This is a genomic window from Lacrimispora amygdalina, assembly GCF_003432035.1.
Lineage (GTDB): Bacteria > Bacillota > Clostridia > Lachnospirales > Lachnospiraceae > Lacrimispora > Lacrimispora amygdalina.
Genome location: NZ_QOHO01000057.1, coordinates 1 through 56,587 on the forward strand (window position 1 = coordinate 1; position 56,587 = coordinate 56,587).

A 56,587-nucleotide genomic window follows, 5' to 3' on the forward strand; every position below is an offset into this window, starting at 1 on the left:
TAATTTCAAGTATAATAATTATATAGAATGTGAGGTGTTAGATATGTTGCAGTTTGTTGATCGTGAACAAGAGATGGAAACGCTCCAGAAGGAGTACCGGCGGAAGGGAGCCTCTCTCGTAATTTTATACGGGCGTCGCCGTGTTGGCAAAACAACCTTACTGTCTGAATTTATCAAGGATAAAAAAGCCCTGTTCTTTCTGGCCAGCGAAGAATCAGAAGCACAGAACCGTGTTGCATTTAAGAATAGGGTGGCTGAGTTTATCGACAGCGATTTGCTGCGTGCCGCGAATATATCAAGCTGGGATGCCATTTTCAAAGCCATCATGGATGCGCCTTTGCCTTCAAAGCCTGTGATTGTGATAGATGAGTTCCAATATATCGGCAAGTCCAATCCGGCCTTTCCTTCCGTATTTCAGCGTATATGGGAGGAGCAGCTGAAAAATAGAAATGTCATGGTCATTCTGTGCGGCTCGCTTATTTCTATGATGGTATCTCAGACGCTTGCCTATGGCAGTCCCCTGTACGGGCGGCGTACCGCACAAATGCGCCTCAGTCCGATCCCGTTTAGATACTACCATGCGTTTTTCCCGGATGCCAGTGAACATAAGCTCATTGATATGTATGCTGTAACCGGCGGCGTTCCTAAGTACATTGAGTCATTTTTAGGGCGGGATGATATCTATCAGGCAATTCAGGAATGTATCCTGGACCGTTCCAGCTACCTCTATGATGAACCAAGCTTTTTGCTTCAACAGGAAGTCACTGAGATTGGCAGCTATTTTTCCCTGATTAAGGCTATCGCAGCGGGAAACAGTAAGCTGTCTGCGATTTCCTCTGTTCTGGAGGTCAAGGCTACCAGTATGACTAAATACCTGAAAACGCTCATTGACTTGGATATCATTGAACGCGAGGTGCCAGTGACGGAGGAGGTACCTGAAAAAAGTAAGAAAGGGCTCTACAAGATCAAGGATAATTATATCCGGTTTTGGTTTGCGTTTATTTACCCCAATCAGAGCCTGATTGAAAGCGGAAATGGGCAGATTGTAATGCAAAAGATCAAGAACAGTTTTGTCAGCAATCACGCCGCTTTCGTTTATGAGGACATTTGCCGCGAAAAAATGTGGGATATGAATGCAGCAGACCGCTGGCCCTTTCATTTTTCAAAGATTGGACGGTATTGGAGCGGGGATACAGAGATCGATGTTGCTGCACTGGACCCGGAAGGCGGGAACCTGATTCTGGGCGAATGTAAGTATTGGAAAGAACCGGTTGGGGCCAATGTCCTCCGTGAATTGGAGGCAAAGGCGGCGTCAGTACCTTGGCGCAAGGACAGTCGTAAACTTTGGTATGTGCTGTTCAGTGTAAATGGATTCACAGATGAGCTGCGGGAACAGGCGAAAAACCGTGATGATATCATTTTGGAAGATTCATCGGATTCCGGTAGTTGTTGGTAAAAGAACCCTGCTACTACAGATGATACCCTTAATATAAAGCTGGCGCCATTTACCTACGTGACAAACACAGGTAGGTGGAGCCAGCTTTTGATTTTGACTTATTACATGTTCGATAAGCAATATCCCGGGTCTTTACAATACCACAAGAGTAGTTTGCGAGAAGGACTGCGGTTATAAGTCTAAAGTACTGTTCATCAAATGACAGTTTCTTAATTAACTATCAACACGCTTTTTATTACCATAATTATTACTATGACACAGCAAAGGAAGGAGTAGAAGACAATTGTTTATTATTGATCGATTAAAAACGCAGACCAATTTTTCAGAAGCAGAAAGAATTATTGCAAATTACATTTTAAATAATCTAAAACAGTTTTCAGAAATGAGTATTCGATCTCTTGCTGAAAATACATTTTGCAGCACTGCTACCATATCCCGCTTCTGCAAGAAAATTCATTGTGAAAACTACAGACAGTTAAAAATACAGTTTACAAAAGAAATGAGCAATTATTTCACAGAACAACGGATAGAACAGAATTTCCCTTTTGATATTCAAACAAGTAATCAGGAAATTGCCCGTTCTTTGATGAGGCTCAATATACAGGCAATCCAGGAAACGTATAACACTCTGGATATGGAGCATATTGTGCGGGCTGCGGAACTAATTAACCAGTCGACACAAGTAGATATATATGCATCCGGCAACTCACTTGTTACGGGAATCGATCTTTATAATAAGCTGATATGGTTTGGTAAAAACAGTAATTTATTGGCACTCCGAGGCTATCACACTCTGAATCCTTATACCAGAAGCATTCCCGGAAGAATTGCCGTTATTATTTCATACTATGGTTCCAGTGACCATAATATCAGAACTGCAAAAGCTCTGGCAGAAGCAGGTATTCCATACATTCTGCTGACCGGTCCCAAGATTAATCCTCTGTGCCTGAATGCTGCGGTGAGCATACATGTAGCTCCCATGGAAGAGTTCAACTCAAAGATTGCTCCGTTTTCCTCCCGTACAGCACTCTCGTATGTAGTTGATCTGATTTATTCAATTATGTTTTCTTTTGACTATGTAGAAAACAAACAAAGGATATCACTAGAAAGTAAGTTGCACAGAACCAACAAATACATATAAAAATGTAAACAGAATAAGATTGTGTAACCCTTTTTCTTCTGAAAATAATGTTACACAATCTTATTTTAAAATGATTCTCTCTTTTCTGTTACGCAATCTGTTTAAAGACTCTCTCCATTCGTTTCAATTACTTTTTTATACCAGTCATAAGATCTTTTTTTGTATCGTTTTAATGTTCCCTTGCCGCTATTATCGCGGTCTACATATACAAATCCGTATCTTTTTACCATTTCTGCCGTAGCACAAGAGACGAGATCAATACACCCCCAATAGGTATAACCGAATACATCGACACCTTCAGCAATCGCCTTTGCTATTTCAAGAAGATGTTCTTTTATATACTCCTCCCTATATGGATCTATCACTGTATAATCATTTAAACCGTCAGGCACAAGTGTATCATGAGCCCCCAATCCATTCTCCGCGACCAATAGCGGAATTTGATAGCGGTCATAAAGCTTATTTAGGGTGAAACGCAATCCCTGTGGGTCGATTTGCCATCCGAAATCGGATACTTTTGTATAAGGATTTCGTTTCAAATATCCAATCATATTACTTCCGGAGGGTTCGCCTTGAGATGGATCGGCACTTGCACAGCTGCTGGAATAATAGCTAATGGAAATAAAATCGACCGTATGCTTTAATATTGATTCATCTTCAGGCGCAAACTCAATTTGAATCCCTTTCTTACTCAACATATCCGCAGCATAATTCGGATACTTTCCTCGCGCCATAACATCAGTAAAAAATAAAGTTTTTCTATCCTGTTTCATTACCTCAATGACATGATCAGGATGGGGGGTAAGAGGGTAAATAGTTACGCCAAGCACCATACATCCCACCTTACTTTCAGGAATTAGTTCATGAGCCATTTTAACTGCTTGTGCCGAAGCGACCATTTCATGATGAACCGCCTGCCATACAGTTTGCTCGGTCAATTCTTCCGGTGGAGTCATGATTGCACCGCTCATAAAGGGGGCATGAAGTATGGAATTAATCTCATTAAATGTGATCCAATACTTTACTTGTGGGAAATGGGTAAAAAGGGTCCTGCAATAATGTAAAAAGGGTTTGATCATTTCTCTGTTGGCCCAGCCATTGTATTTTTTTGCCAGTGCAAGAGGCGTTTCATAATGTGAAATCGTGACCAATGGTTCCATACCGTATTTAATACATTCTTTTATTATATCTTTATAGAATGCTAGTCCATTTTGATTGGGTTCAGTTTCTTCGCCTGTGGGATAAATTCTTGACCATGCAATGGAAAAACGAAACATTTTAAACCCCATTCCGGCCAAAAGCGCGATATCCTCCTTGTATCGATGATAAAAATCGATACCTTGCAGCTTCAAATTATCATCCGTTGGTTCTTCTGTATAACCACCAATCAGTCCTTTTGGAAGAATATCCTGAATGGAAAGCCCTTTGCCATCCTCCAGATATGCCCCTTCACACTGATTGGCAGCAATTGCACCGCCCCAGTAAAAATTCTTTGGAAATCTCATCTTTTTTCATCTCCTTTAATTTATATTTGATCCTTATATAAGATAAATGCAATAACAAAGCTTACTATAAACGCAATACCTGAGCCTGCAGCAGCGAAGTAGAAATTGGACATCGGCGTGTCAAGACCTATATAGCTTGGTAATGTAAGTAATCCGGGAGAACCGCCGGAAAAATTCTTAACACCAATTAATCCCATAAATAAGCCGCCAGCACCTCCGCCGCACATTGCTGCTATTAAATTTGTTTTAATACGCATTGTAACACCAAATAAGACCGGCTCCGTTATTCCGCAAACCGCAGTAACACCTGTCACGGAGGATAACTGTTTCAATTCCTTATTTTTGGATTTAATTGAAACGGCCAGAGCCGCAGCTCCTTGTGCAACATTCGATGCCAGCTGACCAGGATAAACTATCGTATCATAGCCAATCGTCATACGGTTATTGATACCGATTGGTGTCAGTCCATGATGTATCCCCACCATTACCATAAACGGAAGAAAAGCGCCCATTGCAGTAGGAATAATCCAACCTGCTACTGTGTTAATCGTATTTACAACAGATGCAATAAACTGGCTGATAATATACCCAATAGGACCAAGTGCAGTCAGCATGACAATTCCGCTGACCAATATCGTAAGCATGGGGCGCGTAAAATATTTAATCATCTTGGGAGATATCCGGTCCGCAATCGGTTCGACCTTTGACATAAACCACACGCTTAATATAATTGGTATAACGGATGCAGAATAAGTTGCATTATATATAGGAATCGCAAAAACAGAACTCATTGTTCCAGCTTCTTTACCTGCCGTAACCATATTAATAAAATTTGGATGTAATAAGATACCGCCAAGCATCATCGCTAAATAGGGATTGCAATTGAATTTTTTTGCAGCTGAGTTGGCTAAAAATATAGGCATAAAATAAAACATTGCATCTGCCATAAAGTTAATTACCACATATGTCGGTGAAGTATTGGTTACCAACTTAAATGTAGTTAGAATCGCAAGTAGTGCTTTTAACATACCTGCGGCTGTCAATGGAGGCAAAATAGGTACAAATATTCCGGTGATCGTATAAACAAAAAGGCTTCCCCAGTTTCCGCGCTTATTTATCTTATGAGCGGCTTCCTTCCCCGAATCGGATGAAGTACCGGAGGTTCTCTCACCTGAAGCAGAGAGATATTTGTAAACATTCGGTACTTCGGCGCCAATGATTACCTGAAATGAAGTGTCTTTTGATACAACTCCTAAAACGCCTGACGTTGCTTTAAGCGACTCCATTTGAACTTTTGTACGATCCCTTAAGTTAAACCTGAGTCTTGTAGCACAATGAGTTACCTGTTCAACATTACTGCTCCCACCTACTAAATCCCAAACCGTTTCCGCCAATACTTTGTGATCCATATAGCTACCTCCTAGTCTATATATTTTGTTTAGTCAACCATATATTAACTTATCAGTAACTATATTTCTATTCATTTGGCGGAAGATGAAAACTATTTTAACGATTCATAATCAGTACCATTCATTTATGAAAATATGTTACATGTGATCTTCTTTCAACTATAACATTGGAGGAACAGTTGGAACAAGTTGACGATGTGCTGGGCAGCATTCTAATGGTTATTATTTTGTTGATAGCAGGTGTCTTGCTCTTAGGAGTATACATTCCCGTTCTTATTGAAGCCTTTTTAGTGGAGCTTCATGCATTAAGCGGTGAATGGAAATTTGAAACAAATGAAAAGGTTGTCAAAAATTGACCTTCTCCTGGCCTGTATACCGCTGTAGAAACACTTGGATTGAGTTATAATAAATATTAGAAACACTCGAAAAACCGGCTGGATGTGTAAACATTCAAGCCGGTTTCAGTTTATTTAATGCAAAAAGATTGATACTAACTAACAAGCGAAAACGCAGCCGGTTATGTTAACCAGGAAAGCCAGTTAAGTAAAATTTAAGGGGGTGAAACGAAAAGGTGAATGCAAGAATAATTGAGTAGCACAAATAGGAAACCGTAAAATGCGTCAGTCGGTAAGTAAAGTGGAGAGCGCTATTTTGCTGTATTCAGTAAAGTTAGATGATTTTTTACCTAGCCATAATAAATGGGCAGGAACTTGTTGGCACAGGCAGGCATAGTTCACTTGATCATTGTGGCACTATAAAGTTTATCCTTTACCCTGAAAGGAAATATAAATGGGGACTGAATTCCAAGCTAGTGGTAGGCCGCCTTTTATAAAAGAACTCGTTAATGTATTTACATAAATTAAATAGCTTATCGGCAGGGTGGCAAATCTCATTGCCAGGCCCCCGTAAATGAAAGGAGATGAGAAGCCGCCTGTGTGCTGGCCGCGTAAGCGGACAAAGGAGAATGATGTGGAATGGTTAATACCATTATCCGCATTGAGTTGTTCCGCCATTTCGTTCAGCCGAGACACACAGCTTTTACTACAACAAGAATAAAGGGAAACATTGCCTTAAGGCATCGCAAGGGTCAGCGGGAATCAGCCCCAAGAGGGGACAAGCCTCCTGCCTATGGGCATAATCCATCCCAGAGCGGACAGCTTGATGCGCTTGTTTTAAAAGCAGCCGATTTTGTGTTTACACGCAAAGTTGGCTGCTTTTGCTTTTTTGTCCGATATTACAGGGCCCGTGGTCCTCCCATACAGGATTTCGCTTTGAAAATCTTGTATTGAAGGAGGATAAGCCATGTGGCAAAAAAATAACGGACAAACAGAGGCGGAAAAATTACAGAACCGCTTTACGGCATATCTGTTGAAGGCCGTGCGCCGGCAGCAGAGAGACTACATGATAAAGAAAAACCAGCAGACGAGGTATGAGCTTTTGGTGGAGGATGATACATACCAGGCCGGAGGCTGGATGGAAAAGGATATACTGGACGAATTACCGCTGATGCTGCAGTTAGAGAGTGCTGCACTGCAGTATGCTCTGGAACAGATTAGCGAAAGGGAGCGGTATGTGTTCCTGGCTCGGGGGCTGTATGGGATTAGCTTTAATACGCTGGGTGCAGAATTAGGCCTTGGATACAAGGGTGTTGCTGCCGTCTACTATCGCGCAATCAGAAAGATCAAAGAGAAGATGAAGGAGGCCGGTCAAAATGAATTTTGAAGAACTGCTACTTCAGGCGAGAGCCGGAGAGAAACGGGCTATGGTCGATATGCTGGAATTGTATAGGCCGATGCTGATTAAGGCATCTATTCTAAACAGTAGCTTTGATGAAGACCTGTATCAGGAACTGTGTATCGTACTGTTGAAGTGCATCCGGCAGTTTAGGATCTAAAGAGGAAAGAAGGCTCCGGGTAGTTTTTATGCCCGGAGCCTTCCGTTTTTACTTTTCTGTTTCACTGGATTCATCCAAAATATCATCATAGGAACATCTGAAAATTTGCTTTAAAGCACGCAGGTGGGTGATTTTGATGTTCAGTTCGCCGGTTTCGTACCGAGAGTATAGCGCCCGGGTCATATCGGCGCAGCCTAATATCTGCATTTTTGCCGATACTTCCTCCTGTGTCAACTGGCATGCCTTTCGTAGTTTCCGGAAATTCTTTCCTATATTAACATCCTGCCGTAATTTATCCATCGTCCATACCTCATGTTATATCATGTTTTGCTCAATATCTTTTGCAATCAAGATAATTGTATGCTATGATTGACTAGAAAAGGCTCAAAATGTTGAGCAAATAATAAAAAAGAGGGAATTATAAGCATGAGGAAAATTTACAGAAAAATTGCGAAGAAAAACGGAGTCAGTGTCGCGGAGGTTAAAAGAGATATGCAGGAGGCCATTAATGCGGCATATCAGAACCCACCACAAGATGGAGGCGTTGATGCCGCGTATCAGCAGAGAATTCCGTGCAAGAGGGCTATTCCCACGCCGGATGAGTTCATACGATATGCAGCAAATAAAATTAAAACGAAATAGCCATAAAAAATAGGGCCGGTATATCGGGACTAAAAAGTCCCGATATACCGGCCCTTTAATGATAGGGTTACTTCAGATAATAATGTACATAGAGGTTATAATCCCGGAACCTTGTAATCAGCCGTAGCCAGATAAAGAAATGTTCCGTTTCCGAATAGAGGTTGAATTCACTGTCGCTGCTGGTAGGCTGGGCGAAACGGCACAGCTGGCGCATGGTGTCCAGCGTTTTCATTTCCGGCATCTGAAACAGCGTAGTCTGAAACTGGTCGATTTCCTGACACAGAGCCTGCGAAGGCCGCTCTTTTTGGCAGTCAAACCAAGTGCTCCACCATTTACAGCCGTCGTAGTCGGAGCGGGAATAGACCACCTCTTTGACTGGGTGAGCTTGTGCAGAATTACCTATCCTTTTAGAGTCCTCAAAGACCTCTGAAAACGTACAGAGCGATGTCAGAAAGGTGTCATTGCCCTTAATGTTCATTTCCTGTAGGCCATTTTTCACAGCTTGCCATTCCAACAGGGGTAGAGGCTGTCCCTGGGCATCACGGAGCGCCTCATCCATGCCACAACTGCTGCAGACCATCACGTCCGCATGCCGGCTTAGGGCGTTGTGTGATAAACTGCAATGTAAGGGCTGTCCGCATCGAAGGCACAAAGGTGGCTGTATGGCCTCCGGGGTATATTGTGTTTTGTCTTTCTTCCATGCGCTTTCTAACTGCGCTTTGGGATGAATTTTTATTCTCATCGTATTATTCTCCTATGCTCTGATTTATTTATGGAAGGCGGTTTTGAAACAACGTCAGCAGAGTAGAAGCCATGTCTTCCTTTCGGCGGAAATGCGTCTTTTTCTGCGAGCCGTCCGGCTCGGTGACCAGAAGCTGCATTACGGCACCCTGATGAATGATAGAGAACTGACGTCCGGTAGTGGGGTCTTCCGCCTCAACCCAAAGGGGAAGAGTGTCGGAAGAATGCTCCAGACAGCGCCAGCCGCTGTAATCGGTGTAATGGAACCCGTCCACATATTTTGACAGCCGCAGCAGGGCAATATAAAGCCGCTCATATTTGCGCCCCAGTTCTCCTTTCTGCCGTCTGGCATAATAGGTATATCCTTCCGGATCAAGGCGTTGCAGTTTTTTTGCATCAAAGCAGTATTCGGTATAAAGAATACCGTCTGCTTCACGCTCCTGGCCGGTGGAAGCCGCCAGCCGGGTCCGCTTGAGCAAAGCTGGAAAACGGCTGCCAATGTCCAGCGGATTGAGAAATGCACAATCCTTGGCCCGCAGGCCCGTCAGGTTGACTGTCATGGTCTCCCAAAAATCCAGACGGCTGTGACTCTCCGTATAAAGCTTGATGGCAAGATTGCCCTCCGGATAGGTACTGACTTTTACAATCAGCGGGATTTTTTCTCCTTTAGATAAAAATTCTATGCTTTTCATGAATTCACCTCTCTTTGCTTTTTATTTGTCTGCTTTGGAAGCACGGTAAACTCATATCCACGCATGAAATCCACGATGCTGCCGTCGCAAAACGGCAGGCATTGGATTTCGTCTGCCAGGGTGTTATAGGTGTCAATCAGCAGCAGATGGTTCTGATCCGCGTCGTATTCCGGCCCTTCATCCCCAAAGCGGTAATGCTCCGCAGTGATAGAAATGTCCTCGACAGCCATTCTGCAAAACTCTGCAACAGTGGAAAGCTGCCGGATTTCTTCAAGCGTGTGGGGCGAGCCGGGAATCAGCAGCGTGCGTTCTTCTCCATCAGCCTGCAAAATAAGTTTGGTAAAACGAACGCTCATGATGCTTTTCTTTCCTCCTGTTCACCTGTCGGTTCCATCGGATAAGCAACGGGCGCCGTATCAGTTTCTTTTGGCTTTTCCTGCGCATAGAGCAGCAGGCCGGCGCTGGTATCGTCAAAGGGCTGCCAGGTATTATCACGCCAGATACAGCCGTTGGCATCGTTGTAGATTTCAGGCATCATGCCCACAGTATCAATGCACTCTGCTGTCACATATAGGCACAGATGTCGGAGATAAAACGGGTGCAGAGCGTTCAGGATATCCTGACGCAGAGATAAGGCCAGTCGTTCAATCTCCTCAATATCCTGACGCTTAAACGCCGCCTCAGAGATTGTCTTGAGTACGGTGGTATTTTGGATAATCCCGTCAATATATGGCTTGGCTTCATCAAAATATTTGGCCTTCAGCCGGATGCCTGTTAAAGCAAGATACTGGGTGTATGCAGACGCCGCGGCGCAGATATCTTTTGCCAACGTCTCATAGGGTTTTTGATATTTTGTTTTCAGTACCTCGATAGACACTACCTCTAAATTGCGACGGAGTGTGTCTAAGTGGGTAATCAGCGTACTGCGCAGTTTTTCTTGTTCCATAGGTTCCTCCTATCCTCGCCAAAAATGGCAGAACTTTTCATATTTTGTAAATTGGACTACAAATTTCTTTGCAGATGGTGGTAATTGTGGCGGTCATTCATTTGGGGACGCCAGTTCGTGTTTCGCTCACTCATGGGGATCCTCCAATTTATTTTGCCGGGCTGTTTCACCCTCAAAAGCGATGGGGCATACCGTATACGGATTTTGAACAAAAAAGTAATAAGGATTCAAGCCGTCATCAATTTCTACAATTTCCTCCGCGTGGATGGGGATACCAAGAAACTGTTCCAGATTCCCGGGACCTTTCCATTTCTTTAATTCCGGAGCAGTCCGCTCGATAGTGCCTTCATAGCGCACGGCGTATTCATACCCCCCCAGGTATATGGGGAATATTCTCCTTCCGCATAAGAAATCGCAGGAATAAAGTCTGACTATTCTTATAGCAATAAACTCGCAATGTGGCCGGAGACTTTCGCAGCGGGCACCAGGAGGGCACATAGACCTTTGGGTCACGGCTCTTAAAGTAACGGATTCGTTTTCCTCCGGTACAGTAGCGGTATCCTGGCTTTAGCAAAGCACCTTTGACTTTTTTAGGGACTGGCCCGGAAAAATGTTCAAAGCACTCCCGGCCAGCACAGCGAGGCTTGGTTACTTTGACTTTAATCATGTTGTTCGCCTTTGTTTTTCTTTTTCTTAGTCATGTTTCTTCCTCCTTGATGATAGATAGGCTCAACCTAGTTCAGCACCCGATTCTTGTAAAAATTCAAGAATCCCCTCAATTTCGTAAGCTAATATTTCGCTTACCCCATCGGTATACGCATATAATGATTTGATACAGAGATCGTGGAAATCGCTGAAAGGGGATGAAGAGAGGTAAGAAGCAGGAGCTTCATTTAATCCTGATACTTTTAGGAAAGATTCTTTCGAAACTACATAATTATGATGGAGAATTCTCATTCGTGTCACATCTTCAAAATGCAGCATGCATTGTTGAAGCAAAGCTTCCTCTTTTGGATTTCTGTTCTTTTTACTTGCTAAAATAGCAGCGGCTATATACAAATTTCCTAAAGTCATTTTTTCCTCCGCATTTTCTCTGGTTCAAACTGCTTTAATGTTTCTCCGCAGTGGGGACAGTTTTTCATCCAGGCGATGTTATTTTTTACGTTCCAGTAACAAACACGTCCTTCCGTGACCTCTCTTTTAAGGCCAGACTACAGTGGCATATGTTTTTTTGACCTTGCCATTTTCGAAAATCCACCGCCACTTGGCGTTATCATCTCCGTGCATTTCAATAAAACTTCCGGATTCAATATAGGGCGCGATAGCCTGAAACATATCGTCTTCATTCAAGGCGAGTTTATTACCTTTGAAATTCAAACCTATAATGTTGCCGTCATCATCCAGTTCAGCAGTGTAAGCATAGCGTTTTATTTTAGCGATAATCCGGCCGGTGTATTCCGTTTTGGCAGCAAATTGCTGTCTCGCCATTCTTGCACAATATCCCATTATTCTATAGCTCCTTTCAATATACAGTCTTGTAAAACCCGCGGTGGTCTTTGCCCGGGTTCCTAAAGTCACCTTTTCCCCTGTAAATCCTCTGGTGCAAAACGCATCAGTGTTTCTCCCAAGGGGAGGGGGCAGTCCTTGATCCAGGTGATGTTATCTTTTACTTTCCAGCGCGGTGAAACGGGGACATGACCGACACCACGGAAGATGTTGAGACGAAAAGACATATTTCCGTTACCGGCATAATACCGATCAAACTCCAGAAAAGGGGTAATATCTTCCGGAGTATGGAGGGTGACAGTGATGCCCTCTATGCAATCCAGAATTTTACCCAGCATCTCTTTATCAGCCACCAGGGAAGTGTATAGGATGATGGGAGCTTTCGTTTGCATGCGGATCGTACCGATTGCTTTGACGATGACTTCCGGATGCAGCATTGGTTCGCCGCCAGTGAGCATAATGCTGTCGTAATTCTGAAAATCTCTGCACACTGGAAGATTTGGTAGATCCCAATCCTTATTGCAGCAGCCGTCGCAATTTCGGTGACATTCCTCAAACAAAATCAATCGTAATTTGTTTACATTTCTCTTCATATTAAATTGTCCTTTCGAAAAAAAATCCGCAGGTCGGCGGTATGCCATCCTGCGGTAATGTTGGGGGTAGCCCAAATCTATGCCAACCCGCCATAGTTATTCATATGGAAGTGCTCTTGCAGTTCAAAATTCACAAATATACTGCATTGTCTGGTTGTGACAAAATACTCCTTTCCGCCTTATGGCCCAAATATCTATAAATAAAAAGTGCCAGTAAGAACTGGCCTCGAAAGGCGCAATTATCTTACTGGCACTTGAATACAATCTTAAACAACGTGTGCAACGCAAGGTTATCCCGCTATGCAAACTTAATGGTTTGCAGAACCCAGAGGGCTCACGCACAAAAATCAATTACAATTAAAGTATAGCACTATATATAGTACGTGTCAATAATAAACCACTATATGTTGAAAGTTCTACCTTCGGAAACGCTTTGTAATAACTTACCTTTTTCAATGTTATTTGTGCTTGAAAATATAGTCGATGTAGTCTTTCGCACTCTGGTTGATTTCTTCATCACTTGCTTGAAACGAGGAACCGAAAACGGCGAAGTATGGAAGCACAATTGCTCCGACATGTATTATGCTGGCTTTGAACGGCGTAATTACTTCATCTACCGTAAAAGTAATTGAACCGGCAGGAGAATAATTTGCTTCTTTATCTCCTATGGATATTGCTGTTCCGAACTTTTTGCGGTTTAATTTTTTCCCTCTGGAACCATACGCCCAGCCATGCGTAAAAACATCGTCCAGCCACTTTTTTAATAGAGGTGGGTAGCTGTACCAATATAAGGGGAACTGTAAAATGATGTGGTCATGTGCTTCCAACAGCCGTTGCTCTCTTTCAACATCAATTTTCCCATTGGGATACTCTTTGTAAAGCTCATGGATTGTGATTTCATTTGGGTATTGAACCAATTCCTGTTTCCACCTTTTATTTACTCTTGAATCGTCAATGTTGGGATGCGATAAAATTACGAGGGTTTTCATGGTAAATCATCTTTCCTTTCTAAGTGTGTTTGTCTTTATGAATCTATTATCAGGCATTATATAAAATTAGTAAATACACACAATAAAGTCAGCAAAATACTTACTTCAAGGTATGTATTAGACTTATCAAAAAATATATGTGATAATAAAATTATTCAGCGTAAACTGTAGGTTTTTAATTTGTGTGAGGTAGGGACTATGAAACAATATAATTTAGGTATTGAAGCAACACTTGAAATACTCGGCGGAAAATGGAAAGCCTTAATCGTATGCTTACTTATGTCTGGAACTAAGAGGACAGGAGAATTGCAGCGTCTTATTCCGGGTGTTTCTCAAAAGGTACTTATACAGCAACTTCGTGAGCTTGAAAGAGATGGTATTGTAGGACGGCATGAATATAATGAAATGCCTCCGAAAGTTGAATATTATGTGACCGAATATGGAGTTACCGCGAATAAAATTATTGACGTTATGTGTTCCTGGGGCAGAGATAATATTAAAATGCGGCGACAGCAAGGAGAAGATGTGGAGCTGTTGGAAAATGAATTGTAATAGCAGTGGAAATGGCACCTGCACTAACCGGCACGTTTTGAGGATTTTCCCTTGCGGTAAAATCTCAAAACTGCTTGTTGGGGAGTGCCTTCCCCAAACCCTGCGACTATGCTGCTATGCGTTCAGCTTACGATAAAGCATTTTAGGGAAGCGTTCAAGCTGCACAGCAGTTCCGCAATCCATTCCGCTATGGTGGGAAGCCCATACGGCGAGATAAGAAAAGCCATTACCAGTACGCCTATACCGCAGTAAGTGTCCCCGGTGAATAACAGAGCCGCCCCGCCAAGGCCAAGAATGGAGGAAACAAGAACGGATATCCAGTCGGACAACTGAAAGAAAAATATCATAACCGCCACTAAAATGGTGAGCATAAGAACAAAAGGTATGGCAATAATCTTCAAAAGAATTTTTAATAGTGGCATGGAAGCATCTAATGAATGGACAGAATAGGACTGATGTAAATGTCGGCGCAAAGGTAAAAATAGTCCTGAAGGCTGACCAGAAAAAGGGTCGCCTTTTTTGTTCTTGTATAATTTTCCCTTTATTAGACTATAATATCATTGCAAAAACATACTATAAATGTAGAGTTTTTGCATAAGTTATGCAAACTATTTACATTCTGAAGGAATTCATGTATACTAAACGCAAGGAGGTGATAGCATGATACCAAGAAATGAATATTTGGAAAACCTGATCAGTTTACGCGATAAGCAGCTTATCAAGGTGGTTACGGGAATCCGGCGCTGCGGAAAATCCACGCTGTTTGAGCTATACCAGGCTTACTTACTGGAAAACGGCGTGACGCCCGAACAGATTATCTCATTCAATCTGGAAGACGGGGATTATGCCGACATAGAAAACAGCAAAGACCTGTTTGAACTTGTGAAAGCGCGCCTGCTGCCTGACAAAATGAATTATGTCTTTTTGGACGAGGTACAGCGGGTCAGCGATTTTCAAAAAGCGGTTGACAGCTTGTTTATCAAAAAGAACTGCGATGTCTATATCACAGGCTCAAACGCCTATCTGCTGTCCGGCGAACTTGCCACCTTACTGTCAGGGAGGTATGTGGAAATCAAGATGCTGCCGCTTTCATTTAAGGAATATGTGTCGGCTTTTCCGTCTGAAAGCAACATTGACCGGTTATACCAAAATTATATCCACAACAGTTCCTTTCCCTATACCCTGGAACTGAAACGGCAGAAGGACATCCGGCAATACCTGGACGGCATTTATGATTCCATTGTTTTAAAGGATATTGTAGCACGCAAGCGATTCCCCGATATTTCCATGCTGCAAAGCGTTGTCCGCTTTCTTTTTGACAACATCGGCAACCTGTGTTCTACCAAAAAAATAGCCGATACCATGACCTCGGCCGGTAGAAAAATAGCTGTCCATACCGTTGAGAGCTATTTGTCAGCCCTCACCGACAGCTTCATTTTCTACCGCATAGGCCGGTTCGACGTTAAGGGCAAGCAGTATCTGAAAACGGGCGATAAGTATTACGCGGCTGATATCGGTCTGCGTTATAATGTACTCGGCACAAAAAAGGCCGATGAAGGACATATTCTTGAAAATGTCGTATATTTGGAACTGCTTCGCCGGGGATATGAAGTTTATATCGGGAAGGTCGGCGCCGCAGAAGTAGATTTTATTGCGATAGGGCCGGAAGGAGAAGAATACTACCAGGTAGCCTATACCGTAATCGACGCGGAAGGCAAAACGTTGGCACGGGAGCTTGCACCCCTCGACGCCATAAGCGATCACAATCCCAAATATCTGCTGACGATGGATTACGGGCCGCTGACCTCGCATAACGGGATCAAACAAATTCATGTTCTGGATTGGCTTTTGAAATAGGAGGACCGCAATCCCATTGGCTTTAGACGATGTGTAGTTCACAATATAAAACTAGGTTTAGATGCCGCAGATTATATTATTCTGTTTGGCGCATAACAACCCCGCAGCTCAAACAACGGTTTTTTATTACCATTGTTTGAGCTGCATTTTTATGTGTTTTTATGAAGCAGTTTCCTTTTTCAATCTGTGAAAAGCCCACAAAAAACTGATGCCGCACATTCCTATAAGCAGAAGAACAACAAAGCTGACATCACGATAAACAATATCGCCTTGTAAAATCAAATCACGCAAAACATTTATTGTTTATATCAAGCAATGGGAAAAAAAACAGCAGCGAAATGCTTTTATTGCATTTCACTGCTGCTTTCATAATTATGCGTTCTTATGTGTTTCTATAAAGAAACTTCCTTTTTCAACTTGTGAAAAATCGCTTGTATTACAGAAATTTCATCTTCTACAACTTTACCACTAAAATTCATGGGGTAAAGATAAAGACGGCTCTCATCCAGTGCGGCTCATTGGCTTTGATTATGTTTCCTGCCCTCCGTTCTCCGGCTCATCTGCCGTCAGTGACAGCCCGGCGGCCAGCATCTGTGTGGCAGTGCAAAAACCGGTCTGAAAGGCTTTTTCTGTTTCTTTTGTGGAGCGGTATTGCAATCGCTGCTGCAGAGCCTCTACCAGCGCCCAATCCTCCGCAGAAAGCCGCTCCCGTAACTGATCCTGTAGGGCAATTACTTCTTTGGTGTCTTGGCGGATGGCCGTACTATTCAATTGCTGGTCCGGTTCAAGGTTGCCATAGAACAAGTCTTTTAAATAATTCGGAGGAACGTCCACTGGCAGGCGAAGCGCCGCCACCGGACGTTCCAGCGTTCCAGCAATCCGCTGCAAGGCAGAAGTTAGTGCTGGCAGCTGCTGGTTAAAAAATTGGTGTCCCATCTGGGTCTCATAGAATTGCATTCAAAGTCCTCCTTTTGTAAATCAATACTGGCAAGTTAGTTCCAGACAATGTAATGATACATGAAAATCTCCTCATAATAAAAAAAGCTGTGGCAGCACAAAATGCCGCTACAGTCTTCATAAAAATAATTGTCATGGGAATATGATCCCATAACTTATGCAATATTTTGTTCTCCCCAGCGGATTTGGAACACGCCCTTTTCATCCTTCTCCTGATACATCAGCAGGGAGAGCAGGTCGTAGTCCACATCGAAACGCTCGTAGATGGTATCCAGATCCGTATCCTGTCCTTTCATAAACAGGTTGAGCTTTTCTTTTACAAGTACCATCTGCATCAAATTGGATTCGATGCTGCCGGCATAGGTGATAAAATAGATATCTTTATCCTCCGTTGAGGTATAGCGGATAAAACGGAAATAAAACTGGCTCATGCCGGAATTGTTATAGTGCAGTTCCGGAATGATGATCTTGTTGACAAACTCGAAGTTTACGCTGGAGGGAAGGCTCTGCTGGGTACAAAGCAGGATACCATTTTTGCTCTCCCGCAGGGTCTTTCGAAGTGCCCGTCGTTTGGCAAAGGTAGTGGTGGAGCCGGTAACTACAAACAGAGGCCGGTCCGGAAGATATTCCTGTATTGCCTTGGCATAGGAGTCCAATACCACTTTATGCCGTACTCCGATGGCGACAACTTCATCTGGAAATTCTGCGGCCAGCTCTAAGGCAGTCATGATTTTCACCGGTGTGTCTCCCTGATATTCCAGTACGGTATCCGGTGCTGCGCTGATACGAAGCATCAGTACAATCTGCTGAATCAGCTTCATCATAGAATCTTTTCTGCTGTTGCCGGTGGACTTGAAATAATTGTTCCGCATCGTACAGAACTCATCTATGGCTGTTTGATACACTGCTTTTTCCTCTGGTGAAAACCGCACAGGCATCTGATGAATATGTTTGATGTCCTTGCCGGACACCTCTTCAAAGGTCCTTGTGATAACGGTCTTTTCCAGAATGTCACTCAGAATGTCTGCATTAAAAATGTCCTGGGTGCGTTGCCCCACGCCGAATACGGTGACCTTTTCCGGCAGATGGGAAGCAGTAAAGAGCAGGTAGCCCTTTTTGTAGGCGGGGATTGGCTCACCGTAGTAAGGATTGTTGCTGTCGGTCAGCGATCCTGATTCATCTCCCGAGCCACGTTCATAATGATAGAGGGTATTGCACCATGAAATCATGTTGATAGAATTGTTGTAGAGTAGTTCCTGTTGAGGGGCAAACTCTGAGATGTTATTGCGGGTGCTGGTACCGGTCGTCAGAAGCTTGCACCGGCAGCGGCGAAAGCAGGCAAGGGTAGCCTTGGTGCGCACGCTTGTCGGGTTGGTAATTTCATCACTTTCATCCAGTACAAGCTGGATTTTCTGCCCGTGAAGCCGAACCCAATGGGAGAGCTGCTTTTGGTATTGACTGACCTTATTCAAGGTAAGCAGCACGAAATCACCGGGGCGTATTTTCTCCAAATCTGTCAGGCGCTCCACAAACACATAAGATAGGCCATAGTTGGGAAGTACCACATTCCAGTTATTACGGATGGAGATGGCAGAGGATATGACCCAGGTGCTGTGGATGTGCTGCCGCTCCATACGGTACAGACCTGTTGCGATGCCGGCCAGCGTTTTGCCGCTGCCTTGTTCCCATTGCAAAAGTCCATATCGCTTTTGCAGAATCAGATTCATGTCATGTCGCTGGATATCATTCAGCTGGATAGATTCTTCATTTTCCGCATCCCAAAGGGTAAAGTTGGATAACCATGCAGCAATGTTTTCATCTTCCTTCATAGCGGCGAATTTTTGATTCTGGACATCATATTCCTGCCGTTTTTTCCGCAGCAGCCGTTCATAGCCAGGGAAATGCTCCGGCGTGTTTTCCAGCACCGCGGTAGAGATTGGGATCGGCTGGCGCATGTCAGAGGTCAACTGGCGCCGTGTTTTGGCGCTGTATGCCTTATAGACAAAGCTGTAGTCCTGTTTGACAAGGGCGACCCTGTCCTGCTCCGGCATCTTGTTCTGTCGTTTGAGCGCCGCAGTCAGATAGGAGAGGACTTTCTTTTCTGTCAGCCGCACCTTGCTCCATTCCAGATAAGTCATCCCTTCCGGCTGCGTCTCCGTATAGAATCGGTGGAGGTATTCGCAACACTTGGTATGCTTTTTTTTGGTAGTGGGATGAGCCTTGATGTGGTAGAGCAGCTTTTCCACCTGATATCGGAATCCATCGGAGGTGTTGCGTGTCTGGGCCAGTTCCAGCAGAATGCGGGAACGGTTTGCCTCCAGCTCTGCCTGCGCGTTTCTTAGCAGCAGGTCGTGAAAATAAGATGCCTGTTGCTCCAGCTTCGTTAGGAATGGAAGAGAACCGTCATATTCGGTCCGGTATGGCAGCACATTTTTTTCTTCTTTACCCGGCCTGCGCTGCCAGAATTGCAGCTTGGTCGGAAATTGTGCTACACCTACCTGAGCGAAAGCATGCGACGGCAATGAGATTTGTCCAAGAAAACGGTAGCGTTCCTCCAGCTCTCCAATGGCGGTTCCATCCGTAAAAGTATCTGCCAGAAAGGACTGGGGGACGATCAGTGCCAGAATTCCATAGGGCTTTAGCAGTGAGGCGGCCTTCTGACAGTAAAATAAATGAGAAAGAACTTCTGTCCCGTCCTCAATCCACCAACGCAGGTGGAAAGGCGGATTTCCTACGATATAATCAAACCGGATGTTTGGCTGATATAGCCGGATGTCTTTGTGTTCCATGTTAGCTGCCGGATAAAGGTAATGGGCCACCTTGTAGGCTTTTATGTCCAGTTCACAGCCGTAAAGATTGGATTCCACCGGCAGGAAGTTGAAGAAATTCCCCATCCCACAGGTCAGATCCGCAACAAGGTCGGATTGAGACACCTGCAGGCAGGCTGTGATGAATTCGCATAGGGCGGGTGGGGTAAAGAACTGCCCGTTTTCCACTTCCTTTTTTGCGCGGCTGTAATCGCTGTAATTGTCATAATCGCTTCGGCTCAGCTCATGCAGTCCGCCGTCGCCGGTGTAGGCATTGAACAGATCCTCCGGTGTAATGCCGTTAACGGTGGTTTCGCCGCTGTCGATTATGTAAAGCACTTTGTCGTTGAGTTCCTTGCGCTTTTGTGCAGGAATGGTGTTCGTGTGATAGGAGTATTTCAACCGGTCACCCCCTTAATAAACCAGGCCGAGATATTCGGCCGCAAAGGTTCTGACGGATTCCGCAGAGGAAAACTTGATGTCCACGCGGCCATTTTTAAACATCTTCACCTGCCGTACTTTGGTGCAGCTTGAAAATATCACGAGGTCCGTGTTCGAGTGATTGTAACCAAGCAGGTTGGAAAAGTCCGAAGGCACAGAGGAAAAAACGCCAGTTTCATAATGGGCAATGCCGCGAAGAACCTGCTGCAGGCCATCGCGCAATTTCCAGCGTTCCATCCGAATCCCGCTATCATAGGAACATCCGTAGCTGGAAAAACGCAGGACGTCCTTTTTGATCTCGTACTTGGCTTTTTTATCGTAGCTGCTCCAGGCTGCTTCATGGCAGGCTTCTTTTATTTCAAAAAGAGCCTGTTCTTTGAAATCCCTGCCGTCCAACTGGACAAATATCTCATTTAGAATGTCCTGGTAACGGAGGCTGAGCGCCAGCATTTTTTCCTGATAAGACTGTTCCTTCTCCTCGGAATGGCGCCAGTCTCTGGAAGGACGTTCAGGAATAAGGTGAGAGTCAATGACCGAGGCATCTACCGACACCTTGTATTTCTCATTGAAATGCTGAACAAGCCGGTTGGTGAACCGGGAGTGCAGGCTCATAATGTGGCTGTTGATTTTGCTGGAGGATATCTCCAAATCATCATGGGAAGAAAAATAGATGTTCCGCCCATAGGAGTCCTCCTCTACGTGTGTCAGAATATCCGCCTGTACCGTTGTCAGGTCTTCCCAGATATAGACCAGTTCCCCAAAGCAGGTACGGGCGGCATCATACGCCTTTTGGTGTGCCGTACAATAATCCCGGTCGGTCTCAGTGATACGGCCATCTATCTGTATCTCTACTGCATTAAACTTTGCTAGTAAATCCATAATTTTTGCCTCCTTTGTTGCTAATGGTCTTTTTGAGGACAGAACACTGCTCGTCAAGCCAGTAATACCATACCGGCCGATCCCCGAGGCTTTTGATTGCCTCCCTTTTCATTTCATAGAGTCTTAAAGACTCTGAAATGATGTATCCTTCCCCCTGTAGTTCATATTTGCCATTGGTCTTTTCCCGGATATAATAAAACCTCCTGTCACCTTCCCCATGCAGAGGGACAAGGAACAGGTGAAAAAGACCGCCAAGGCGGATGTCGTAGTCCTGAGAAGCATAATAGGGCGCTGCGTCTTTTATTTTTGAAATCTCAATGATTCCTGTCATTCTATATTCACCTCATTTCTGTCATGGTTGCTATCAGGCCGCGCTTTGCGTTTGCCCAGTGCATTCTGTAAGCAGGCATACACGCCATTCATCTGGGTGCCGTTGCGACTGCCGGATACGCTCCAGAAGATCGCGGTTGCCACAGCTGGCATACCGTATCCAGCAATATTGTGGCGGGTACGCCGTTCCTTGAACTACCTTACGCTCTAATGCAAACAGCATAATGAATGCTCCTTTTCGCCAAAATTCCCCCCTTTTTTGACGCATAAGGGGGGATTGCACTTTTTTATTTTACAAGACGAATTTTGCAGTCCTGACGGGAGTATTTATAAACCCGATCAGAAAGGATATCCTCTTCAGGAACATCATTTTTATTTACTAGGCCGACCGTTTCCTGCATCTGTCTGTAATCCAGATCTCCTTTATCAGGAAGCAAAATGACTTCATGCAGACTGGATGGAAGAATAATGACATCAGCATTTTGTGCTTCGGCAAAGCTCTTTAAGCAGCCATCGTATAAGATGCATCCAGCACCATGAATCTTTTTCTCGTTTGACAGTACATAAAGCGGAGGATATTCTAAAATACCTAAACCATCAAAAACATCGGCTAAATCCTCCATCGGGAAACTCTCCATCTGCTCTTTCAAAAGATCACGCATAATTTCTCTCATTGGCCGGATCAAAGGGGGGAGCAGCATTGGTGTATTTTTCATTGCCAATTCATGCAGTTCCTCTTTTGTCACCCCCCAGGCAGCCATATGAGGATTACGAATCAAAGCTGTCATCTGACCGCCCTCATTCTCATCCAAAATCAGATAATAGACTACCGCCAAATCCAGAAATTCACAGGAGGGAATGTCCTTTAACAAGCTCTGGTTGGCTTCTCTCTGTATCAGCTTATACGCGACAAGGTCTCTAATGGCATTAAAATCCGAAAGCTCTTGCGCATTTTTAAAAGAAATGTCCTTATTTTCACGATACAGAGATATAATCTCTTTCAAAATATCCTGCAGTGATTTACCCTGCATAAAACTTTTATAAAATGGGTTCAAGTATATAGTCGGAGCAATGTTTTTATCAATTTCTTTGATGATCAATCCATCCAGAACAACTCCATTATTCTTTGTTATTTTTTGAAGTTCCACATCATATCCAATGCCCAGCTTATCCTGAATCGCTCTTTTGATTAAATCCGAAAATCGTGCGTAATTCATTTTATTTTTCCTCCACTACTTTCTCTGTTGTTTTTCATTAAAATAATGAGGAGCAACTAACCGAATATATTCTTTCGGTTAGGCTCCTCATATTTATGTTATCTCAAATATAACTTCAAGGCTGTTGATTGCCGCCCTGAATGCTTTACAGTCTCTTTATGCACACGCGGCCAGTCTCACGGGGAGAGGACTGATGGCCGCCAGGGGAAAAGGGAGCATGGACAGATGATACAGGGAATTGAGCGTTTCAAAAAGAATGCTCTCTTCGGTCTGTTCATGGATCGCCTGCACCCGGCTGGTATGGTACACCTTACCGTCAGTCTGTATCAGTGCGCTCTGTCCAATGGCAATGGGACGCAGTAAACTGCCGTTCATATAAATTTCTTTTTTCTGTTTCTTCATTTGTCATAGCCTCCAATCATTTAATATCGTCCTGTACTGGCTGTGTTTGACGAAAAACACAATCACAGTTATGGCAGGAGTTGGTTCGATAGCAAGGTATATCCTCTTCATAGTAGGGGTAGCAAGAAGAAAAGGACCCGTCCTGTAAAATTTTCTCCGCAGTATCCAGCAGCGGTCCAATCAGTGCCATGTTCCAGGGGAATTCCGGGGTCTCCGGGTTATCTCTGTCACCGGATGGCTGATGCAGAAGGGCCAAAAGTGAAAATGCGGCGTTGCTTAAATCATCGTTGCGGTTTTCCAGAAAGGTATGAAAACAGTCGCTTGTTTGTTGGATATCAGGATTCATAGCACAGCTCCAGTAAAATAGTATGGACTTCCTCCAGCAATTCCTTGACCCGGTTCATAGGTGTCTTCTGGTGCCGGGAAATTTCCCGCAGATTGTAGCCGTGGGTTTTCAACCGTACCATATCCATCTGCTGCTTGGATACTTTACTTGCCAGTTCATGAAGTAGCAGATCAGTCTCCAGCTGCTGCATCAGATCGTCTTGCCCGACAATAGTTTCCTCTAAGGGGTAGCTGTTCGGACCAAGGCCGATGTGGATACTGAAAACCTCAACATTTCGTTTTTTCCTCGCTTGTGAGCGAAAATAGTCATATAAACAAAACCGCATTCTACGATTTGCAATTGTTGTGAAAGAGTATTTTTGGGCAGTTGGATCAGTAAAATAATCACGTACTGCTTTGAGATATGCAAAAATCACAACATCATAAAATTCATCCTCCGGCAATCGGTTGTTATTGAGAAATTTGTAGACCAGAGCATGATGCTCTGCGGCAAAATCACGTTGTATTGCGTTCAATGGTCCTTCATATAACATAAAAAATGTCCTCCTTATAAATAGAAAAAGGGATGCCCTGGCAAATAGCCGAAGGCATCCCTTTGTGAACGTGTCATGCGGCAAAACACCGCAAAAGAATTATTTAGGCAGGCAGAGCCTCATGCTCTCCGTCAATTTCGCCGGAAATGCAGAAATGCTCACTTTGATTAGAGTCCGGAAGTACCGGCCCTTCGTAGTCACAGCTGGTATCCTTCTGGTCTTCCTGTATAGTGGCTCGTTGTAACAGCATGGCCTTGATCTGCTCTTTAAAACTGCTGGCGTAGGCTCGAATCTGTGCCAGATCTTCCCCTTCAAAATCATGTAGGCGTTTGAAGGTAGCGACGCTGTAATCATTGGTACCGTTGTTGGCTTTCTTCAACCCAATCTGCACCACACTGCCATAGCTGGTACGGCGGCGCAGTACGAACGCCTGATTCATAAACTCACGGAATGGCGTCAGGCTGGTAGGCGGTAACGTTACTTGCATGGGCATATATTCTCCACTGCTGAGCAGGTAGAGCTGGCGCATATTTTTGCAGGCTTTTCCTGCACCTTCCTTAGCCGATCCAAACTGGTTCATCGGGCAGGTGGCGCAGAGGATGCCAGGATCGCCAATACCTATTTTCCCATCTACAGATGAGCAGAGTGGTGTTGCATCGTCGTCATACTCACTTCCTTCAGGCCAGTAGGCGCAGGAAGCATGGTGATAGAGGATGACGCCTTCCAGCGTCTTAACATAATCCGGATTTTCCGGATCATCAGAAGGTGTCTCAAACTGCAACATGCCACCGGAAGGAATCTTAACCCGCTGGAAACTCATTTGCAGGCCGTCCATGTCCTCGGACAGTTCCTCCTGGGAAAAGTCACCTTCCATCATTGCTGGAAGTAAAAATTTTTCCTGTACTTTCAAAGCAGTGTTTTCGTTATTCATAGTAAAATCCTCCTTTTAAAATTCATGTGGCTGCCGGTATTAGGCGGCCAGAGCTACTTGGTTGAGCCGGTTCCAGATTGCAGGCTGCATAGACAAAATAGTATAGCCGATGCTTTCCAGTTCCGTAGCACGGTCATAACTCTCCACATCTTGACTGTGGCGGGTCACAGCATTGGAGAGGCCGTAGAGTGTCAGATCATTTCCTTCAATCAGGTGTTGCAGGATTCCGGTACTTTCCTCATCGGTTATACGAAACTCCCGGCTTGTCAGCTTGACGATCCCGGGAATGTCAGCCGTGTTCATGTGGGCTCCCTTGGCTTGCTGCATCATGCCCACGACGCGGGAAAAACGGGTCTCCTCCACGGCGGAGCGTACTGTGTCTTGGATTTTCAACACAAAGGCGTGGTCGTCGGCGGCCAGCGTTTCATCCGAATAGAGCAAAATGTTTTCTTCAGCATTATTGATCCGGCCCACATGATTGCGGCGGGTTTGCGCATCGTTGATAACCATGCCATTTTTGCACACAAGACGGTAGACCAGTGGTTGAATGCTGACTGAGCCAAGTCCCACCTCACTGTTGCTGATAATCACGCCGGCCTGGACAATATCACCGGGGGTCACCTCGGCCTCCAGCCGGGGATTGACTACCTTTAGATACATCCGGCTTTCCGTAATCTCACAGCTTTCAAAGCGTGCGTCCTCCATCGACATGAGGATGGGCAGCACTGCCTCCGCAATTCCCAGATTGTCGATACAGCGATAGCGGTTGCTCAAGAAGGCTCTTGCTGTGCCTCCCAGTGTGCGAACCAGCCGTTTGGAAGGCTCTTGCTCAAACCAGGCGTTGACATTTTCGGCCAACAACTCCGGGTTCTGGTTCTGCATCCGATCATAGTAGACGGCCGGGATTTTCAGATGCGTTCCGATTTGGCGGTGTGCAATCTGATTGAGGCCCAGCGGTTCAATGTGTTCGACGCCGTTGTCGTACATATGCAGATAGAGGTCGGAGTCATAGGGCTCCAGCTTCAGACAACGTGTATCCACCAGATAATCCTCTTTGAGCTTACTCTGGCGTTCAATTTCCGTTGCCATTTCCATCAGGGATAAACCTGTTTTCATTTGTCGTATTCACTTCCTTTCTTTGTGCAAGAGTCACCACGATACCTGAACACCTTTTGCCGTAATTTCAGCAGCAAGACCATTGCGCTCAAATACCTGTACCAGCCTGGGCCAGTAAACCTTAGCTGGGAAGCCGGATAGGTGTTCCTGGACCACATCGTCCTCTCCCTGTTCCACATGAATGTCGCCCTCCTCAGAAAGCGTAAGACTACTGTGGCCACGGGAATTTAAGTCGGCCATTAAAGCCTCCAGAACTTTGCGTCCCTGTATTTCATACCATATCTGCGGATCGACTGGCTGTTGATTGGGTGGCAGTTGGGCCTCCCCACCGTCAGGGTATCCAGCCTTGGCGAGCGGGACGATTTTTACCATATCGCAGCTGATATTAGCCTTCTGGTCCAGCTTAATGTCTGCATGGTCAAAGTCCTCCACACCAAAGACACGGATGCGGCCTACTCCACCATGCAGAATCAATTTTTCCGGCTGCTTTTCGCACCACTCCCAGGTCACTTTCGGATAGGCTGCCTGAAGGTAGATGGAAATACGGTGATTTACATGACGAAGCAGGAGAAGTTCAGTAGGCTCACCACCTACTTCCGGCACATGGAAAGCGGGGGAAATGCCTTCTGCCTGACGTTGCTTGATCTGCTGCTGGCGCACTTTGCGACGCTTTGCCTCTCTCATATACGGCAGAAGAAGAAATGCCACGACCCAGAGGCCCCAAAGGGCGAAGATGCCCAACAATAGCCAGATTTGCAGGGGGCCACGCACAAGGGCTAAAATGCCGATGACTGTGCCAATTAATATACTGATGCTGCCCCAAAGGGCTTTGTCACTGTTCATTTTTTGATACCATCCTTTCTTTTCTTGCATTTTCTTTTGAAAATAAAAAAAGAGGGACCGCACCAAGTTTCAGTTCATTCTGAAAACTTGATACGGTCCCTCTGTGCGAAGCCGAAGTATTCTTTTACTCCGGCAGTGGTTCACGGTCGCCGTTGAGTTCCCTTACGGGAGCGGTGTCCGTGTCGTCCGGTTCGTGAAGTTGCTGCGTGGAATCTGGTTGGGTAACCAGCCTACAATCCTGCAAAGAAATTTTAAGCTGTTTTATCCGCCCGGATTCTTTGGTATAGGCATCCACCAGCTTTTGTTTGCCGGTCACGGTTACCTTGCTGCCTTTTTTCACGTCCAGTCCCATGAGTCGGTCTACATCTGCTTTGCCCCAGGCCCATACCTGATAAAGCTGCGTCCATTGTTTCTCCCCATGGCCGGTCTTTTCCAGCAAGTTGAAACTGATGTAAGGACGCCCAGACTGGCCTGTTTTGGGGCATAAGTCCGTAACGATGTAGCCGGTCACTTCGATCAGTGCCATAACACTCCTTTCTGCCATTGGCATTAATATCTATATAAAAAAGTGCCAGCAGACAAACCGGCCAAAGGGCGCGGTAATTCCACTGACACTTGAATACAAACTTAACAGCGTGTGCAATGCAGAAAGTAATTCTGCTATACGGAACAAAGTCCATACCCCACAAGGGAAACGCACAAAAATCAATTACAAGGACAGTATAACACTGTATTTTGTGGCTGTCAAGATATAAAACACAATATATAGATTAAATCCAAAAGCAAGCGCTATATTTTGTAGTTGAGGTGAGAGAAGAGTCATCTTTCCAGCAGTCGGCTGATGCTTTCAACAGTTGCTAGTACATCGGGGAAGGAGAAGATAGCTGCATAGGCATTCTCCCTGGCGTAGTTTTTCCATAAGGTGGACAGAGCCGGTTCCTCCCGTATATCGGAGAGAATATCCAACCATTCTTCCAGTTCGGCAGTAGAACCTCGCTTCTCGGCTGTATGGCGGACGGCCTGCTGCAGAACATCGGGGCGGATCTCATCATGGCGCTGACGGAACAGAATATGTAAATCATAAAAATCCCTTGCACGGGTGGTGCCGATATTACGGCGCAGGATGGTTTCATATTTTTCGGCAAGAATAGTCTCCAGCGTATATGCCATGATGGAGATGCTCTTTTGTTCAAACAGTAGCGGGTAGTCATAGCGGATGGCGGCAGGAGTGATTTCATCCCCAGTGGTAATGTCGATTTTCATGGGACTGTTGATTTTTCCATACCGGGCATCCATGTGGACACGAAAATTGTTATAGGTGTCGCCCTCCCGGATAGGCTCAATTCGCTGATACTGAAACTGGATGCCGTCATCCACATCAAGGGATAGAATCTCCAGGATAATGTCGGCAATCTGTTCCTCCTCCATCGGCAGGCCGTGGACGGTGGTGTCCATGTCCATGGTGGTCCGTTCGCTGATACCGATCATGGAGGAAATTAAAAGGCCGCCTTTGAGGATAAAATTGCTGCTGAACCGGGAGGCTGCAAGCCGGTCCAAAATGCGCTCAAACAGGAACATCTGCAAGACTTCCTGCGGCCGAAGGTTTTTGGAGGCGGCCATGTTGCGGATCGCCCCCTTTAACTGTTCCGGTGTTTTCATGAAAGTACCTCCATATAGGTTCTGATTTGTTCCTCCACACCAAAGGTTTTTCCGTATTTGAGCAGACGCCTGGCATTGGAGCCGGTGCGGAAATAGTCTTTGAGTGCCTGGGTATAAAGTTGCATATCCATCTCTTTTTTATCCCGGATCAGGTCACAAATGCAGCGTTCCTTGTCATAGAGACGGACTGTGCCGCCTTGCGGGGAGACGGTTTCCGTTTTTCCAACTTCAAACATCGGCGCCTGTACATAATGAAAGCGCACCTGGGGATTATCCCGCGCGATCTTGCTCACATTCGTCCCATGGGGTACGGTCAGGTCGATGATATGAGGGGTCCGGTCAGACAGTCCCCATAGAAAAAGCGCTGTCCCATAGGAAAACAGGGCCTTGCCGCTCCGTGCCTGCAAAAGCACATATTCATCTGCCATACTATGTTCCAGGACATACAGGCCTTTGCTTACCCGGACAAGTTGTTTTTCTTCTATATAGCGTTTCAGCACAGTACGGCTGATACCGGCCGCCTCCACCTGTGCGGTTGTAAGGATGCCACTGTTTTCTTCTGCAATGTGTTCGATTTGGTTCCATATGCTATCCATGTGCGCCACCTCCAAGCTTGTTACAATCGTACTTCAATTATAGCATTTATGAAGTGCGATTGTAAACAAAATGCTTAAAAATTAGTATGCGCAAATAAATAGATTTTATACAGAAAACCGGGATACTATTCTGGCAGATGGTTCATGTAGCAGTAGTAGTCGTCTAAAAGGTAAAACCGTATTTCATTAGCGTTGGGTTTTTCATAATTCCGGATTAGCCCATAAATGTTTCCGGTGCCGTCCAATCCCAGCGGACCGAGCCAGTGATTTCTAAAATTCCCGTTCCGATACCAGAGCAGAACATCAAGATATTCAGCTTCAGTTACCAGCCCCTTTTCAGCCAGCTGGTATACGGCTTTGTCCTCCAAAATAGGGTGGGTCAGGAAGTGCTGATACAGGTCGTCCGGCAGATTCAGGGCCATCTGATAGGTCAAAGGATTGGAATGGTTCATCCACCAGACCGTGATGTCGTCAAAATCCTTCATCCGGGGCGGCGACTCAAGGATCCTGAATTGCTGCCAGAAGGTACGGACGGCATCCGGAGCAGGTGGCGCAGGGATTTCGATTTCCCGGACATCACCATCCTGAAAGGCAAAGGCAAGTTTGTCGCCGGTGCGGTCTTCCAGCAGCAGCGCCGAACGGGAAAGGGGCGAGATTAAAAAATGGTCAAGGGCAAACCGTTCCTTTATAAAACGGTACACCTTGAACTGGTTGACGGTGCGGGGTTTAAACATGGGTACTTCCTCCGTTTTTCGCTTTCTATCTATTGAAATAGAAAATTACAAAGAAACTTCTGCAAAAAGCAAAAATTATTTTTCTTCCTGCTCTGGGCTGCCGCTGTCTGCTGTTTGTATTTCTTCATAGCCAAGGAAAGCGTTGGTGGACAGGGAGGCGTCCAAATAGGCATTACCCATCAGCGGGCGGGCATTTTTCTGAAAATAGAAGCGGTATGGCGTGCCAATGGTAAGACGGGCGCTCCGATCCAATAACACCGTGAACTCTGACCCGTTTTCATCCAGCAGATGAATCCTGCGGTAACGGCGAAACGGCGGCGAGGTAATGCCAGTGCATACCCCTTCCGCCGTTTCATAGTTGTCGTTGGATATCAATCTCCAGATACTGACGCTGCGGAAAACACAAAAGACCAGCAGGATACCGCCAAGCATCAGAAGAATGCGGTCACCTGCCGCAATGAAAAAGATAAGACTTACAATGACGGCTCCGATGCCGGCAAGAAGCGTCAGCAGGAATTTCCGCTTTAGGATTGGTGGAGATTCATTCCATCGGTTCATTCCCATCACACCCTTTCAAAAATAATCTGCTGGCGCAGATATAGATTTGCCACGGCTAAAACAACCGGTTTCGTGCTGGCGCTTGTTTTCATCATGCTGGCAATATTGTCGCTGGTCGTATCGCTGTCATCGTAAAGTGTATCAAGAAGAGCCTTTTCATTATGCAGACGGTGGATGTCCTTTTCCACACATTTGATAATCTCCGCGGTAGACAGCAGAGCCTGCCGGGCAAGCTGCATTACCTGTGTTTCCTCTGACGTGCGGTTGTCTTTTTGGAATAGTTTACGGGCAGCGGAAAAAGACACATGTTCAAGAAGCGTCAGTTTTAGGAAGGTCAGACAGCGTAGGCCGAAGCTGCCGTCTGCCGGTATAATATTGAGAGAACCCAACAGATCATAAAGGGCATCGTATTCCGTCTCTCCGCTTCCGGAAATGAGCAGACCACGGGTCAGCAGGCGTTCTACACACATCTCCCAAGACCGATCTGATGAAAAACAGGCACAGGCCGCCGTCTTTTCATAGGCTGCGCCGATTTCCTCTCGTTTTGAGATGCGCCAGTTTAAACTGGTCCAGAGAACCATTTCCTGCATATCCATCAGATACTCCTGACCGCCCAGCAGGATAACCGGGCAGGAGCGACCACAACCGTTTGTCCTGCGGACAAAGCGGCCGATGGCGGTATAGAGTGTTTTTCTTGTCATAGATGAAAACCTCCTTTTCTATTTATCTTTTACGATTTATACCGGCCGCTTTTCAACAAATCAATACAAACCTGCCAGGAAAGCCGGGTCATTCCGCAGCTTTTGCGCCGAGCGGGAGATCCAGGCTCCCACATGGGAGGGTGGGACATCATAGAGAGCGGCGATTTCTGTAATGCTATAGCCACGGATTTTTAAAGCCAATGCTTCGATGCCTAGCCGGGCAACGCCGTGGTATGCCGCTTTTCTGGAATCCAGAAGATCCAGTGTCTCCAAAAAAGAGATATCGAAAGCGGAACCATCCATTGTACTGCGCTCAATCGCACCCTGTAGCAGTTCGCCGTTGTCGCCTACATCCAAATATACGAAGTGCTTTTCCTTGTCGCATCGGCGGCGGCAATAAGAAATCAAGCCGTTCCGGATGACCTTTTTAGCGTAAGTCGGAAACAAGGAAAGGGAGGGATCATAGGAGCTTGCCGCCTTGCACAGCCAGATACATCCTTCCTGATACAAATCTTCGTAGGACATCCCTAATATGGTGCAATTGACATGGATGTTCTTTACAATAACCCAATGCACAATCGAAAGGTTGGATTCTACTAGACATTGCTGTTTCATCGTTAATTTCATGTTTTTTTGCATTTAAGTTCACCTCACTTTCAGGCCGATAATAGCCGGGGCAGCTTCATGGCCTGCCGGCATGCCGCGATGACCTGTTCACACTGCTCTGCGGAGAACCGGCCAATGTGGGCCTCTTCTCGGCTAAGGCCAAGCTGCATTTGGAGCCAGAGATAGACCGCCCATGTTTCCATGTGGCCGTGTCGCTGGAATGCAGATAGTGCCCGGTGGGCCATAATTCGCTTGTGGCGCAGGTCGCCGTTTGCCAACGTTCCCATGGGTAGCAGGCTGGACTTATGGGCACTTACATAGGCATCGCAGGCTGGCCAGTTGGTACACAGATAAAGATGCCGGCCTTTTTCTTTCAGGGTTGAGCCATAGACTACGCTGGCAGGGCGCAGGATGGCTTTTGCCTTGCAATAAGGACATTCAATTTGGATTTTCATCTTTTTCATAAATTCATTCACCTCCATTACGTACCGATTACGGCAGAATTACGTCTTATAAGCTATTTGAAAGATCGTTTTGACAGCAGAAGACGTTACATAGCTGCATAAGCGCACATTCCCGGCTGGATTCGGTATGCCACTCGACGTATTGGCAGTAGGCAGCTTCAAACGCTTGACGTTCCAAAATGCCACGGCATTCTGTGGCGTCTACGGTTTCTCCGGTAAGCCGGGATATTTCGGACACCGATGCCAGAAGGGGCTTTCCCTCTGCGTCTGCCGCCAATAAATAGCCCTGACAGGATTGCGAAACTTCACAGGGACAAGTGGCGCAGCGGCACTGGATAAACAATGCGTTGCGCCAGTTCCCCTGCACAGCTCGCAGGAAAGGATAAAAACTGCACGGATGCTGATTCATGCTTTCACCTCCATTAGTCGTTTTTTGAAAATGTAAAAAAGGGGACCAGCCGCAGTGTGCGGACTGATCCCCATTGGATGGTACTTATTTGAACAAGCTCTCAATTACCTGGGTGATGCGGGGGATAACCGTATCGTTGAAAATCAGGGTCAGGGCTGCCAGCAGCAGGGCGCCCAGAACCACGGCAATGATGATTTTTACCGCGTCGCTGATATAGAAGTTGCCACGCTGGTTGGACAACGCAGTGCGGGCACGCAGGCAGAGCAGATTGGACTTGTTTTGGATTCGATGGATCATTTTCTTCATGGTGAAACCTCCTGTTATTGATAAAATTTGATTATAAAAAACAGCCTGACACACCGTCAGGAACGTCTGGCGGGGCGAATCAGGCTGTTTTTTATGGAACGTGGCCGGTCCGGATAGGGCTTGGGACGTTGGCGCAGGAGCCAGCGAAACCGCTGTTTTCCTTCCTTCTTGGAGCCGGGCGGAAGATGATTCTTGTTTTTCTTCATAAGCATCTCCTAAAAAAAATACCGGTCTAAATATGCAGACCGATACATGGCTGTTTGTGGTATGATACGTATTTTTTATGAAAAGCCGCTGCAGTACAAGCAGAAATCACCTCCTTGTGCGGAAACATTCATCACCTGTTAGGAACAAATATATATAACACCTTGGGTAGGGGTGATTAGCCGAAGAAGGCCCCCAGGCTGCTTAGAACCTCCACGCAGAGAACGACCAGATAGATGATCATAATGCAAATGAGCATCATCATGGAATAGCGCTGGATCTTCTTAGGTCGTTTGGCCGCTTCTTTCTTCAGGTTATTTTGTTCGATTTGCCGCATGTCGAAGCAAATCATCTTGAAATACATCCGCTGGTCATCACCCCGCAGGACACCGATTAATCCTCGTATAACATCGGAAAGCATAGGACTTCCGATGCGGGTTTCAAAGTGTAGCAGAGCGTTTTCGTAGTTTCCAGTTTTCATGTCGGCTATGGTCTGATCCAGCTCTGCACCGAAATCCTTGCCGGCGACACGACGATAGGACGTCAGAATTTTCAGCACATCCCGGTCATTCTCCAAGTTTTGTCCGATGGTCAGGGCGAACCGGGGAATCTCGGACTCAATGAGCTTTCGGCGTTTTTTGACATAATCAAAAGCTGCATAGTAGGTAGAAAACCAGAGCGCCACGGCAAGACCAATTAGGATTGGTACAAACAGCGGCATGATAAAAGCTACCGGCAGGGCGCATAGGCCCACACCAGCCGCTGTGACCCAGGCTCTTGCGGTATAGATTTCTGGGGTTAGTTCCAGCCCTGCAATGGTGATGGCACGGTGCAGCTTGTTGCGTTTGAGCCGGTCCAGTCGAAGGAGTGGTGCCAATAGCCCTGCAATTTTTGTAATATAGACATCCAGGAGTTTTTCGTTTTTGATACCTTGCTGTCTGCGGGAGAGAAGCATCATCCGGGAAGTCTTTTTGGTAGGGACGTCCACAATGGCACAACTGAGGTTATAGACAGCGAAGCCCAAAAAGATGATGGAAAGAAAGGCAAGCAGGGTCATACGCTATCACCTCCGTATTCAATGGGCTTGCTGAGTTTCATAATCTGTGTCAGTGAAAACAGGATGATGGCTGCACAAATCGCCAGAGCAATCTTGCCCGGTGTGGTGAAGATTAGTGTATGGAACCAGTCTTTATTCAAAAAATACAGGAGCGGAATATTGGCAATCACAAGAAACATCATGGTAATTGCCTCCCTGCGTGGCCCCTGCATCATAGCCTCCAGTTCCGACTGTACTACACGGACATCCGAAAACTTCTGGGTGATGGTGGGCAGAGTATTCTTCATTGAGCGGTCTGACTGGCACTGAATTAGGATATTGCACCATTCGTGGAAGACCCGGTTTGGAACTTTCATTTTCAGAGTGTTGATGGCACTGCTGATGTTGGCGTTGATCATTTCTACTTCATATACAAACGCTTCAAAATTGGCTCGTACCGGTTCATTGATATACGGCAGGTTTTCCCGTACTGCCCGGATTAGGTCCTCGGTTCGCAGATACGACGTAGTAATGATAGAGATAGCCGTCTCCAGTTCCTCGTTCAGGTGCTTTTTGTAACTGGCTGCAGTACTGCGAAGATACCAGATGGGCATGAGTGAAAAACCGATGCCCATGATAGGCACCATATAAACATTGTCAATTAGAAGGGCCAGGACGGCACCCACGGCAAACAAAATCAGAGAGAGCCGCTTGACCGACTCATAGCGATCTGCCCGGCCAGTGTCCTGCAAAATCCGTTTGAGTTCGTAATCCTGATTGAAAAAGCCTTTGGCTGGCGTGCCCATCAGCACGTTCAGTTCGTCGGTCAACGTGGCGGCCTTGCGCTGGGAGTTAAAAATGGCGTCAACAAAGTCACCTGGCTGAACGCCAAACAGTGTCAGCAGTCCTGCGGAGAGCAGGCAAAAGCAAATAATATAAATCCACTGCAACTATTCCACCTCCTCCATGTGCATGAATTCTTCCAGTTCCTTATGGGAAATACCGTTATCCAGCAACCGTGTTTTCAGTGCGTCGGAAATCATTCCCATCTTATTGTGGCGGCCTACTACACAGGTTTGTCCCTTGGCATCAGTCACGTTGTCTACCACGTCATAGTTGTAAAGGGAACGGTACACCAGTTTCCCATCCTCGAAAGCCTCGCCCTCGATAATTTCCATGATTTTTCGGCTTCGATCCTCCAGCTGTTTTGTGAAGACAATTACCGGATAAGCCTCCACCATAATCTGCATGAGGACGGAATCATCCATGTTGAATTTTCGCTTGGCGAGGGTCATCATTCTGCCGTAGGTGGAGGCACAGCCGTTGCTGTGAATGGTAGTGCATACCGTATGTCCGGTCCGGGAGCTTTCCGCCGCTGAGAGACTCTCTGCTGCAGAGCGCATTTCACCAACGCCAATTACATCGGGATGCTTGCGTAGGACGCGTTCCAGAAGAAAATCCTGGTTGATGTTCAGTGAAGGATTGTCGCTGGGCCGGGTAAGTAAATGGACTACCGAATTGAGTATGTTGCCGTTTTCGTCCCGCTTGACTAAATCAAATTCCCGGCTGCCTTCCTCTATGGTTATCAAACGCCGGTTGTTCGGTACATTGGAGAGCAGCCATGCCATGACGGTGGTCTTACCAGAGCCGGTAGAACCCGCAATGCAGACAGAAACCCCGTAACGGATGCAGGCTTTTAGAAAATGCAGCATTTCCGCTGTGGCACTGCCGGAATCCAGCAATTTCTGTTCGGAAACTGTCTGTTGGTTGACGATACGGATAGAAGCATTTATCCCCACATCCGGGTCAACAATGGGTGTTTTATCCACGCTGATACGGATGTTTTTATCCAGAAATCCTATTATGGAGGGCATGGTATCATCAATTACCATGCCGCAGGCCACCAACATACGGCGGATCACATCAATGGCTTGCTGAGGGGAAGAAAACTTGTCCGGAATTTTGATGCTGCGCCCGCTGGACTCAATGACCTCAATATCATTGTAGGCGTTGATGTTTACCTCCTCCACGCCGGGCATATAAATCCATTTTTTTAAAAAGGAATAGCCGGCCATATCCTCGTACAGCTTAGCGCACAGTTCCGCAGTTGTAAGGTCCTCTGTGGCATATTTGCGCTTGACGAGGTACTGTACCATCAGTTCTTTCAATACAGTGGAGGCACGCTCGGTGTTGGTTTCACCAGCCTCTGCAATGACGGAAGCATGATTCTCAGCAAAATATCGCTGCACATCCTCCAGAATTTGGTCATAAGTCAGGCCCTCGGTAGCGACTGGGGCAAAGAATATATCGTTGAGATTATTCATCGGCAGAGTCCTCCGCGCATCCCTCCGCACCCGAGCCGACATCTGCCGGTTCAGATGCTTCCGGTTCGTCAGGGACCTGCTCTGTCTGAGCCGGTTCTTCAAGCATCTCCAGAACTTTGTTCAGGGAGGCGGTGTACTTGGGGTTGCAGTAATTGATAGCCCTGAACATTCCGCCCTCGGTGGCGCAACGGTCGATTTCCTTGCCGTAGGGCAACAGCCCATCAAAGCCGCCAATGAGATGCCCCATTTCGTCCAGAGCATGAAAGGGGCGGGCCATGCCTGCAAAGGTAATGTGTTCGTTATACTTGAAACGCGCATCGGTGAGCAATTGCTGGTGAGCCTTGAGATAATTGACTCCCTTGAGGTCGGGCGTTAGGATGCGCACAACAACGTCTGCGGAATCAATCGCTGCAGGCGTAAACACATTGGTCATGCTGGAACTGCAATCCAGAATCACATAGTCCACCAGCTTGGCGGCGGCATTGATCAGCTGAAGCACCATACCATACTGGATTTCTGGATAACTAAGAGGATTTTCCCCGGCACTATATCCCATCAAGCCGATGAAGGGGAAGCTTTTGAGAACTGTCACATGACTGGCAACCAGAGTGGTGTCGATTTCCACGCTGCTCAACACCTGACCGATGGAGGCATTGGTCTGAACGACCTGTTCCGGCAGCCATACCGGGAGCATGGGTGTGCCCAGATCAGTATTGACAATGATGGCCTTTTGCTTGTTTTTGGTGAGGGCTTTTGCAAGGATGCAGCAGAACATGGATTTGCCGCTGCCCGAGCTGCCCCACACCGCTATGATTTTTGACATAGAATGGAACCTCCTTGATCTTGAAAATAAGGAGGGAGGATACCCAAAACTGAGCATCCTCCCTGAAACAGGGTTATTCGAAGTAACACTCAACGGTATAAGTGGTCTTTTTTCATAAGAAGTATTCCTCCATATTATTCTTGCGGTTCTTCGGAAACGTCTTCCGAATCCTCAATTGTGATGCCGGCCACCGGAGGATAGAGTGCAATCAGAGCCTCATCCTGCATGGCTAACAGCTCCTCCGCCGCTTTGGTGTTGTTTCTGGATATGAGAGCCACATGAGCCACACCGTCGTTTTCCAGAGCAGTGATGATTTTGGCCTGCTCAGGCGTCGCCAGTACGGTGATAGTGGCAGACTGCTGCTTTTCTTCATCTTTCACGGGGTCCTTGGTATTGTCCACGTTAATGCCGTCGGCATCGGTGACGGACAGCACCTTTACGAATTGCAACTCCGGAATATCCTTTGCGACATCCAAAAAATGATAGATTCGGATGATATCACTCGGCTGCAGCTTGTCGGAAAGACCGGAGGCCAGTGTTTTGACCGTAAGGGAAATTGCAACCTTGCCGGAAGGAATGTTGTTGAGCGCCACATCTGAGGAAACAGGGACGGTACTGATCTTGCTGGTCAGGATATAATCGCCTGGCAATAGGTCAGCTGTAGCATATAGGCCGTCCACCTCGGACAGCTTGTGCGCCACATTGGAAGGCAGATTATAGCCACCCACTTCCATGGCCTCCGTATTATCAGAGGAGAGCTGTTCGCCTCGCAGAACTGTCTGGGTAATGCGGACGATCTCGGTTTTGCCGTTGGTCTGACGGGCAATGGTGGGCAGTGCCACAAAGGCAATGACCGCCGCCAGTACCAGGCTCAAAACGCCGAAGATAAATCGGTTGTTTACTTTCATACGCAAATTCTCCTATCATAAAATTAGTTGGGCAACGGTTGCCACAGAGCAGCCGCAGGCCAGAAACGGCAAGAATGGAATGGAGAGCATCTGCTTTCCAACCATCCTACGCAGAAGCAGCGACACTGGCATTGCCAGCATCGCTGCGACAAGAAAAATCAGGGCCATCCCGGAAACGCCGTAGATTAGTCCCAGAATGCCACAAAATTTGATATCTCCGCCGCCTATGCCGGTGCCACCGCTTACCAGAGCAGCCGCCAGCGGGACGGCAAAACCGAGCAGAGCGCCAAGAAGAGCATCTGTCACAATGGGAAGATACCATGCCAGCTCTGTGCCGGTACCCGATAGGGCCAACAACCGGAGCATGGGCGCGAGCGCCGCAAAGGGCAAAAAGAAAGCGAGTGCCCGGTCGGGCACCCGTCTGGTCTGGATATCGTAGATGGCAAAGCAGGTCACGCAGAGAAAGACTGCCAGCTGATAGGCCATCAGAATATTATTCTCGGTTGGTGTACCAGTCATCATAGAGACTCCCTTGGATGGATACATAGTCATTCAGGTTCACAGACAGCATTCCGTCCGGGGTCCATGTGTCCCACACTTGGGTATAGACCGTATACTTTGTTGCGTCAGGGAACCAAAGTGGAGTAAAATGTACGGTTCGATTGTAGGTGGAAAATTCATTTTCCCGGAAGGTAAACCGTGCAATTTTCCCGCTGGAGGTCCGCTTTAACAGCCGGAGATAGGTTTGATAGTTAAATTCCGGAAAGACGGAAAAGGCGGTCTGTGGATAAGTAATATGGCTGGCAGATGCATTGGTGGATAGCGTGGCAGAAACCTCCGTTTTCACGCCATAGCCGCTTTTCATGGTTTTGCCCGAAGCAGTAGGAACAATATCATCCGGCATCAGCGACATGGAGCCTGTGATACTAGCCGAATAACCGGTATATTCAAATTCCCAGTAGCCTTCATCCACCCAATGGCCGGCATCCGGGTCTTCGTCTGTGCTGTGATCGCACCACACCCATACAGGTACCCAATAGCAGCTCCATACTCCCCAATTTGCCGTTGTCTTCTGTGGATTGGTTGGGAGCGGCGGCACCGAATAGCCGGGATTGGTATCAGTTGCCAGAGGATCGGGCGGGATATGCTCGTTCAGATCCACAATTTTCGCCACAAAGGTATCCTTTGCTGTATAGGCGCCGCTGACGGACACTGTAATGGAGATGGTCTGGGGTGTGGATGGCGTATGCCATTTGACCCAGACAATCTGAGAATCGCCTGCTGGAATCACAATATCCCGTATCCGGTAATTGGTACCCATAATATGAAAGGTCACCGTAGCAGGATTGTCCGGCGTCAGATTCCGATTGGTTGTCAACGTAACGGCGGTTATTACATCCGTGTCCGTTCTGTATTCCACATCAGGTGCTTCAATATCCCCCTCCGGCTGCTCTGGAATTTCTGTAAACCAGACAATGCCCACGCCTAAGGTACTGATGATGTCGGCGTTGCTCTGCTTGTCCGTGGTGTTGCCGGTCCATGCGGAGATGCCCAGATCACTGTACTCCAAAAACATACTGAGGGGCAGGTTTTTGTGGGTCAGAGAGGTCATCGTTTTTCGCAGGGCACCTCCGGAAAGTTGGTCGTACAGGCCCGCCTCCGTGGCGGTCATACAGTAATACTGCGAGTTATGCGTGAAGTAGGCGATTGGTTCCACCAGAAGCTTGTATTGCCCGGCGATCATTGCCTCATAATTCACACCGGCATGCTGCGCCACCATCTTGCAGGCGTATTCACTGCAGAAATATCGCTTGATGGCCTCGATGTTGTTTCCTCCGCTACTACTGACGATAGTTGGCATGGCCGTGGACGGTTTGATGTAGCTATAGGCAACGCCAGACCTCAGAGAAAGAGCAGTGCCAGTTTTATATTGCAGTTTGTTTACCTTTCCAAAGTGCAGAACATTATTTTGGCTGTGGTTTGTAAAGTCCACAGGGGAGGATACCGCAGTACCAGTTTTTGCATCTACTACAGTAATCCGTACTCCATCATTCCCTGGAGTCCATTTATTGGCGGAGGTGCCTTGGCCCATACCTCCGCCACCTCCGTCCATATTGCCATTTGGGTCAGTGGCGGCAAACACCGTACCAGGAAACAGACCGAGCAGCAGGACAAAGCTGCATACAACGGCGAAAAATCGTTTCAAATCGCATCACACTCCATTCATTTTGATTTTTTGGACAGCAAAAAGCCGCCACCTGATGAAAGTGACGGCTTTTGCCGAATATACTGTTCAGTTGTGGAAAATCACTCGCCCATGTTGCCGACCATCTTATCAATGTCGCCATCACTGTCACCGACTGCCTGCTGCCCCTCTCCGGGAACGACTGGACCAAAAACAGGATCGTAAACAGCTCCGTTTCCATTGGTGGAACCGGCTGCCGGCGTATTACTGGCCGGTTTTTGGGGTTCCGGAGTGGTTACCTTCGGATCAGGATTGACCTCATGTGCGGGACCGGTATCTTCTTGAACGGTCTTTCCCTCCGGAGCGGGCGGTGGTGTGGTTTCAGATTTCTCCGTGTCAGTGAAGTCGATAACGACTTCATCCACGGATTCCTCTACCACCTTGGGATATTCTTCCGCTGGGGTCGTGGGCTGCGGTGAGGTATGGGCGCTTGTGCCGCTGCCATTTCCGGTTTGTGAACCATTCTCTGACCAGTCGCTGGCAGTGTTGGAGGCAGGCGGCGATTCATTCGGCAGAAACGAATCGTTCTTATCCCGGCTTATATACCAGCATACGCCCAGGATGGCGATGCAGAGGACGACTAATGAAGTAATGATGAAACCTTTAGATTTAAAAAAGTTCTTCATAGAAAAACCTCCCTTTTATTTATTTATAAATATCTTACGGCTTTAGAGTCCATTTTTCAACAGCGGACCTAAAACTTTGTGTTGTGATAGCCGGTCAACTCGATCCGCTGGGTGATGGTGGGATAGGAACGTCCAAACATTCTGATGAAAAATTCCGCATCACAGGAAAAAACATATTCCACGCGGTTTCCAACCACATGAAATTCCAGTTGGATATCTGAAATATGATAGTCATCGGTAGAGAGAGGAATTTTGTTTGCCAGACCGTCCTGCACTGTTTCTTCCAGAGCAGCTGTATAGGAGTTGCTGGAGTAGAGTGTATTTAAGTATTCGCTAAAATTTGTTTCCCGTTGGGAGCGGTAGGTGTCGGCATAAATCAAGGCGCTTAGGTTGTTCAGCTCCATCTTGGCGCCGTTGCGGATGTTGATGCAGTTAATTCGGATGGAGGCATACAGCAGCAGGAACGAAATTAACATGACGATACCCACCACAAAAAAGCAGGAGAAGAAAGTAATCTCTCCACGTTCATTGCGAAGCGGCCGGCGCAGCCGCAGTAAAATACGGTTCATAGGCCACCTCACTTCCAATAATGTTCGCTCACGCCGGCGCCTCTGGACACCACCGTGATATGCACCAAATCAAAGTTCCAAAATCCGCCCAGCTTGGCATCGCCCTCAATGGTGATGTAGAATGGACTGCCTAGCTGTATGGCCCGGGTCATGCCGGAGGGGGCAGGTGTCTTGTAGGAGGCATCGATGGAATAGCTGATGTTGTCTGCTCCCTTGATCTGTGAACACAGGAACAAGAACAGTTCTTCTGTCTCCCGGTTGACACCGCCCGATAGCTGTATCTGTTTTACCATCTGATCCGCTGTGTGGTCAAGCTCTTGTTTCGTGGAAATGATGGAAAACAGGTCAATAATGAACGCCAGCAGTAAAACAGCGATAAAAATGAAGACCACCGTACTGAAGTAATTGGCCTCGGCCCGGTCATTGCCCAGGGACTTTTTTATTTTTTGAAGCAAATATATCACCGCCTTTACAGCAAAGCGGCCGTTCCAATATGGAAACGGCCGCCTTACAGATTTTTAACTGTAATCAGTATAGCAGATATGGATTTACACCGAAAGAGCAAAACCGTGCCAATCTAATGCCGATTTACGCCAATACTCTGCCACTGGATCATTTAAAGATTCTGTCGGATAATTCGGGTGATGATGCCCACAGCAACACCATGCTCCACGTCCAACCGGGTCACCGCAAAGCTGACTTCATCCTTTTTCCCAGGTGTGCGGTAGTCGTAGCATGAATGTGCGATGGCATTGACACCATTTGTGAGTCGAATGTAGACGACACCTTTGTGAACATCCGTGACCTTGCCTACATACTTGCTCTGGATGCGGCATTTCTGCAGGTTGTCCTGGCTGGTGTTCTGGGAAATGCTCTTGATGTCCACGTGGACGCTAATCTCTTCCAGGGAATCACGGCGTACCTTTTGTACACGGACCAGCACTTCATCACCCACGGAAAAACGTTCATGGGCATCGCCAATCCAATCCCACGCCAGATCTCTTGCCATGATGGAAGTCTCCACACCGAAGACCTCCACGCGGATGACCTTTTCTGCAACTGCGATCACACGGGCCTGAACAACGCGCCCATCATAGACACGGTAGGAGCCGGAGAGGTCGGTGTCCAGATAAAATAGCTGACGCTTGCGGAGCATGGCTTCTTTGCGGCTTGCGACCACACTGAAAGTCTTGGAGTCAATGCCCTTTGCAATAAAGTCAATGTCAGCCCCCAGCATATTGTTAAGGATCTTATTCTGGCGCAGCATGAGTTCGTTGTATTCCTGCTCGGAACCGGTATGAGGAAGCTGAATCATCATTTCCTTCAACGGGATAATGACGCGAAATCCCTTATAGTCTACAATGGCAATGGTTTTACGGTTGTCCAGCTGCTCAATGCCGCCCAGCTTACCGGTGAGAATCCTGCGGGTGCGATAGGCGTTGCGGATTTCATGCCAGATAATATCTTCCCGTTCATCGTCGGTGGTCACATCCTCGCGGTTTCGAATCGTCAGCACAGGAGCACTGCTGCGAGGCGATGTTTGTGAAGTTGCAGGGGCAGGTGCCATATCCGGAACAGGCGTCGGAATATCTTCCGGTGCAGGAATATCCGTTGCTGTTGGGGCGTCAAGATTCAAAACGGGTGATTCTTCTACAGAATCAGACACATCATCCTCATTAGACGAAGAATCCGGTTCGGGGGTCGGTGTGTCATTGGCCGTTTTCTTTCTGGATGCCCGCTTCGGTTTGACCGGAGTTTTGTCAGCAGGAGCAGGTTCCCCCGCAAAATCCTCGTGGACATCACTTTGAAGGGCCGTCGCATCACCAGGATTCTCAGCATAATCTGTAGAGCCAGATTCCTCCGGCATCTCGCTATTGGAATGCGCCATTAAGATATCACCTTCCGGGGTATCGCTACTGGGGAGTTCCTGATCCATACTGACTAAAAGTTCATTTAAGTCCATGTCAGCATTGTCGGCAGAGTCCGCATGTCCGGAGTTTGTCTCAGTGGTTGCATAGGGTTCGGGGAGAATCATGCCGTTATCTGTGGCCTCTGCAATTTCCGTAGTCTGTTTCTCGTTTTCAAACAGCTCATTCTTTCTGGTTGCCATAAAATTGTCCTCCTTTAATCGTTGTTAAAATTAAGATAGGATAGAATCCTTATCTGATGGAATAATGCCCTCCGGTGCCATTTCCTTTTGTGGGAGTGGGGCCGATTCAGAGGGGGTAGCCTTTTTCGCAGGCTTGGGAGTTGGGGGGGCAGGCGTTTTGCTGGTTCGGCGGGATGCTGGTTTCTTTGCTGGTGAAACGTCTACCTTTGCGGCGGCCTTCTCCTCATCTAACTTGCGCCATTCCGGTATATAGGTGGATGCCTTGCAGGAATGCAATTTATCGGCTTCTGGATGTTTCGAGTAATCCATCTTGGACACTTTCAGCACCTTTCTGCCGCGTACAATAACGAGGGCTTGTTCGATGGGGAGGCGCAGCACTTCATCCGGTGTAAGTACGGGACGTTTGCCCACGCCGCTGGTTTCCCGGTACTCCGGTGTATAGTTGGAGATGCGCCATGTGCCGAGTTCCTTGGCCTTACTGGTAACGGACACACTGGCAAGGCCTGTCCGATCCGATACAAATTCTGCTGTCAGCGGATCGGTACAGCCCAGAAATAATTGAATATCGCAGTTCCCGATGATTTCCTGCCAAAGATTAAGCGGGTAACGGTTTTGCAGACCAGCAAGGTTTTGGAACACACAGGACATACTGATATTTCTAGAGCGAATAACGCTCAGTCGACGAGATAGATCAGGAATGGTTCCGCATGCGGTCAGCTCTTCAGCCAATACATGGACCGGCACCGGCAGCTTACCACCCTCACAGTTTTTGTCCGCATACCGGACCAGCTTGATGAACACAAAGGACAGGAACAATGAGGAAAGAAAATCAAAGGTGCTGTCCTGGTCGCTGGTTACGAGGAAGTAGGCACAGGGTTGTTGCCCCGGCAGCTCCAAGTCAATTTCATCACGGGCAGTAATTTTTTTGATAAGTTCAGATTGGAACACCTGTAGCCGGCTGCCCAGACCGATGATGACGCCGCTGCGCACGGTTTCGGAAGACTGCTTGAACAAACTGAACGGTGCTTTGGCGGGATGGGTAGGTGCCAAGCTTCCAAAAAGGCTGTTCAGCTCAGATTCGGAATTCAGCGTTAACATCCGATAAACCTCACCAATGTTTTTGTGTTCCGCATCATAGCTTTGGTCCACATAAAGCACCAGCGCTTTGAGCAAATTCATTTCAGCAGAATCCCAGAAGTGATCACCCTTACTGCCGTTTATAGTATTCTTGATGATGACATCTACAAAAAGCTGCGCCATCAGTTCCTGACCTTCGATTTCCGAAAGACAATTCCAGGAGTCGCTGTTTTCGGGCGACACCAAATTAAAGACACGAACGCAATACCCCTTGTCCCGCAAATAGGAACTGGATTTTTCATAGAGCTCGGATTTTGGATCGCTGATGATCAAGGATTCTCCACGGGCAGCACTCTGGAGGATGCGGTTCATACAAAAGGACCTAGTTTTCATTGATCCAGGAGCACCGTATACAGCCATGTTGCTGTTGAGTCGGGTTTCTTCTGGTACGCATACCACCTTGTTGTCCAGAAGACCGAGAATGGTTCCATGGTGCCGGCGCAGGTCGGGTACCAGATCCAGCACTCCCGCCATTTCTTTGCTGGTCATCCAACCGGACGTACCATAAGTCCCTTTGGCTGAATACGTAAAATTGCGGTCTTCATCGTATTGGCCACTATCGCTGTAGCCCATACGCATGACCATAATAAGCAGGATTGCCAGCAGGCCGATGCATATCAAAGCACCGTAAAGCCCATAGGGCGGTTGGAATACGACAGTGATACAAGTATAAAAGTCAGGCGAGGCCATTACCGGAGAAGAACCGTCCCCAGGAATACCTCCGCCTTGTTTCCATACTGCATAATTGCCAATAAACTGGGCCAGATACCCTCCTGCATACAAAATCGCAAGAATGGCTGCTGGCCCTGCTAATATGGCTTTTAAGATTTTGCGTTTATCTATGGGAAGAACCTCCTTTCAAATTTTTCAAAGCTGATGGTCTGGAACTGTACCCGGTTTCCGCAATAGCGTTCTAACACCTCACGCTGATAATCAAAGCAGATGAGCGTGCCATCTTTATCCTGCAATTCCAGTGCGGTATTGAAGCGTGCAATGCGGGGCATATCACAGGTGTAGCCAAACAGTACCGGATTGCCGCCCTGATCGATGGCGTCGTTTTCAATGCGCCAGTTTGAGACTTGCTGATTCAAGTCCAGAGAAAGTACACGGTCCAGCTCCGCTTTTTTTACGGTGTCACATAACAGGGATAAAAGTGTTTCACCATGCCGGTCATTGCTTATATAGAAAAAGTGATCGTAACAGCCGTCCAGCATAAAATAATCATGTCTTTTGCCACCATTGCTGGTAAGCATCTGATAAGCTGGCTCCATTCCATCTCCCAGAACAAGCCCATAGATGTCTTCCGGTTGAAATTGTGAGGATAAGCGCTGCTGGCAAAGTGAGGTACGCATCAGCGTTTTCATGCGCAGCTCGGATTTATACTGCCATTTCATTAGGCCGGCTCCGCAGTTGTAGGTGATGAATATTCCGCAGGGTGCAAGCAGTGTGCCTACGGAGCGGGAGCTGCGAACTTTTGTAAAGTCAATGCCCATCTCCTTGATCTCTCGGGAATTATAAAACGCCGAGGCTTCAATTTTGCTGACCGGTGAACCTTCAGGAGAAAAAATGTCCGGCTTTTCCTCACGGAAAATAGCTGCGTCGGCATTCTCCATCGTTACATAGGCCTGTGCGATATGGTGTAGACGCAGGCGCCGGTTAACTTCGCTTTTCAAGCGATTGGTATCTGTATCTCCGGTAAGATAAAATGCAAACTGATGGGGGCGTTCTGACAGGAGAGTGGCTTTCGCTTTTGTTCCAAGACGGTAGCCCCGGAGCTTATCACGGTAGTAGGTGCGCAGGAGACCATTTTTTTTCAGGGAGGTAATAATGGATTCCTTGTAGTAATCACTGCCACGGAGCCTTTTTAACTGATCTGCCGGGAATTCGCCAGAAATAGCGGTTAAGGCAAGCAGGTGGTAGGGCAGTGTGTCGGGCTGAGGAAAAGTGCAGTTGCATTTCCCAATAGCAATCCCTCCTTTCGTGAGCGGTTTCTACCGAGACTGAAAACGACTTCGGTAAAAACGGGTGGCGTCAGCTGCCAAAAAACCCTGAGGATAAGGGGATTTTGGCGGTGCGTGGTTAGGTCGGGGAAAAATCACCCCAAAAGTATCAAAAATCCGAGATGGATTTCAGACGTTTTTCCTGTTCGGCAATCCACCGGGGAAAGCGTTCTTTTTCCATGATGGAGACCATGGTACAATCCTTTTCTCCCAGGACGGCCGTGTTGTAGGCATCACAAAGTAAGCCGCAGTCATCCACCATGACGAAGGTGGCAAGTACATCCAAAAGCTGCTTTTCTTCCAGATTGTCATAGTCCCGTACCCGTCTTGTCGGAAGGGTTTGATCATAAACCTGGGTAAAGCACACCACACATTCCCGAAAGTGGGGAAGAGTATTTTCTTTGGAATACTGTTCCATGGCAAAATAAATCGGGTCAAGTAAAAATTCCGTGTTTTGTCTCTGCCTGCGTTTGGGGAGCAGACTGGGAAGCGATACCGCCAAGATGCCATCCTCATAAGAGATTTCAATGCCATGTACCGTTTGAGCTGAGGTAAGGTATTCCGCTTTCTTGACACCAGTACTGGCATAGATTAAATGACGCAGCCGGCAGGCAATGGATTCAGCCCGCAGTGCGGCGTCAATAGATAAAACTTCGTAATTATCGGGGTAACGCTGGATGTCCGTGGTGTCCATGGCATACAAAGCGTTGTTAAGACGGGAAAGATCATCCAGGATGCCCCCGATTCGTTTTGAGATAATTTTACGTTCCAATCATGTCCCTCCATTTGTGCGTTGATAATATAGAACCTGCCCAGTGGAAGATACCGTACAAAATCCGGCGATATATGGAAAACTCAGAAGCGGAATCTGTTCCGCATCCTCCACCAGAACAATCCGGCGGCAATCTTGTCTGGAGTCCTGTTTCATTGCATGAGTGACAAGTGCCTCCTGCCCGACAGCCACATAAATAATTTCAAAGATTTCTCCGTTTGAAAAAAAGATCAGTTTTGCAGGAAAACTACCCGGAGAATGGTATTCCACACGGTCTATTACATCCAGAAGTACCCAGACCGACTGCATTAGGCCGAAGTCAGCCTTGGGCGTTTTGCCGTAGGGGAACCATGCATCATTACTGTCTGGCTGAATACGACCCTGTCGTTTAAGATGAGCCAGTAGATTAGTGACCACAACACCTTCTTTGCCGGGGAAGAATCTCTCTAACTGTTGATGCACCAGCCCGGGATAAAGAGAAATAATGCGTAGCAGTTCTGTGGCTTCCTGCCCATAAATATCGGATCTGGTCTTCATGTGAATCACCTCCTTTCTGCTGTAGGCGTAATCTTGACGTAATTGGTGCATTGATCGTGAAAAAGACGTAATTCAGACGTAATCCAGACACAATCCATATTATCCGGCATTGGTCTGCCCGTCCTGTTCACGCAGACGATTTACGATGTTCCGCAACTCGCGCCGATCGGTGGTAATTAAGTCCTTTTCCAACGGACTTGCTTTGAATTCCACCATGATGTTGTTATTGTTCGTGGAGATCAGACCATTACCTCGTTCAAAGTGGATAATCTCCATGATTTCCGCATCCGACAGGTGCAGCGTGTCCCTTACCCGCATCGCCTCGTCATCTTCCAGATTGAGAATGATTTTGGTCTTGGAATTGTTGATGATACCCTTACCAAAACGTCCTTCATCCAGATTGAAAAAGTCGTTTAGATCCTGGCTGGCACAGACAGCACTTCCGCCGTACCCTCGAATTGTCTTGAATATCTCAAGTACGAAATCACCGGCAAGTCTGGTTCCGGTAGCACCGGCACCAGATAAGAGCTGCCAGCACTCGTCTATGAAAATGGTCTTTTCCTCGGTCCGGTCTTCTTTGGCACGATCCCATACAAAATCCAAAGCCACAAACATTCCCACAGTGAGCAGGTCGCCGGTGAGAGAGGAAATATCCAGAACGGTGTATTTGTTGTCCAGCCGCACGTTAGTCTGCTGACTGAATGTGCGGGCAGAACCGTTGACAAGGCGATTTATGATGTGCGCCATTCTCAGCGTATCGGGGGACTGCTTCAGCACCTCGTGAAGATCACCCAGCACAGGCATTTCCCGATATTGACCGGGGTGATCTGGGACTTCCAGAGAGCCATTGTCGTGGGTAATCCCTTTGGCGTTGTAGGTGCGGATCAAAGCTTCGTCCAAAAGTTGACGCTCTTCGTGGCTCATATCGGGAATCAGCAAACTGAAAAAGATGTGCAGTCTCTGAATTTTTGCAGCCAGTTCGGATAACTGGATGTTAGGGCCGTCCAAAAGTTCGCTTACTGTATGGTCAACCCGCCTAATCTCCATGACATTGATACAATGAGGACTGGCAGGGGAAATCTGTATAAATTCACCGCCTACATTGGCACAGGCACGATGAAATTCATGGCCTTTTAACGGCGCGATAATGAAAATGGGGATTCCTTTGCGCCTCATGCGCAGTGCCATTAGCTGCATGGTGAACGTTTTGCCTGCACCGCTGGTTCCCAAAATCGCCATGTTGGCATTTTTATAGACGATAGAATTGAAGATATCCACGATAATGAGAGAGCTGTTGTATTTGTTCACACCCAGGAGGATTCCGTTATCATCGCACATTTCGTAGGAAGTAAAGGGATAGCAGCTGGCAGCACCACCTGTAAGGAGGTTGCGCTTACTGCGTTCATACAGCTTTTTCTCTGGCGCAATCAGCGGCAGAGTAGATAAAAACGCCTGCTCGCCACGAAAATGGCAATTACAGACGTTCATGTCCTGCGAAAGCAGGAGCTTCTTCATTTCGCTGACCTTCCATTCCAAATCATCTTCGGTGGGGGCAGTAATGGTAATTAATAGACTTAAATAGTAGAAATCCTCGTTGTTGGCAAGGCCCTCCTTCAAAAAATAGCCGCTTTTGATTGCACCGTCGATGTCGTCAAAGTCCGTATTGGTGTCACTTGCGTCCTTGATTTTAGAGCGGTTAATACGAAGCTGCTGGCCGACCTTTTGAATAATGCGCTCTTTGGGCTGACGATTCAGGAACATGTCCATATCAATCCCATCGCCGGCATTGACCATCAGACTAAGCCAACCTGCTGGTACCTGGGTTTTGTAGCCATCGGAAGGAATGAGCAGGTATGCATAATATAGGCCGTCGATGCAAATATAGCGGGAATGGGTATAATCAATACTTTTGGGAGCGAAAAATTCAGTGGCCGGGATTTTGTCCATTTCGCTTTCCCGTCCGGCGGAGCTGTATTGGCTGACGACCTCCCGTACCCGCTCCGGCAGCGACTTAACGGCGCTCTCATTCCGACACAGCAGGTTATACAGGATATCTACGGCAAACTCATCTTCGTTTTGCGGTATTACAGCTTCGTTCCCGCACTGGCGCAGATAGGTGGCAGCCGTATGGACAGTCCCCTGCAGAGAGGCAATTGCTTCTTTTTCTTCATCGGTGCGACGGGTATTGCTCCATGGTTCATATTCAAAGACCAGAAAGAACCGGCGTGTCACCGCTTCACGGGAGCCAATCTGCTGTACGAACTGTAAATAGTCTTCTTGCATCAGCCGACACTGCTCATTTGTCTCCTGGGCCATCTCATGGCGTACCGTGTCCAAATGACGTCCAATATCCGCACGGCGGGTCAATACCTTAAACTGTAGTTTGACCGGGCTTATCTTTAAATAGGAAACAAAGGAGTAAATAATGCTTCGTTGTTCCCGGGCACTGCGTAGCAGAAAGTTGATGGGTATGATCTCTACCACCTTGACAAAACGGTGATCCTTGGTGTAGATAATGCCATTATCTATTTTTTCGATGGGCAGATAATCCGCTACAGGATTTAAGCAGGGCGGCTTCTGTTCCTGAGATGACTTCTTACGGCGGGGTGGACGCTGTGCAGACTTCTCCTTTTTTTGTTTCTTTGCTTTATTGGAGATCTTTTTCGGCTTTTCCTTTTCAACCTTACGTGCGGGCGGCCGTAGTTTTTGCCTTATTTCATAGGTTTTTACCTCATCAAACTCCGCAGGGAAATCCTCCATGCCAGAACGCAGTGCTGCTTTCCGCGGTTCCCTCTTTTTCTGAGGTCGATCCTTTCGCCATTTTTTCGTAGTAACGGGGGTATCCTCTTCGGCGCCAGCATCAGGCGGCTGATGTGATATGCCCACCACACGACGGTTCCTCAAATATTTTAGAAAAATAAACAGGAAAGAGGACAAGCTTTCGCCTGAAATACCAATCAGAGCCAGCAATGCCAGCGGCAGTGCTGTCAGGCACAGCACAATGATGCGTGTCGTCAATCCAAATGGCAGGCAAGTAAAAACCGGCACCCCGACCACAACTGCAAGGATGCCGGCTTCAATTACATTGCGAGCCTTGAACATACCACCGAAAAAGGTGCCTGTTTCCACGAAATTCGGCGGTATGATATAAGTATCGTGGTCGTTTTTATTGTTCATGTATTACCTCACTTTCGCTGCCATGAGTGTCAGCCGATAATCCAGAATGGTCCACCGGCACCTGCCCCCCGGCTGGCTTCGTTTAAAAAGATAGATAAATCCCAGAGCTGTTCGCTTCGGGAATAGCTTGCTGGATCTGCCACCATGATTTTTCCGTCCTTCACACCTCGCAAAACGATGAAGTGACCGGAAGAAGTAAAATGGCCTTTCGACATAATCGCTACCACCAGCTTGCCCTCAGACAGCGAATCAACGATACGCTGCGGCTCCGATATCGTACAGCCGGACACTGGCAGACCCCAAGCTTTTGCAGCTTCTGGAATCAAGGAGTGGTAGGAACCACTGCTTTTGCACCAGTAACCGTTCTGATAAGCCCATTCCGCCATTTCCACAGGGTCAACCATGTCGTTTGTAAGTGAGGACACAACAATAGACATAGAAGTAGGTCCACAGCCATAGCCGCCGATATTGTCTGTTCCATAGGACTTATTTGCATAGCGTTCATCCAGTTGGTTGAAATAGACCACCGGCGTAAGACCATCGGAAAAGGTTACGTTACCAAGAGACGTTATGCTGTTACCGGACCAGCCCGTAAGGTTCTGCAGCAGGCCGTCGCCTAAAAACAGGCTTAGGTTCTGGGCGTAATAGTAGGCCAGTTCGTTTTGTTCTTCGGTCAGAGCAAATACGGTATCGGCAAAATAAGATTCGCCATTGTAGATGATGGTATAAATGCGCCATGTTTCGCTGGAAGTGGTTTCTTCCCCAGTTTCAGGGTCTATCTCGGTAGTTTTCCTTATTTCTTCTTTACAGGTAAAGGAGTATAGATGCTCCTGATTGGTTCGCAGAACGGAAGCCATATCTTCAATGGAAATTTTGGCAAAATCCTCGTTTCGGGCGGCGCAGTATTGAGAAACAAACAGGGAACTGTTATAGACTGGTCCGGAGGAGTAAGGATTGTTGATTTCACTGCCATCTGCACCGGAGGAGGCAAAATCTGCTTCAATCCGGCTGGTCACGTTTTCCAACGCCTCTCCCAAGATGCCGTTGATGGTGAAGGTAATTTCATTTACGGTTTCTGTAATGACTGTATCGCTGTTGAGAATCGGGTTTGCTGTATCGGAACTGGAAAAAGCATTGGTAAGTCCGCCAAAAATTAGCCCGGGAAGCATTAGGACGAACAGAACCGGAATCATCAGTAAGGCGATAATAGCCGCGATGATTTTCCCGATGTGTTTTCGTCCGGACCAGAGCGCACCGGCGACTGCCCCATAAGGACCGCCTACGGCTGCACCTTTTGCTGACGCTGCCACTGCTTTTCCAGCTTTTGCTGCACTTTGAATGGTATGTGCTACGGAGGCCCCGGTTTCCACCGCGTCGGATAGTCCGTTTCTTTCTTCCTCTGCCATTTATATCCTGTCCTTTCTGCGGGGCGTGGGCGGCAGCTTTTTCACGATGGACTCGTTATAGGCAATGGAACCGTCCGGTGCCATATAGGGTGACTTGTCCACTGCGTCTACTGCGTACTGCTTGTACCAGGCGGAACCATCCGCTGCATGGACAGTAGTGTGAGCGCCATCCGGTGAGGCATATTGGGCGGTATGATACATTCCAAAGGAGATCCCCTCAGGGTGTTCTTCGGAAGTTTCTGTGCCCGTAATCCGTCCACCGCCAATTTCCACATTGGAAAAGGTAGGAATATTTTTTGCTCCCTCTTCCAGCGCGGAATAACCCATATAAGAAGAGAGTGCTTCTGATGCTCTGTCTCCCGTGATCGAGCCATTGGCTCCAATATTGCCAGTGGCGATGGAACTGATGACGTTATTTGCAAAACTACCACCCTTGCTGACAGAGCTGGAATAAATCTTTCCACCGATACCGCCGACACCTCCGGGTGTCACAGCACCCATACCGCTTGAAGGCTTGGCATCAGGCGGTGTTGTAGCCGCCTTGGCGGCACCATTAGCAATATTCCTGCTAACTACACCGGCCAGACCACCACTCATAAAACCGCCGCCAAATCCAGCTCCGCCGTTACCTCCATTGGCATTGACATTGGTTGAATTACGCGAACCGCCACCGCTAAAATGTTGACGGGAAAAGTTTCGGATGCCACCCAGGCCTTTGGTAGCAATCATTGCTTCGGTCAGCATACTACTGCCTGTATGCCCAACATTGACACCCAGACTTGCCATAAATGAGTCTATTTTCTGAGATACTTTCAAAAAGGCAATGGCACATAAAAACCAAATCAGCACATTGCCGGATACGGTTTCTTTGCCTACTGCGTCTACCTGAGCCTGCACTTCACTTTCAGAAATGGCAAAGGCAGGTTGGCAGAAGAGGCAGGATAAACAAGCGACCACTAAGGCCGCAAGGAAAATTTTCTTGAACTTTTTCAATGACACACCTCCGTTACAGTGAGAGTGGATTGGCAATAAAAGAACCAACCATGGACGTAAACAGCCGCAGACACCAGGCGTTCATGACCAGAAGGAAAATCTGGCCTCCCAGCATCCGGCACCAGGCCTTCCATATATTCGAAGTGCTCTGGGATGCTCCCATGGAGATCGCTACCGGGGCGGTATATACCAAGACTCCCAGCAAGACGTAGCGTTCAGCGGCTTCAAACAGTAGCTTGAGATAGTTCCATGCCAGAATCAGAACCAGAGCCAAGGCGATGAGTGCTACAGCACCATTTGCACAGACTCCGATAATGGTCAGCATGACAGAATTGAAATCTGAAAACTGCAGCGGGGGCAGTTCGGAATCCATGATCCATCGATAAGGCGTACCTCCGATGGTCAAAGCAATATTCACAATTTCATCTGAAAAATAAGCCAGCAAGATAAAAATGGTCGAGCGAATGCTTAATTTCACCGGGTCTTCGGCCTCAATGCCTGCGCCAAGCCCAAAGTTCTTAAACAGCTGCCAAACCCAGTTTAATAAAATAATACCGATGGACAACGCAACAAAGACGCTATACATCGTCTCTGCCGCTGGGAAATATCGCAGAAATACGGCCATATCACAACCCAAGGCGCCCAAAACCGATGAGGTTACAAGGTCAAGACCAGCCATAACCTGCTCTGCTATCCATTCAACAATGCCATCTAAAATGCCCATGCGATCACTCCTTTCTTTTGAGTATAGGCGCGGACAATTTCATCACCCAGCCCATTTGCCGTCTGAGAAAAATGGCGCAATGTAGGCCATGATAAAGCCCAAACTGTTCAGTATCGCCCAGGTAATGCAAATACGTTTGAGCCAAGCGCGGCTTTCGTCTACGGTACGCCCGGAGCGCGAAAAATTCATCATAAGCAAAGCGACAGACGCCGTAACGATTGCGGCCACTGTGGAAATCAACAGAATCTGGTTATACACATCCTGCATGACTTCTTTAGCCTTGCTCCAGACATCGGTGGCAGCGAAAGCCGGCTGGCAGAACATCATGGAGAGCATCACACATAGAAAAGCGGTGTAAGCAATCCTGGCGATGGGAATGTGGGGGTGCAGCCGGGTCTTAGGTTCCGACTGCTGCGGGGATTTGGGAATCATCTTTTTTTTCAATTTGCAGACCTCCTGTGTTTTTTTCTGCTCAAAGAAATGAAAAAGACCACACCGCATTGGATGTGATCTTTCAGGCCGTCAGCCTTGGGGCAGAAAAAAAGCACCCTGCTAAAAAGGTGCCGGTTTGCTGCCCGTATTCGGTTTTGGGTATAAATTTGAGCATATTCAGTTTAACACAGAAGGATTTACGCCGAAAGAGCAAAACCGTGCCAATTTCATTTCTGTCCTGCGCCAATTACTTGCCACCCTTATCAGCGGGGAAAAACTGCTCCAAAATCTCCATGCTGTCCTTGGAGGTGTAGCCCCACAGGACGGAACTCAAAGCATCGATGGCTTCCCGCCGTCTGCGGTAGTAGGTGCGGAAAGAGATGTCCCGGATATGCGGACGCAGTTTTTCGATGATCTCTTCCACATTCCGCATCTGCTGGGGGGAGAGGAAAGAGTAGTACAGTAGCCAATAGTAGGATTCGCCGTTTTTATGCTTATTCCGTAGCAAATCAATAGCTGTATCCAGCAGTTTCAGCATCTGATGACTGCGCTCAATGCACTTGGCATGATGCTCAATATCCGAACCTGCCAGATCGGCACCGGCGAGGTAGATAGAATCTAAAAATTCCTCGATGGAACTGCCGTACTCGATTTCAAACTTGCTGCGGACCTGCTGAACGGAAAGCTCCAGACTCCAGACCACATCGCGATATTTTTTCAGCAGTTTCCATGTGTCATGGTACAGAGGATTTTCTGTAATATCAATCATTTCATTCTTTTTCTTCATCATTTAGCCCTCCTTATGGAATTCTCCCGGCTGGGGGAGAGTGTCAGTTCAAAAGTTGTGACCGGCTTATCAGTGCCGCAAAGGATGGTCAGCCCCATGCGGCTTGTGGACGCATCTTGCGCACGGGGTAAATACATTTCCCCGCAGGCGTTTGATAAGGGAAATAACTTATATGTGGATTTGGAGCATCCAAAGCACGAAATCCCTTGTACCATCAGGATTTTCTCCATCTTATTAAGAATCATTTGAATGTGCGATTTTGAAACGCTGTCAAGTCCTTCTGAAACGTATACTTCATGTTCGGCAGTCGGCTCCAGGCCCGCTGCTTTTTCATCTTCCGGCAGCTCCAGCTTGATGTTCAAAACCATTGCGACCTCCTCTTTATCAATCATCACATCGGAAATCTGGAACATGGTGGACAGGTAACTTTGCAGATAAATTACGCTACCATGCCGTCCGGGGAAGGTCATAAGGGAAAGGTAGCCGGCATCGGACAGCTTTTTCAGCACACGGCCTACGGTGGCTTTGGAGAGACCCCATCGAGACCCCAGTTCGCTGTAAGTCACCAACGGGTTGCCGGTGCCGTTACGCAGATAGATAACCGGACCAATCTCTGAGCCCTGTACTTGCGGGTCGTTGTAAATGGCAGACAGCCATAAATCCAATACGATGTCCATTTCTGAGCAACGGCTTGTGCTAATCAGTTCCGTAGCAAGGGATACCGGCAGGAAGAAAAAGCCGGTGTTCTTTTGACAGGGGGCATTGTACTCCAGAACCGTGTTGTGCGTTTGCCAGCCCCGGATTTTATACTTGATGACCTTCCCGCGTCCAAGGGCGAGAAAGGATATTAAATGTTGCTTTTGCAGTTCCTCCAGAATCTCCAGAGCCTTGCATTGAAAGCGGGTACGGAACCATTCCGACAGTTCCTTTAAGGTGCAGACCCATTCGCCGGGGTAGACGGTGTAACTGATGCCGTCAATGCGCCGATAGGAGGTGCGGAAATTAGCGTAGCTACAAAGA

The 56,587-nt window shown here is 47.1% G+C and carries 67 protein-coding genes (1 of these 67 cut by a window edge); 10 read left to right on the top strand and 57 right to left on the bottom strand.

What is annotated here, in order from left to right; genetic code table 11:
• Together DS742_RS17340 and DS742_RS17345 are read left to right on the top strand one after the other, a co-directional pair.
• The coding region (locus DS742_RS17340) for an ATP-binding protein (protein ID WP_242996558.1) at positions 1–1,456 on the top strand (1,456 nt) is incomplete at its 5' end.
• Positions 1,457–1,739: 283 nt separating this feature from the next.
• Positions 1,740–2,597 (top strand): MurR/RpiR family transcriptional regulator, encoded by an 858-nt coding sequence (locus DS742_RS17345; RefSeq protein ID WP_117418242.1) that lies wholly within the window; start codon positions 1,740–1,742, stop codon positions 2,595–2,597.
• A 101-nt stretch (positions 2,598–2,698) separates the two neighbouring features.
• Here the strand turns inward: DS742_RS17345 and DS742_RS17350 are convergent, their stop codons facing one another.
• Both DS742_RS17350 and DS742_RS17355 read right to left on the bottom strand, forming a co-directional pair.
• Complete coding sequence (locus DS742_RS17350) at positions 2,699–4,102, bottom strand: glycoside hydrolase family 1 protein (protein WP_117418243.1); 1,404 nt, start codon at positions 4,100–4,102, stop codon at positions 2,699–2,701.
• 20 nt (positions 4,103–4,122) lie between these two features.
• Entirely contained in the window at positions 4,123–5,511 is a 1,389-nt protein-coding gene (locus DS742_RS17355) for a PTS transporter subunit EIIC (protein ID WP_117418244.1), read from the bottom strand.
• 179 nt (positions 5,512–5,690) lie between these two features.
• Between DS742_RS17355 and DS742_RS28930 the strand changes: the two genes are divergently transcribed.
• The 4 genes from DS742_RS28930 (at position 5,691) to DS742_RS17370 (ending at position 7,405) form a co-directional block, all read left to right on the top strand.
• Entirely contained in the window at positions 5,691–5,867 is a 177-nt protein-coding gene (locus DS742_RS28930) for a hypothetical protein (RefSeq protein ID WP_170313504.1), read from the top strand.
• Between the two features lie 618 nt (positions 5,868–6,485).
• Positions 6,486–6,800, top strand: coding sequence for a hypothetical protein (locus tag DS742_RS17360; protein ID WP_117418245.1), 315 nt, complete (start codon positions 6,486–6,488; stop codon positions 6,798–6,800).
• A 13-nt stretch (positions 6,801–6,813) separates the two neighbouring features.
• Positions 6,814–7,233 carry a sigma-70 family RNA polymerase sigma factor gene (locus DS742_RS17365; RefSeq protein ID WP_117418246.1) on the top strand — a complete coding sequence of 140 codons (420 nt, stop codon included), beginning with the start codon at positions 6,814–6,816 and terminating at the stop codon, positions 7,231–7,233.
• Entirely contained in the window at positions 7,223–7,405 is a 183-nt protein-coding gene (locus DS742_RS17370) for a helix-turn-helix domain-containing protein (RefSeq protein WP_117418247.1), read from the top strand. Before DS742_RS17365 ends, DS742_RS17370 begins: the two co-directional genes overlap by 11 nt.
• Before the next feature lie 48 nt (positions 7,406–7,453).
• On the opposite strand, the gene DS742_RS17375 is transcribed toward DS742_RS17370, so the two are convergent.
• A complete protein-coding gene (locus tag DS742_RS17375; protein ID WP_117418248.1) occupies positions 7,454–7,705 on the bottom strand; it encodes a helix-turn-helix domain-containing protein in 252 nt (83 codons plus the stop codon).
• A gap of 126 nt (positions 7,706–7,831) precedes the next feature.
• Between DS742_RS17375 and DS742_RS17380 the strand changes: the two genes are divergently transcribed.
• On the top strand, positions 7,832–8,047 hold the full coding sequence (locus tag DS742_RS17380; RefSeq protein WP_242996560.1) for a sporulation initiation factor Spo0A C-terminal domain-containing protein: 216 nt from the start codon (positions 7,832–7,834) through the stop codon (positions 8,045–8,047).
• Positions 8,048–8,114: 67 nt separating this feature from the next.
• Here the strand turns inward: DS742_RS17380 and DS742_RS17385 are convergent, their stop codons facing one another.
• From DS742_RS17385 to DS742_RS17425, 9 genes are all read right to left on the bottom strand, one after another.
• Entirely contained in the window at positions 8,115–8,789 is a 675-nt protein-coding gene (locus DS742_RS17385; protein ID WP_242996562.1) for a hypothetical protein, read from the bottom strand.
• A gap of 28 nt (positions 8,790–8,817) precedes the next feature.
• Complete coding sequence (locus DS742_RS17390; protein ID WP_117418250.1) at positions 8,818–9,480, bottom strand: DUF4313 domain-containing protein; 663 nt, start codon at positions 9,478–9,480, stop codon at positions 8,818–8,820.
• Positions 9,477–9,836: a hypothetical protein gene (locus DS742_RS17395; RefSeq protein ID WP_117418251.1), complete on the bottom strand. Its 360-nt coding sequence runs from the start codon at positions 9,834–9,836 to the stop codon at positions 9,477–9,479. The genes DS742_RS17390 and DS742_RS17395 overlap by 4 nt, the downstream gene beginning before the upstream one ends.
• Positions 9,833–10,426, bottom strand: a complete 594-nt coding sequence (locus tag DS742_RS17400; RefSeq protein WP_117418252.1) for a decarboxylase — start codon at positions 10,424–10,426, stop codon at positions 9,833–9,835. Before DS742_RS17400 ends, DS742_RS17395 begins: the two co-directional genes overlap by 4 nt.
• Before the next feature lie 126 nt (positions 10,427–10,552).
• Complete coding sequence (locus DS742_RS17405; protein WP_117418253.1) at positions 10,553–10,783, bottom strand: hypothetical protein; 231 nt, start codon at positions 10,781–10,783, stop codon at positions 10,553–10,555.
• A gap of 372 nt (positions 10,784–11,155) precedes the next feature.
• Entirely contained in the window at positions 11,156–11,500 is a 345-nt protein-coding gene (locus DS742_RS17410; protein ID WP_117418254.1) for a hypothetical protein, read from the bottom strand.
• 126 nt (positions 11,501–11,626) lie between these two features.
• Entirely contained in the window at positions 11,627–11,932 is a 306-nt protein-coding gene (locus DS742_RS17415) for a hypothetical protein (RefSeq protein ID WP_117418255.1), read from the bottom strand.
• 68 nt (positions 11,933–12,000) lie between these two features.
• Positions 12,001–12,525, bottom strand: a complete 525-nt coding sequence (locus DS742_RS17420) for a hypothetical protein (protein ID WP_117418256.1) — start codon at positions 12,523–12,525, stop codon at positions 12,001–12,003.
• Between the two features lie 458 nt (positions 12,526–12,983).
• Positions 12,984–13,514 carry an NAD(P)H-dependent oxidoreductase gene (locus DS742_RS17425; protein WP_117418257.1) on the bottom strand — a complete coding sequence of 177 codons (531 nt, stop codon included), beginning with the start codon at positions 13,512–13,514 and terminating at the stop codon, positions 12,984–12,986.
• A gap of 198 nt (positions 13,515–13,712) precedes the next feature.
• Between DS742_RS17425 and DS742_RS17430 the strand changes: the two genes are divergently transcribed.
• Positions 13,713–14,066, top strand: a complete 354-nt coding sequence (locus tag DS742_RS17430; protein ID WP_117418258.1) for a winged helix-turn-helix transcriptional regulator — start codon at positions 13,713–13,715, stop codon at positions 14,064–14,066.
• 122 nt (positions 14,067–14,188) lie between these two features.
• Here the strand turns inward: DS742_RS17430 and DS742_RS17435 are convergent, their stop codons facing one another.
• Positions 14,189–14,488 (bottom strand): CD1845 family protein, encoded by a 300-nt coding sequence (locus tag DS742_RS17435; protein WP_117418259.1) that lies wholly within the window; start codon positions 14,486–14,488, stop codon positions 14,189–14,191.
• 11 nt (positions 14,489–14,499) lie between these two features.
• Here DS742_RS17435 and DS742_RS17440 point away from each other — a divergent pair, with 11 nt between their 5' ends.
• Positions 14,500–14,664 carry a DUF2196 domain-containing protein gene (locus tag DS742_RS17440; protein WP_117418260.1) on the top strand — a complete coding sequence of 55 codons (165 nt, stop codon included), beginning with the start codon at positions 14,500–14,502 and terminating at the stop codon, positions 14,662–14,664.
• Positions 14,665–14,726: 62 nt separating this feature from the next.
• The gene (locus DS742_RS17445; RefSeq protein ID WP_117418261.1) at positions 14,727–15,923 is read left to right on the top strand and encodes an ATP-binding protein; all 1,197 of its coding nucleotides are present in this window, start codon (positions 14,727–14,729) and stop codon (positions 15,921–15,923) included.
• 528 nt (positions 15,924–16,451) lie between these two features.
• Here the strand turns inward: DS742_RS17445 and DS742_RS17450 are convergent.
• The 44 genes from DS742_RS17450 to DS742_RS17660 form a co-directional block, all read right to left on the bottom strand.
• Positions 16,452–16,880 carry a DUF6809 family protein gene (locus tag DS742_RS17450; RefSeq protein ID WP_117418262.1) on the bottom strand — a complete coding sequence of 143 codons (429 nt, stop codon included), beginning with the start codon at positions 16,878–16,880 and terminating at the stop codon, positions 16,452–16,454.
• Between the two features lie 155 nt (positions 16,881–17,035).
• A complete protein-coding gene (locus DS742_RS17455; RefSeq protein WP_117418263.1) occupies positions 17,036–20,089 on the bottom strand; it encodes an N-6 DNA methylase in 3,054 nt (1,017 codons plus the stop codon).
• Positions 20,090–20,101: 12 nt separating this feature from the next.
• Positions 20,102–21,007 (bottom strand): hypothetical protein, encoded by a 906-nt coding sequence (locus tag DS742_RS17460; RefSeq protein WP_117418264.1) that lies wholly within the window; start codon positions 21,005–21,007, stop codon positions 20,102–20,104.
• Positions 20,985–21,338, bottom strand: coding sequence for a hypothetical protein (locus DS742_RS17465; protein ID WP_117418265.1), 354 nt, complete (start codon positions 21,336–21,338; stop codon positions 20,985–20,987). The genes DS742_RS17460 and DS742_RS17465 overlap by 23 nt, the downstream gene beginning before the upstream one ends.
• A gap of 286 nt (positions 21,339–21,624) precedes the next feature.
• Positions 21,625–22,554 carry a DUF5688 family protein gene (locus tag DS742_RS17470; protein WP_117418266.1) on the bottom strand — a complete coding sequence of 310 codons (930 nt, stop codon included), beginning with the start codon at positions 22,552–22,554 and terminating at the stop codon, positions 21,625–21,627.
• Between the two features lie 156 nt (positions 22,555–22,710).
• Positions 22,711–22,956: a hypothetical protein gene (locus DS742_RS17475; protein ID WP_117418267.1), complete on the bottom strand. Its 246-nt coding sequence runs from the start codon at positions 22,954–22,956 to the stop codon at positions 22,711–22,713.
• A gap of 16 nt (positions 22,957–22,972) precedes the next feature.
• Complete coding sequence (locus tag DS742_RS17480) at positions 22,973–23,302, bottom strand: hypothetical protein (RefSeq protein ID WP_117418268.1); 330 nt, start codon at positions 23,300–23,302, stop codon at positions 22,973–22,975.
• Complete coding sequence (locus DS742_RS17485) at positions 23,292–23,834, bottom strand: sigma-70 RNA polymerase sigma factor region 4 domain-containing protein (protein ID WP_117418269.1); 543 nt, start codon at positions 23,832–23,834, stop codon at positions 23,292–23,294. The genes DS742_RS17480 and DS742_RS17485 overlap by 11 nt, the downstream gene beginning before the upstream one ends.
• A gap of 103 nt (positions 23,835–23,937) precedes the next feature.
• Entirely contained in the window at positions 23,938–24,765 is an 828-nt protein-coding gene (locus DS742_RS17490) for a hypothetical protein (protein ID WP_117418270.1), read from the bottom strand.
• Between the two features lie 39 nt (positions 24,766–24,804).
• Entirely contained in the window at positions 24,805–25,881 is a 1,077-nt protein-coding gene (locus DS742_RS17495; RefSeq protein WP_117418271.1) for a DUF932 domain-containing protein, read from the bottom strand.
• Between the two features lie 33 nt (positions 25,882–25,914).
• The gene (locus DS742_RS17500) at positions 25,915–26,724 is read right to left on the bottom strand and encodes a hypothetical protein (protein ID WP_117418272.1); all 810 of its coding nucleotides are present in this window, start codon (positions 26,722–26,724) and stop codon (positions 25,915–25,917) included.
• A gap of 124 nt (positions 26,725–26,848) precedes the next feature.
• Complete coding sequence (locus DS742_RS17505; protein WP_242996564.1) at positions 26,849–27,250, bottom strand: single-stranded DNA-binding protein; 402 nt, start codon at positions 27,248–27,250, stop codon at positions 26,849–26,851.
• 293 nt (positions 27,251–27,543) lie between these two features.
• The gene (locus DS742_RS17510) at positions 27,544–28,383 is read right to left on the bottom strand and encodes a nucleotidyl transferase AbiEii/AbiGii toxin family protein (protein ID WP_117418274.1); all 840 of its coding nucleotides are present in this window, start codon (positions 28,381–28,383) and stop codon (positions 27,544–27,546) included.
• Positions 28,380–28,979 carry a type IV toxin-antitoxin system AbiEi family antitoxin domain-containing protein gene (locus DS742_RS17515; protein WP_117418275.1) on the bottom strand — a complete coding sequence of 200 codons (600 nt, stop codon included), beginning with the start codon at positions 28,977–28,979 and terminating at the stop codon, positions 28,380–28,382. Before DS742_RS17515 ends, DS742_RS17510 begins: the two co-directional genes overlap by 4 nt.
• A gap of 125 nt (positions 28,980–29,104) precedes the next feature.
• Complete coding sequence (locus DS742_RS17520) at positions 29,105–29,713, bottom strand: PX domain-containing protein (protein ID WP_117418276.1); 609 nt, start codon at positions 29,711–29,713, stop codon at positions 29,105–29,107.
• A gap of 75 nt (positions 29,714–29,788) precedes the next feature.
• Positions 29,789–30,271, bottom strand: a complete 483-nt coding sequence (locus tag DS742_RS17525; RefSeq protein WP_117418310.1) for a hypothetical protein — start codon at positions 30,269–30,271, stop codon at positions 29,789–29,791.
• A gap of 5 nt (positions 30,272–30,276) precedes the next feature.
• On the bottom strand, positions 30,277–30,972 hold the full coding sequence (locus DS742_RS17530; protein ID WP_117418277.1) for a hypothetical protein: 696 nt from the start codon (positions 30,970–30,972) through the stop codon (positions 30,277–30,279).
• Positions 30,973–31,032: 60 nt separating this feature from the next.
• On the bottom strand, positions 31,033–31,611 hold the full coding sequence (locus DS742_RS17535) for a sigma-70 family RNA polymerase sigma factor (RefSeq protein WP_117418278.1): 579 nt from the start codon (positions 31,609–31,611) through the stop codon (positions 31,033–31,035).
• Between the two features lie 17 nt (positions 31,612–31,628).
• Positions 31,629–32,042 (bottom strand): zinc-finger-containing protein, encoded by a 414-nt coding sequence (locus DS742_RS17540; protein WP_242996567.1) that lies wholly within the window; start codon positions 32,040–32,042, stop codon positions 31,629–31,631.
• 46 nt (positions 32,043–32,088) lie between these two features.
• Positions 32,089–32,451 (bottom strand): hypothetical protein, encoded by a 363-nt coding sequence (locus DS742_RS17545; RefSeq protein WP_117418280.1) that lies wholly within the window; start codon positions 32,449–32,451, stop codon positions 32,089–32,091.
• Between the two features lie 84 nt (positions 32,452–32,535).
• On the bottom strand, positions 32,536–32,757 hold the full coding sequence (locus tag DS742_RS17550; RefSeq protein WP_117418281.1) for a DUF6133 family protein: 222 nt from the start codon (positions 32,755–32,757) through the stop codon (positions 32,536–32,538).
• Positions 32,758–32,813: 56 nt separating this feature from the next.
• Complete coding sequence (locus DS742_RS28935; RefSeq protein ID WP_170313505.1) at positions 32,814–32,963, bottom strand: hypothetical protein; 150 nt, start codon at positions 32,961–32,963, stop codon at positions 32,814–32,816.
• Positions 32,964–33,139: 176 nt separating this feature from the next.
• Positions 33,140–34,018: a type II secretion system F family protein gene (locus tag DS742_RS17555; protein WP_117418282.1), complete on the bottom strand. Its 879-nt coding sequence runs from the start codon at positions 34,016–34,018 to the stop codon at positions 33,140–33,142.
• A complete protein-coding gene (locus DS742_RS17560; protein WP_117418283.1) occupies positions 34,015–34,947 on the bottom strand; it encodes a type II secretion system F family protein in 933 nt (310 codons plus the stop codon). Before DS742_RS17560 ends, DS742_RS17555 begins: the two co-directional genes overlap by 4 nt.
• Entirely contained in the window at positions 34,948–36,321 is a 1,374-nt protein-coding gene (locus tag DS742_RS17565) for a CpaF/VirB11 family protein (protein ID WP_117418284.1), read from the bottom strand. It abuts the gene before it with no gap.
• Positions 36,314–37,144 (bottom strand): CpaE/TadZ family protein, encoded by an 831-nt coding sequence (locus tag DS742_RS17570; RefSeq protein WP_242996569.1) that lies wholly within the window; start codon positions 37,142–37,144, stop codon positions 36,314–36,316. Before DS742_RS17570 ends, DS742_RS17565 begins: the two co-directional genes overlap by 8 nt.
• Before the next feature lie 134 nt (positions 37,145–37,278).
• On the bottom strand, positions 37,279–38,052 hold the full coding sequence (cpaB, locus tag DS742_RS17575; RefSeq protein ID WP_117418285.1) for a Flp pilus assembly protein CpaB: 774 nt from the start codon (positions 38,050–38,052) through the stop codon (positions 37,279–37,281).
• Between the two features lie 15 nt (positions 38,053–38,067).
• A complete protein-coding gene (locus tag DS742_RS17580) occupies positions 38,068–38,574 on the bottom strand; it encodes a prepilin peptidase (protein WP_117418286.1) in 507 nt (168 codons plus the stop codon).
• Entirely contained in the window at positions 38,546–40,165 is a 1,620-nt protein-coding gene (locus tag DS742_RS17585) for a DUF8193 domain-containing protein (RefSeq protein ID WP_496196560.1), read from the bottom strand. Before DS742_RS17585 ends, DS742_RS17580 begins: the two co-directional genes overlap by 29 nt.
• Before the next feature lie 194 nt (positions 40,166–40,359).
• Positions 40,360–40,923 carry a DUF6550 family protein gene (locus DS742_RS17590; RefSeq protein WP_117418288.1) on the bottom strand — a complete coding sequence of 188 codons (564 nt, stop codon included), beginning with the start codon at positions 40,921–40,923 and terminating at the stop codon, positions 40,360–40,362.
• A gap of 68 nt (positions 40,924–40,991) precedes the next feature.
• Positions 40,992–41,492: a hypothetical protein gene (locus DS742_RS17595; RefSeq protein WP_117418289.1), complete on the bottom strand. Its 501-nt coding sequence runs from the start codon at positions 41,490–41,492 to the stop codon at positions 40,992–40,994.
• Positions 41,493–41,500: 8 nt separating this feature from the next.
• Complete coding sequence (locus tag DS742_RS17600; protein ID WP_341457654.1) at positions 41,501–41,956, bottom strand: DUF4320 family protein; 456 nt, start codon at positions 41,954–41,956, stop codon at positions 41,501–41,503.
• Positions 41,957–42,108: 152 nt separating this feature from the next.
• Positions 42,109–43,602: a S1 RNA-binding domain-containing protein gene (locus tag DS742_RS17605; RefSeq protein WP_117418291.1), complete on the bottom strand. Its 1,494-nt coding sequence runs from the start codon at positions 43,600–43,602 to the stop codon at positions 42,109–42,111.
• Between the two features lie 30 nt (positions 43,603–43,632).
• On the bottom strand, positions 43,633–45,555 hold the full coding sequence (locus tag DS742_RS17610; protein ID WP_117418292.1) for a VirD4-like conjugal transfer protein, CD1115 family: 1,923 nt from the start codon (positions 45,553–45,555) through the stop codon (positions 43,633–43,635).
• A gap of 23 nt (positions 45,556–45,578) precedes the next feature.
• Positions 45,579–46,412, bottom strand: coding sequence for a hypothetical protein (locus DS742_RS17615; protein ID WP_341457655.1), 834 nt, complete (start codon positions 46,410–46,412; stop codon positions 45,579–45,581).
• A 436-nt stretch (positions 46,413–46,848) separates the two neighbouring features.
• Entirely contained in the window at positions 46,849–47,511 is a 663-nt protein-coding gene (locus tag DS742_RS17620; RefSeq protein WP_117418294.1) for a DUF6100 family protein, read from the bottom strand.
• The gene (locus DS742_RS17625; protein ID WP_117418295.1) at positions 47,512–48,048 is read right to left on the bottom strand and encodes a DUF5697 family protein; all 537 of its coding nucleotides are present in this window, start codon (positions 48,046–48,048) and stop codon (positions 47,512–47,514) included.
• A gap of 99 nt (positions 48,049–48,147) precedes the next feature.
• Positions 48,148–51,225, bottom strand: a complete 3,078-nt coding sequence (locus tag DS742_RS17630) for a VirB4 family type IV secretion system protein (RefSeq protein ID WP_117418296.1) — start codon at positions 51,223–51,225, stop codon at positions 48,148–48,150.
• A gap of 29 nt (positions 51,226–51,254) precedes the next feature.
• Entirely contained in the window at positions 51,255–52,631 is a 1,377-nt protein-coding gene (locus DS742_RS17635) for a C39 family peptidase (RefSeq protein WP_117418297.1), read from the bottom strand.
• Complete coding sequence (locus DS742_RS17640; protein ID WP_437126183.1) at positions 52,632–53,528, bottom strand: hypothetical protein; 897 nt, start codon at positions 53,526–53,528, stop codon at positions 52,632–52,634.
• Positions 53,529–53,637: 109 nt separating this feature from the next.
• A complete protein-coding gene (locus DS742_RS17645) occupies positions 53,638–54,348 on the bottom strand; it encodes a hypothetical protein (protein WP_117418299.1) in 711 nt (236 codons plus the stop codon).
• 42 nt (positions 54,349–54,390) lie between these two features.
• Entirely contained in the window at positions 54,391–54,792 is a 402-nt protein-coding gene (locus tag DS742_RS17650) for a fimbrial protein (RefSeq protein WP_242996573.1), read from the bottom strand.
• A 235-nt stretch (positions 54,793–55,027) separates the two neighbouring features.
• The gene (locus DS742_RS17655) at positions 55,028–55,567 is read right to left on the bottom strand and encodes a hypothetical protein (RefSeq protein ID WP_117418301.1); all 540 of its coding nucleotides are present in this window, start codon (positions 55,565–55,567) and stop codon (positions 55,028–55,030) included.
• Positions 55,567–56,587 carry the 3' portion of a MarR family transcriptional regulator gene (locus DS742_RS17660; protein WP_117418302.1) on the bottom strand. 137 nt of this gene lie beyond the right edge of the window, so only the last 1,021 of its 1,158 coding nucleotides appear in the window; its start codon lies beyond the right edge, outside the window — the gene reads right to left on this strand; its stop codon occupies positions 55,567–55,569. Before DS742_RS17660 ends, DS742_RS17655 begins: the two co-directional genes overlap by 1 nt.

What these genes read in the sequence shown, in the direction of transcription:
- DS742_RS17430 (WP_117418258.1), top strand. Translation starts at nt 13,713, where the DNA reads ATGAAACAATATAATTTAGGTATTGAAGCAACACTTGAAATACTCGGC.
- DS742_RS17525 (WP_117418310.1), bottom strand. Translation starts at nt 30,271, where the DNA reads ATGAACCGATGGAATGAATCTCCACCAATCCTAAAGCGGAAATTCCTG.
- DS742_RS17490 (WP_117418270.1), bottom strand. Translation starts at nt 24,765, where the DNA reads ATGAATAACGAAAACACTGCTTTGAAAGTACAGGAAAAATTTTTACTT.
- DS742_RS17500 (WP_117418272.1), bottom strand. Translation starts at nt 26,724, where the DNA reads ATGAACAGTGACAAAGCCCTTTGGGGCAGCATCAGTATATTAATTGGC.
- DS742_RS17365 (WP_117418246.1), top strand. Translation starts at nt 6,814, where the DNA reads ATGTGGCAAAAAAATAACGGACAAACAGAGGCGGAAAAATTACAGAAC.
- DS742_RS17540 (WP_242996567.1), bottom strand. Translation starts at nt 32,042, where the DNA reads ATGAAAAAGATGAAAATCCAAATTGAATGTCCTTATTGCAAGGCAAAA.
- DS742_RS17425 (WP_117418257.1), bottom strand. Translation starts at nt 13,514, where the DNA reads ATGAAAACCCTCGTAATTTTATCGCATCCCAACATTGACGATTCAAGA.
- DS742_RS17645 (WP_117418299.1), bottom strand. Translation starts at nt 54,348, where the DNA reads ATGGGCATTTTAGATGGCATTGTTGAATGGATAGCAGAGCAGGTTATG.
- DS742_RS17385 (WP_242996562.1), bottom strand. Translation starts at nt 8,789, where the DNA reads ATGAGAATAAAAATTCATCCCAAAGCGCAGTTAGAAAGCGCATGGAAG.
- DS742_RS17410 (WP_117418254.1), bottom strand. Translation starts at nt 11,500, where the DNA reads ATGACTTTAGGAAATTTGTATATAGCCGCTGCTATTTTAGCAAGTAAA.
- DS742_RS17625 (WP_117418295.1), bottom strand. Translation starts at nt 48,048, where the DNA reads ATGAAGACCAGATCCGATATTTATGGGCAGGAAGCCACAGAACTGCTA.
- DS742_RS17460 (WP_117418264.1), bottom strand. Translation starts at nt 21,007, where the DNA reads ATGGATTTACTAGCAAAGTTTAATGCAGTAGAGATACAGATAGATGGC.
- DS742_RS17510 (WP_117418274.1), bottom strand. Translation starts at nt 28,383, where the DNA reads ATGAAAACACCGGAACAGTTAAAGGGGGCGATCCGCAACATGGCCGCC.
- DS742_RS17520 (WP_117418276.1), bottom strand. Translation starts at nt 29,713, where the DNA reads ATGTTTAAACCCCGCACCGTCAACCAGTTCAAGGTGTACCGTTTTATA.
- DS742_RS17475 (WP_117418267.1), bottom strand. Translation starts at nt 22,956, where the DNA reads ATGAAGAAACAGAAAAAAGAAATTTATATGAACGGCAGTTTACTGCGT.
- DS742_RS17570 (WP_242996569.1), bottom strand. Translation starts at nt 37,144, where the DNA reads ATGTCAAAAATCATAGCGGTGTGGGGCAGCTCGGGCAGCGGCAAATCC.
- DS742_RS17440 (WP_117418260.1), top strand. Translation starts at nt 14,500, where the DNA reads ATGAATGGACAGAATAGGACTGATGTAAATGTCGGCGCAAAGGTAAAA.
- DS742_RS17655 (WP_117418301.1), bottom strand. Translation starts at nt 55,567, where the DNA reads ATGAAGAAAAAGAATGAAATGATTGATATTACAGAAAATCCTCTGTAC.
- DS742_RS17585 (WP_496196560.1), bottom strand. Translation starts at nt 40,165, where the DNA reads ATGGACGGAGGTGGCGGAGGTATGGGCCAAGGCACCTCCGCCAATAAA.
- DS742_RS17465 (WP_117418265.1), bottom strand. Translation starts at nt 21,338, where the DNA reads ATGACAGGAATCATTGAGATTTCAAAAATAAAAGACGCAGCGCCCTAT.
- DS742_RS17360 (WP_117418245.1), top strand. Translation starts at nt 6,486, where the DNA reads ATGGTTAATACCATTATCCGCATTGAGTTGTTCCGCCATTTCGTTCAG.
- DS742_RS17550 (WP_117418281.1), bottom strand. Translation starts at nt 32,757, where the DNA reads ATGAAGAAAATGATCCATCGAATCCAAAACAAGTCCAATCTGCTCTGC.
- DS742_RS17380 (WP_242996560.1), top strand. Translation starts at nt 7,832, where the DNA reads ATGAGGAAAATTTACAGAAAAATTGCGAAGAAAAACGGAGTCAGTGTC.
- DS742_RS17505 (WP_242996564.1), bottom strand. Translation starts at nt 27,250, where the DNA reads ATGGCACTGATCGAAGTGACCGGCTACATCGTTACGGACTTATGCCCC.
- DS742_RS17590 (WP_117418288.1), bottom strand. Translation starts at nt 40,923, where the DNA reads ATGAAGAACTTTTTTAAATCTAAAGGTTTCATCATTACTTCATTAGTC.
- DS742_RS17415 (WP_117418255.1), bottom strand. Translation starts at nt 11,932, where the DNA reads ATGGGATATTGTGCAAGAATGGCGAGACAGCAATTTGCTGCCAAAACG.
- DS742_RS17485 (WP_117418269.1), bottom strand. Translation starts at nt 23,834, where the DNA reads ATGTTATATGAAGGACCATTGAACGCAATACAACGTGATTTTGCCGCA.
- DS742_RS17390 (WP_117418250.1), bottom strand. Translation starts at nt 9,480, where the DNA reads ATGAAAAGCATAGAATTTTTATCTAAAGGAGAAAAAATCCCGCTGATT.
- DS742_RS17565 (WP_117418284.1), bottom strand. Translation starts at nt 36,321, where the DNA reads ATGAATAATCTCAACGATATATTCTTTGCCCCAGTCGCTACCGAGGGC.
- DS742_RS17420 (WP_117418256.1), bottom strand. Translation starts at nt 12,525, where the DNA reads ATGAAGAGAAATGTAAACAAATTACGATTGATTTTGTTTGAGGAATGT.
- DS742_RS17545 (WP_117418280.1), bottom strand. Translation starts at nt 32,451, where the DNA reads ATGAATCAGCATCCGTGCAGTTTTTATCCTTTCCTGCGAGCTGTGCAG.
- DS742_RS17445 (WP_117418261.1), top strand. Translation starts at nt 14,727, where the DNA reads ATGATACCAAGAAATGAATATTTGGAAAACCTGATCAGTTTACGCGAT.
- DS742_RS17435 (WP_117418259.1), bottom strand. Translation starts at nt 14,488, where the DNA reads ATGCCACTATTAAAAATTCTTTTGAAGATTATTGCCATACCTTTTGTT.
- DS742_RS17580 (WP_117418286.1), bottom strand. Translation starts at nt 38,574, where the DNA reads ATGATGACTGGTACACCAACCGAGAATAATATTCTGATGGCCTATCAG.
- DS742_RS17535 (WP_117418278.1), bottom strand. Translation starts at nt 31,611, where the DNA reads ATGCAAAAAAACATGAAATTAACGATGAAACAGCAATGTCTAGTAGAA.
- cpaB (WP_117418285.1), bottom strand. Translation starts at nt 38,052, where the DNA reads ATGAAAGTAAACAACCGATTTATCTTCGGCGTTTTGAGCCTGGTACTG.
- DS742_RS17515 (WP_117418275.1), bottom strand. Translation starts at nt 28,979, where the DNA reads ATGGATAGCATATGGAACCAAATCGAACACATTGCAGAAGAAAACAGT.
- DS742_RS17495 (WP_117418271.1), bottom strand. Translation starts at nt 25,881, where the DNA reads ATGAAAACAGGTTTATCCCTGATGGAAATGGCAACGGAAATTGAACGC.
- DS742_RS17350 (WP_117418243.1), bottom strand. Translation starts at nt 4,102, where the DNA reads ATGAGATTTCCAAAGAATTTTTACTGGGGCGGTGCAATTGCTGCCAAT.
- DS742_RS17395 (WP_117418251.1), bottom strand. Translation starts at nt 9,836, where the DNA reads ATGAGCGTTCGTTTTACCAAACTTATTTTGCAGGCTGATGGAGAAGAA.
- DS742_RS17530 (WP_117418277.1), bottom strand. Translation starts at nt 30,972, where the DNA reads ATGACAAGAAAAACACTCTATACCGCCATCGGCCGCTTTGTCCGCAGG.
- DS742_RS17370 (WP_117418247.1), top strand. Translation starts at nt 7,223, where the DNA reads ATGAATTTTGAAGAACTGCTACTTCAGGCGAGAGCCGGAGAGAAACGG.
- DS742_RS17595 (WP_117418289.1), bottom strand. Translation starts at nt 41,492, where the DNA reads ATGAACCGTATTTTACTGCGGCTGCGCCGGCCGCTTCGCAATGAACGT.
- DS742_RS28935 (WP_170313505.1), bottom strand. Translation starts at nt 32,963, where the DNA reads ATGAAGAAAAACAAGAATCATCTTCCGCCCGGCTCCAAGAAGGAAGGA.
- DS742_RS17480 (WP_117418268.1), bottom strand. Translation starts at nt 23,302, where the DNA reads ATGAATCCTGATATCCAACAAACAAGCGACTGTTTTCATACCTTTCTG.
- DS742_RS17635 (WP_117418297.1), bottom strand. Translation starts at nt 52,631, where the DNA reads ATGGCAGAGGAAGAAAGAAACGGACTATCCGACGCGGTGGAAACCGGG.
- DS742_RS17555 (WP_117418282.1), bottom strand. Translation starts at nt 34,018, where the DNA reads ATGACCCTGCTTGCCTTTCTTTCCATCATCTTTTTGGGCTTCGCTGTC.
- DS742_RS17400 (WP_117418252.1), bottom strand. Translation starts at nt 10,426, where the DNA reads ATGGAACAAGAAAAACTGCGCAGTACGCTGATTACCCACTTAGACACA.
- DS742_RS17470 (WP_117418266.1), bottom strand. Translation starts at nt 22,554, where the DNA reads ATGAATTACGCACGATTTTCGGATTTAATCAAAAGAGCGATTCAGGAT.
- DS742_RS17605 (WP_117418291.1), bottom strand. Translation starts at nt 43,602, where the DNA reads ATGGCAACCAGAAAGAATGAGCTGTTTGAAAACGAGAAACAGACTACG.
- DS742_RS17355 (WP_117418244.1), bottom strand. Translation starts at nt 5,511, where the DNA reads ATGGATCACAAAGTATTGGCGGAAACGGTTTGGGATTTAGTAGGTGGG.
- DS742_RS17630 (WP_117418296.1), bottom strand. Translation starts at nt 51,225, where the DNA reads ATGAACAATAAAAACGACCACGATACTTATATCATACCGCCGAATTTC.
- DS742_RS17375 (WP_117418248.1), bottom strand. Translation starts at nt 7,705, where the DNA reads ATGGATAAATTACGGCAGGATGTTAATATAGGAAAGAATTTCCGGAAA.
- DS742_RS17450 (WP_117418262.1), bottom strand. Translation starts at nt 16,880, where the DNA reads ATGCAATTCTATGAGACCCAGATGGGACACCAATTTTTTAACCAGCAG.